Source organism: Oceanobacillus limi, from assembly GCF_900111445.1.
GTDB lineage: Bacteria > Bacillota > Bacilli > Bacillales > Amphibacillaceae > Ornithinibacillus > Ornithinibacillus limi.
Map to the genome: position 1 here is coordinate 1 of NZ_FOHE01000020.1, position 57,671 is coordinate 57,671.

The following is a 57,671-nucleotide window of genomic DNA, read 5'->3' on the forward strand; positions in this document are numbered from 1 at the left end:
GAAGCAACTTTTTAATTATATCAAACTCACAATATCAAGTCAATAGTTTTTTGTGAAAACTTTCATATAGTGAATCAGGATTTGTCGTCTGCCGTAATGGCGACTTTATAAATATATCACACTATCATTTAAGTTGTCAATGATTTTTTGAAATTTTTGCAACAAAATGATTTGTGTACGTGCTACTATCTTGAAAAAATCTCGCTGTGATTAGCAGCGGATATTCATCATACAATGGGACAATACAGAAGTCAATAAGATTAAATACACATATTTATTCATTCCATGTTAAACCACTTTATACTCATTTAGCCCACGTTCTATAGAAACATATATTTCCATTTGATAATTTGGTTACTCAGACATATAATAAGAACAAATGTTCTACAAATGTTAGGTGGTGATACGATGGATTATTCGCTATATCCCCGTAATGACGTACTCTGCATCGATATGCGCTCCTTCTACGCAAGTGTAGAAGCGGTCAAATTAGGGTTGGACCCAATGAAAGCACTGATTGCTGTTGTTGGAGACCCTAATCGATCTGGAAGTATTGTATTAGCAGCCTCCCCTGAGTTGAAAAGAAAACACGGAATTAGTAATGTCAGTCGTTTTTTCGAATTACCAGATGATCCAGATATTCATATTGTTCGGGCGCACATGGCTGATTACCTTCAAGTCTCAGTAGAAATTACAAAGCTTATTCATCAATATGTGCCTATGGAAGCTATCCATCAGTATTCAGTTGATGAAGTCTGGGTAACTGTTAATGGTTTAGAGAGGTTATTTGGAAACTGCTGGGAAGTAGCGCGTAAAATTAAACAAGAAATCCTCGATAATTTCGGAATTACATGTTCCATTGGAATAGGAGATAATAAATTCCTTGCTAAGGTTGTAATGGATCTACATGGGAAAAAAGTAGGAATCGCTGAATGCAGATATGAAGATGTTGCGAAAAAACTATGGCCCTTCCCAGTAGAAGACATTTGGGGAATTGGAAATCGAATGAAACGAAATCTAAATCGAATGGGGATCCTTACACTAGGACAGCTAGCTAAGTTTAACCCGGAGCAACTTAAGAAACGGTTCGGCATCATAGGGGAACAATTGTATTGGCATGCTTGGGGCATCGATTTGAGTCCTATTTATGGTAACTTTACAAAAACGGACCAGAAAGGATTTGGTCACGGGATTGCCTTACTACGTGATTACCATAAGGATGAAGTGGACATCTGTATTCTTGATTTATGTGAAGAAGTATGCCGCAGAGCTCGCACAGCCGAAAAAGTAGGAAAAAACGTTCATCTCGGCATCGCTTATTCGAAAGAAACAGGCGGAGGGTTTTCCCGTTCAAGATCCCTGCCCTTTCCCACAAACGTTACCATGGATGTCTATTACATGTGTAAACAGTTATTTCAAGAATTTTATGATGGAGAAAGTAATATCCGCCACGTCTATGTCACATTGGATAAGCTTTATGATAAAGGAGAAACACAGTTAAACCTATTTGAAGATCGATCAAAAAAAACAGATATCGGATATGTTATGGATGCCATCCGAGATAAATACGGTGCAACTTCCATCCTCCGGGCTACAAGCTATACGGATGCAGGAGTTACATTAGACCGAAGCAAAAAAATAGGCGGACATAATGCATAGGTACCTGATTAACATAGGCCTCAATCGTAGTTATTTGTGATTGTCATAATATCGTAATTTTCATGTGATTTATCACACGTTAACCAATGTTACAATAGGGATAACTTGATAGAGCGTTATACAGAAAACTTAGCATGTGCCAGGCTAGTTGCACTTATGTAGGAGAGGAATGTTGTTCCCCCCTCTCCTCATTGAGAAAGGAGAATCCAACGTGCATAGAGACATTTTGTTAAAAAGTCATGATGAGAAACATCCTTCAACAGAATTACAACACTTATTAACTTCGATAGGTACTAAGGTTAAAGCTGAAAAGGATACGTACCTCTTTCACGCTGGTGAAAATGCACATGAAATCTTCTTCATTACGTCAGGATTAATTGAAATGACATTGCTAACATCAGACGGAAAGGAGTTATCCCTACGAATCTGTAAAGGGAAGGACATGATTGGTGAGCTAACACTATTCGATGAGAAGTCAAAGTATTTTTTAAGCGCAAGGGTAATACAACCTGCCGAAATAATAATGATTCCAAAAAGAAAGCTTGAAAAGGAGTTAATGACCAACAATGCTCTTACAATGGAATACATGAAATGGTCGAGTGATCATATGAGAAAATTCCAAAGTAAGATCAGAGACTTGCTTTTAAATGGAAAGAAGGGTGCACTCTATTCAACCCTAATTCGATTTTCAAATAGTTATGGTATACAAAAAAATAATGGAATTCTAATTGACCTTGCGCTAACCAACCAAGAACTTGCCAAATTTTGTGCCACAACAAGAGAAAGTGTGAATCGAATGTTGGCTGACCTAAAAAGGCTAGGAGTTATTTCCATGGTTGAAAAAGGAAAAATCCTAATAGAGGACATGCAGTATTTACGTGATGAAATTGGTTGTGAAAATTGCCCGATTGAAATTTGCAATATAAATTAGGGGAGCAGAAAAAATCTCCCTTAATTTATATTGAAACGATTTTCCCCACCATTTTCAAATAACTCTTGATCTAACCATACAATCAATTCATCCACATCATGGAAAACCGGGAAAGCGTATTTCTTAGGAATTGGAAACGATGCTACAACAGCTGCAATGTTTGTTAGCTGATCAATAAGCATCAGGTCTTTCTCCTCGTTAATAACGACTACCTTCGGATAAATTGCTGTTTTAAAGCCCTCCACAACAACAAAATCCATTTCGAAAAAACGGTATAAGTCAATCATTTGATCAACATCCCAAGCACCTTGTTTCGATAATTGAAAAATCCCTTCCCCTTCTACACCAGCAAGAAGTGCTCCTGCCTTCTTTTGTTTTTCGCTATCGGTATTCTCTATACCAACTGGACGGCCACCATGACCATGATGCTTCAAAGCGCCCACCCGAATGCTTTTACCGATTAAAAATTCAATGATAGCAGTGGATAGAGTTGTTTTTCCACTATTTTTATAACCAATAATCTGGAGTATGTTCACATTAACCACCACTAACTGGTGGGATCAAGGCAATCGTATCTCCAGACTTAACAATATCATCATCCAAAGCATACTCCTCATTTACAGCGACCATGACACTGTCTAATCGGAGGGATGGGTAATCCAATAGTAGATTATTTTTTAGTTCCTTAATTGTCATCTCTCCATCCATTTCAATGCTTTCTGTACCTAATTCATCTTGCAAATGAGCAAATAATAGAATGCGAATCATTTAACTCTCCTCCATTGTCGGCTTTCCACTAGGGTAAGCAACATTTTCTAATTGATCACCAATCCAGGTTTCTCCGTCTTCCCAATGTTCTTTTTTCCAAATGGGAACAATTTGTTTAATCCGTTCAATTGCATATTCATTCGCCTCATAGGCAGCCTTTCGATGGGGTGACGATACAGCGATGACCACAGCAATATCCGAAATATCTAAGCGACCGATGCGATGAGTGATTGCTACTTGTGTATCCGGCCATTTCGATTCAATTTCTTCGCCAATTTTAGATAACATTTTCACCGCCATTGGTACATATGCATGATATTCAAGATAGATTGTCCGTCTTCCTTTTGTCCATTCACGAACGGTTCCAATAAAAGTTGTAATGGCACCGGCTTCCCTACGTTCTACTTTTTGAACCAATTCCTCCACTTGAATTGGGGTATCAATCACTTCATAAAGATTATTTGTCATACCTTGCCCTCCTCTTAGTGTGACCGCCGGAAGAAAGAAATTGTTCTAACGTAGTTCCTTCTTGGTCCTCTAACAAAATGACAGATACATCCATCCCTTGTTCATAACCTCTTGTACCACCTGGGAGATTGATTAAAACATTAGCACTACCTAGTGAAGAAACAACATTCGATTTATCTAACCCAACCGGAGTCGCAATTAATTTTCCATTTTCAAATGACAAATGCCCACGAACAAAGCGATCAAACGGATTTGGCTTTGGAAAGTTAGCACCTAAAATTGCTGTTTCTTTCTTTAAGGCTGGATGATACGCATGTAAGTAGGTTCGAATAATGGGACGTGTAAATAATTCAAATCCTACATAACAAGCGGAAGGATTTCCTGATAACCCAAATAATAATTGTCCATCTATTTCTGCCACAGTAGTCACACTGCCTGGTCGCATGCCAACTTTATTGAACATGACATTTGCACTTAGTTTTTCGTAAATGGCAGGCAAGTAATCATAATCTCCGACTGAAACTCCGCCAGTCGTAATTAGAAAATCCACCTGTTCTAATGCCTTTTTAACCTGTTCAAAACAAGTATCGAATTCATCACTAAACTGGCCAAAATAAATAGGTTCACCACCTGCACGGATGATTTGAGAATATACCATAAATGCATTACTATTCCTTATTTTACCTGGTTGCAGTTCTTCATCTACATCTAATAATTCACTCCCAGTAGCAATAATACCAATCTTAGGCTTACAGCTTACCGGAACCTGCTTATAGCCAAATGTCGCTAACAAAGCAACAATTCCTGGATTAATATAGGTACCCTCTGAAGCAAGGACTTCCCCTTTTTTCGTATCTTCACCCGAAAAAGAAATATTGTCACCAGACTCAAAGCTCCTCTTCAGCTGTATGAATGATTTCGTCTCTTCTTTTATTTCTTTCACTAATTCAAGCATAACAACTGCGTCACAACCTTCGGGAATTTGCGCTCCCGTCATAATGCGAACTGCCTGCCCCTTGTCAACTACACCACCAAATACACTACCCGCACCTATTTCACCAACAACTTCCAATGTTATTGGTGTATTTCGAGAGGCGTCATTCGTATCCATGGCACGTACAGCAAAACCATCATACGGAGATCGATCAAATGGTGGAACATGGTGATCAGCAATTAAATCATCTCCTAAGAAACGACCATAGCTCTCTTCTAAAGAAACATATTCGATATTACCTATAGATGTATGATTCAGTACTCGCTCAATAGCCTCATTTACTTTAATCGGCTTTCGTTGATTTAACAAAAAACTTCCCCCTATCTAATGTATAATGTTATCTACATTTTTTACCCAATAATGATGTGAAGTGTAATTAAAAAGAAAAGGGTCATTCCAATATATATGTGTGCTTTTCTTTTTTTCACTGTAGGCTTTATTAATCGCATCCACCCTGTTGTTACCATAGCAACTAGAAACAACAATGCAAGAACTCCACTGATCATCTTTGGATTACTCCAATAAAATCCAAACAAATTAAGTACAAGATAAGCATGACCAAGAATAATGAGAAGCGCTATGTTCCCAATCCATCGATGAAACGGAACAATTTTTTTCGACATTATTGCTAACCTAATCTTTAGCTTTCGATCAGAAGTTTCTCTGATCGTAGAGAAAACGGCATGTCTAGTCCAATTAAACAGAAAAAAGCCTAAACCAATAAATCCAATAATAACGTGTAGCGTAATAGAGGGATACCTTTGAACCAGTTGCCAAGTTGCAATAATAATTACTGTTGTATTTAGATAAAACCATATATTCATAAGGAACCTCCGGGATCTACTGAACCTACATCTTATATGTTATCGTAATTCGCCTCTTTACCGTGTGATAAATCTCACAAAAACAATGCCCCAATTGCTCCAGCATGTGATCCCTTTTCTAAAAAAATCGGTTCATATGGCAGTAGATTCTGAAAGCTGGTCAAAACATTTTTTAAAGGCTTGTTACCGTTTAATGTACTACCAACAAACACAATCTGCTCCACTTGAGTCGAAGATGCTGCTTGGGTAGAAAGTAATAAGATCGTCTCTCCAATCAATTTGACGAGACTTGCCATACGGTCATCTATGTTTTCAGCTTTTTCGGTAAAGACTTTACCAAAATTGGCAGCTGTTAAATCTCCGTTTAAAGGGGCTTCATGTGGTGCATAGATATCGCGAACTAGTAAATCACACTTCGTAGCATCTCCTTGTGACGCTAAATCTCGTAACTTACGAAAATCCGATTCTCCAGTTAGTAAATTCCCCAATCCCATGAAAGTCCCTCCGCCAATACCACTTCCGAGGAGTCTGTCATAAGAATCTTCCGTAACAGAATATATAGACGTTCCTGTGCCGATACTTACCAGAATAAAGTGATCTTTTATTACTTGTTTTTCTATTTGAAGTAAATACTTAGCGCCTTCCGTAGTAGCTTCAAACTCTTCCACTTGAACCATTTTATGGTTCAACTTCTCCATTAGAACGCCACTTTTTCCACCAGTTAGGTAAAGTGTTGCTCTTGGAGCTATTAATTGCAACCATTGGATGAGTTCATCTATTTCCTGGTTTGAGAATATCTTCGTATGTATGTGACCACGTTCCTCATATGCTACTTTTACAAGCGAACCTCCTACATCAATGCCAATTCGATCCCCCACTATGTTCACTTCCTTCATCACATTTTTTATTACAATCAGTTTAACATTAATCAATCAGAACATTAATCATTTAATTTTATTTCCTATTATATATATCGAAGTTTTGTTACATATTAACAATGCACTCGTTTTTAGTGATGCAATTTTTCGGAAGAAAGGATGCTTTGCATGAACAAGAATTTAATTGATTGGCCTACCTTTTTTGGTGCTTTAGTAATCCTATTTGGGGTAACCATTCCGCTTGTAATATTCCCTGAAGCAGGTGCTGAAGTGATCAATGCTGCAAATCGTTTTATGACAGGAAACTTTGGTGTTCTGTTTATACTAATGGGCTTATTATCACTAATATTCCTGCTATTCGTTGCATTTAGCAAACAAGGAAAGATTAAGCTTGGTGGACGAGAAACCAAAAGAGAGTTTAGTACTTTTTCTTGGGCGGCAATGCTTTTTTCTGCCGGTATTGGTTCGAGTATCCTTTATTGGGGTATGATTGAATGGGCTTATTATTATCAAGGACCACCATTTGGAATCGCTCCCGAATCTGAAGAAGCAATTCAATTTGCTTCCACATATGGTATCTTCCATTGGGGGCCAATTGCTTGGGCAATCTATACATTACCTGCATTACCTATCGCTTATTTTTTCTATGTGCGAAAAAAACCAGTTCTAAAAATTAGCGAAGCAATCCGACCCGTCCTAGGAAAATATGTCGATGGACCAATTGGTGTTGTAATCGATGTATTGTTCATATTTGGTCTTATGGGAGGAGCCGGAACAACGTTAGCACTAGGGACACCAATGATTACCGAAGGCGTTAACGACTTAACAGGATTACCAGTAAATTTAGGAACGCAAGCAGGAATCATGCTACTTTGTACTGCAATTTTTGCGATTAGTTCTTATTCCGGATTGCAAAGAGGAATCAAAGTATTGAGTGATTTAAATCTGTGGTTAGTTATTTTTATCCTAGGGTTTATATTCCTGTTCGGTCCAACGGTATTTATAAGTGAGACTACCGTAACAAGTATCGGAATTCTCTTAAACGACTTTTTCCGAATGTCTACTTGGTTAGAACCACTTGCAAATGTAGCTGGTTTTGATGAAACATTATTTCCGGAAAGTTGGACAGTATTCTATTGGGCGTGGTGGCTTGTATATGCACCTTTCGTTGGTTTATTTGTTGCACGAATTTCCAGAGGCCGTACAATCCGAGAAATGATTATAGGGACAATGGTATATGGGACAATTGGTTGTATTTTGTTCTTTGGAATCCTTGGAAATTACGGACTCTATTTGCAGCTTACAGGTAGCTTTGATGTTATCTCCTTTATGAATGAATATGGTGCTCCTGCTACCATTATTGCAATTCTAAATCAGTTACCGCTCTCGACTTTCATTGTTGCTATATTTACAATACTGGCTATCATTTTCTTAGCAACAACATTTGATTCTGCATCATACATTTTAGCTGCAGTTGCTCAAAAAAGTGTAAAAGGTGGAGATCCATTACGTTGGCACCGCTTGTTTTGGGCATTCACCCTATGTATCATGCCACTTGTTTTAATGTTTATCGGAGATTTAGAAACATTACAAACAGCAAGTATTGTTTCCGGGTTTCCCATTATTTTTATCATGTTCTTACTCGCATGGTCCTTTATGAAAGCCTCTGGAGAAGATATTCGCGCATCCAGAGACTACCGGGCACCAACGATTTATATTACACACCATAAAAAAGAAGGATCACGAGGTCCTACTGACAAATAAAAAAAGGGTGCCTGGCACCCTTTTTTATGAGGTTTATTTAATTAAAAAGCTGGCTTGATCTACGACTTCAATTTCAGGATAATTACGAAGATCTCGTATCAGTCTAAATATTGCATCGTCCTTTTGTTTAGCTTCGATCATGCAATCAATTTTCGGAACTGTTCCTTTGATTTCATTTAAAAAATCCAAAAACATCTCTGGATCCACATAATCAGCATGAGCACGATATTTTTCTGAAGACCTCGGACTAGATATATGCATTTTTATTGGCATACTTGATGTACTCCATGTATGAACGATCCGATCCCATTGATTAGACCAATTAGGCTCATCATGATTCGCTAGATGATGATGGTAATCAAAAACAAGCGGTATGCCTAATTTTTCACATAGATATAACGTATCCAACAATGAGAAGGTTTTATCGTCATTTTCAAGGATAATCATCTCTTGAAGCTTCGTTGGAATCACACCCCAATTATGAACAAATTGTTCCAAAGCCTGTTCTTTATCCCCATAACCGCCTCCCACATGCATCACGCATCGATGTCTAGGAAGGACTCCCAACCCTTTCAGTAAACGATAATGCATTCGTAAAGTTTTAACGGAATTTTTTAATACATCCGATTTAGGGGAGTTAAGTAACACAAAGTGATCAGCATGAAAATCAACTCTTTTTTGAGGATGTGCCTTCAAAAAAGATGCTAATTCCGTTAAAGACTCCTTAAGCGAATCCATATAATCCCAGTCCTCTGTTTCTGGGTGATCTGCTAACGGAATGAGCTTGGAAGATATACGATAGAAATTAATATCATTTGCAACATTATATTTAAATAATCGAAGGCAATTACTTAAATTGGCTTTGGCTATTTGCTCTAACTTATGAACAGCTGCATCCCAGTCAGATATCTGTGAGAATCGACTATAGGTCATTGTTTTGGACGTAGAACTATTTTTTACGTTTACACTTATTGCAGAATATCCAAGGCGTACAAGGGTCAACTTTAAAACTCCTTTATAAATATTTCTTTATTAAAAGTATCCCCTTAATACCGACAGTGAATCACACTATCAAATAATTTCAATTTATCGATAAAAATAGCACCCCGACATGAGGTGCTATTTTCACACTTAATAATTTACGGAATCATAAGCATTAATTATCCCATAGCGAACATAGTTGCCATACATATAATCAGTCGTATTCTGGATTGCAGCACGAGCTTGCGTATTACTACGTCCTTGACCTGTCAATAGTGCTGCCTGACCAGCTACATAAGGGGATGCCATAGAAGTTCCAGATAAATATACATAGCGATTATTTGGATACGTTGACGCAATATCAACTCCTGGAGCCGCTACATCAACCCATGATCCATAATTAGAGAAACTAGCTCTATTATTGTTGCTGTCTACTGCACCTACTGCAATGGCATTTGCATACGAAGCCGGTTGGAATTGTTGCGAAGTACCATCGTTACCTGCTGCAGCTACAACAACTGAACCACGATTCCAGGCATAGTTTACTGCATCTTCTAAAGCTTGCGTATCACAAGCACAACCAAGCGATAAATTGATCACTTCAGCACCGTAGTCGGCTGCATATTGAATCCCGTTTGCAATATTTGCTAGTGATCCACTTCCATTCGCATCCAAGACACGAACAGCTAAAATATCCGTATTAGGAGCCATACCTGCAATACCTGTTCGATTATTAGTTTCAGCTGCAGCAATACCTGCAACATGTGTTCCATGACCATTTAAGTCAGATGGTGTATAGTCCCCGTCAACAAAATCATACCCACGAATTGTTTTCCCATCTAAATCAGGGTGATTATAATCAACCCCAGTATCTAACACAGCGATTTCTTGCCCAGAACTTCCTCGTGCAACATCCCAAGCAGAATCAGCAGATGTGTTAAATAAACCATACTGATAATTCGGACTAAAATACGTATCATTTGGAGACCATGCAGCCTTCAAAATATAATTTGGCTCCACATATTCCACATTTTTATTCTTACTTAATGCTTTTACTACAGCCTCTACATTCCCTACTTCTAAAACTAAAAATGGCGATTCAACTACTTTTGGTGCCGGCTTCACTTTGGCACCAATATCCTGTAATACTTTTTCTTGCGTGTTTACAGAAATCTTCTCCTTAAACTTAACGACGACTTCTCCTTTTACATAGGCACCTTTCTCACCTACTTCGTTAACCGAGACTCCCTCAGCATTGTTCGGCAATGATTCAATTTCCTCTGCCGCTACACTTGCTAACGGAGAAAATAGTAGTACCAGTAACGCCAAACCACCTAAAACTTTGAGTTTCATTTGAACTCCTCCTTTATTTTTTACTCTAAAATTTATATGGGAGCTCAAAGAATTTCATGTAGGTTTACAGGCATTGCCATGTTGGGAAATCATACGGGTAGGACTAGTAATTTTGTTAAACTTTATACCTAAAGTTTCTTTGTAAAGGAAATATCCCAAATCCCCTTTATTTTTGCTACTTATCCAAGAAGCTTTTCAATAGTTGCACAATTTTCTTTTAGAAATAGTTATCACTTTATTCCTATTACAGACCATTGCCCTAGAAATAGGAAAGGCAATTATAATCCATAAGAAAGAGCCTGCCGTCTGACAGACTCCAAACCCTAATTCTTTTTCACTTGTTCGATAAGATAATGAACAAATACGTCATCTCGAGCTAACCAGGCTTCATAGTTACGCTTCAGGTGTTTCTCAGCATCAGTAAAAGTTAGAAATGACTCACCAACTGCATTATTATTTTGTGTTATTTTCCATTTCCCATCTTCCGTTGAATGGAGGAAGAATAATTTATCCTGATGACCTTGGTAAATCGTACCATAATCAGATTCCTTTACATTATATCGATTTCTCCTGGCATCCTCTCGTAATGGTTCTAATGGAAAGGTTTCAGCAACGAAAAGTTGATAAGCATCATCTGTTAACGAACATCCTGACGCTTTTGCATGCCCCCCACCTCCAAACTTTCCAGCAATCTCCGAAACATCTATATGGTCATGAATTGTACGAAATCCAGCGCGTTTCGCTCCAATGTTTATGATAACGATATAGTCTAAATGCGGATTATCTTTTCCTAGTTCATTGCCGAGTTCCGAATGATATGATTCCGCAAAAACAACTCCAGCGTAATAATCATCGATTTTTGTTTGAACCAGTTCTCGCCGTTTCTTTCGGATATAACGATCTGTTTTGGTTTCTTCCATATCCAGTATCTTTTGTTCAAACTTATCAAAGTAAAACGTATCACTTGTGGAAAGCCTTTCGATCATTTTCTCTTCAAACTCATCAATGGAAATGAGGAAAAATAATGCATTAAGTCGTTGTGCATCTTGGTTATCATTCTTTTCCCACTCCCAAGTATCGTATTGTCTTACTAACTCGACAAATTCATCGATAGCCTTAGTAGCTTGTAAGTAATTATGTTTTACCAAATATTCATATAATAAAGATGTAGCTGAATTAAGCTTTCCTGTTTCATTTTCCACAATTACATGCCCCCAATCGTATTGATTTAAATGGAGGGCAGTTTTGTGATGATCAATCAATTGAACGTTACCAGATAACTTGAAAAACTCATCCAACCTTTTCTCATTTTCCGTGTTAACCGACAGATCGGTAATGAATAAAAATGTATTTTTATCCCCATTTTCCAAAAACCACTCTACCTCTCGATCAAGTCCGGATATCGAATTGTAACGCACACGTACATCTTTACCAAACGCGAGCTTTGCTAATATTCCACAGCTGACTCCATCGAGATCATTATGTGATAATAGTTTAAACATCGATTTCACCTCTTTAGGTAGTATGGATTTCTGGTCGTAAAAATATTGTAACTTTCGAATATTTCCCTGCAAAAAAATGGCATATAGAGGAACGTATGATTTAAAGAAGTTATTAAAAACTATAGATGGCTTTCTTTTTTGAAAGCTACTCTGAACCGGGAAAAGGATGATGATTATGAATAACCGCGGGATGATGACTTCCCTCTTAACAGTAGGAGCTGCAGGTGCTGCAATTTACGGCATAAGAAAAGGGATTCAAAATGGTACATTCCAACGATTACCACAACAACTAACGAACGCTATGAATAGCCAAACTGTCCAACAAATGACTCAGCCAATTCAAAACATGATGAATAACACTGGTCAACAAAATCAAGGGCAACAAGATATGGGTATGCTTAGTACAAGTGATCAAAGCGTACAAGAGCAAATGACAAATGATACAAAACAGTGGTAAATCACAATAGTAAGAGGCCTGCATAATAATGCAGGCCTCATTGCTCAATCTAAAAGTATTCCTTTTCTATTTTCAAAGTACTTCTTACTGTGTCAATCGGGCGAACCATTTCTTCAATTTTCTCACGCTTCGATTCTAAAAACGGTGGTAATGATAATTTTTCTCCTAGTGTTTCATATGGTTCGTCTCCCATAAATCCAGGACCATCTGTTGCAAATTCAAATAAGATTTGTGGAGCAACACGTACGTATAGGGAACCAAAGAAAAATCGATCAACAAAGCCAGATGTTTGGAAGCCAAAGCTACGCATACGTTCATCCCATTCATCTAATTCATTTCGATCATCAACCCTCAACGCAGCATGATGTACCGTACCATATCCTTGCATAGCCTGTGGAAGGACAGGATTATATTCCACCACAACTCTTGCGCCATTTCCGCCTTCACCTACTTCAAATAAGTGAAAAGCTCCTTCATTGGCAATTTCCTTATATTGAAGTACTTTTTCCAGCATTTCTTTAAAATAATCAAAGTTTGCAATGCGAACATGAATTGGACCTAATCCTGTAATAGCATACTCGAGTGGTACAGGGCCCTCTTGCCAAGGAGTCCCTGCTTCTACACCTTTAAGATTTTCATCAGAAATCAATTGATAGTTTTGATCATCAAAGTCTACGAAGTTTAATACCTTTATACCAAATTGTTCTTCAATACCAGTGTGCTTCACTTTATAATGGTCTAATCGTTTGACCCAGTAGTGTAAAGCGTCATCACTAGGAACACGAAATGCTGTTTTAAAAATCTCGTTTGTACCGTGTGAGCCTTTTGGAATTCCTGGGAAGTCAAAAAAGGTCATATCTGTACCTGGACTCCCTTTATCATCAGCAAAGAATAAATGATATGTTTGAATATCATCCTGGTTTACCGTTTTCTTTACTAACCGCATTCCTAATACGTACGTGAAAAACTCGTAATTTTTCTCTGCACTACTTGTAATCGCCGTAACATGGTGCATTCCTTTTAATCCATTCATTCGTAAGCCTCCAGTCAATATCTATTCTTTGTAATATACGAAACAATATTATATTTAATTAAAATATCTTTAATTCAAAATAAATGTATCACGTATGTTTATATCTGTCAATCAGAAGGATATTAAACTTCTGTGGTTGAATTCTTAAATTAATCGTTTTTATGTTGGTTGATCATAGTGAATATAAGGTATATTTTATGTGACATAACAAATTCTAAAAGATTTTGGGAGATACTATCACCGCTACGGAAATACATTACGCTGATATATTTTGTGATTATTATTCAATCAATAATCATAGTTTCATGATGTATATTCTTGCAAAATAAGAAACATCTCAACAGCGGAGACAGAATGCGTAGACTGTGGGAACAGCACGAGTCCGAAGACCCCGTATTGATGCGCCTGCGTCTACTAGTAACTCTTCGAAGCTAATTCCTCGGCGCAAGGGAACAAAGAAGAATATTCAAGTAGTACCCTGGCTGAGGCCGTGCCCACGGAAAGCGAAGTATTCTGTCGTAGCGACATTTTAGCACTATCGAAAGATGGAGATGATAGGAATTTCACTAAATCATTATGTCGCATCATATATCAACTATTCATTAAAATACAATAGAAAACATCTACTGTATTAAAAGAAAAAGCTCCTGGTTACATAATAACCAGGAGCTCATGCTTATTCTATTTCATTTAATTTTTCTTCGATATCTGTCATTATCTCAGCAGCTTCCTGCCAATTTCCATTTGACAGCGCATTTTGATATGCATCAAATAAATCAGAAATCTCACGTAACGATTCCTCTGCACCAATAATTGACTCAATTGGATCTTCCGAATCGTCTGTTTCTTCTAATTCATCCGGATCTGGTTGTTGCTGCTCATCTAATTCAACATTAGGATCAATCATATCAAGAATTTTATTAAGCGCCTCATCAAATGTCGCTTCCATAGCAATCAAGTCACCGTAAGCAACAATTACCTGTTTAACTTCAGGTAATGAAGTTTCATTTGAAGACTCAATATAAATTGGTTCGACATATAACATCGTGTCTTCGATTGGAACGGCGAGTAAGTTCCCACGAATTACTTCCGATCCCCCTTGAGACCATAAGTTCAACTGTTGAGAAATATAACTATCCTGATTAATTCGGTTCTCAATTTGTTGTGGGCCATAAATATTCCGCTGTTTTGGAAATTCATATACAAATAATTCCCCATAGTTATCGCCATCGTTCCGCACACCCATCCAAGCAATCATATTTTGCCTGTTCTTCGGTGTATACGGCATCATGAGAATAAATTCTTCTTCATCGTACTCAGGTAACTTCATCGTAATGTAATAAGGTTCCATCGTAACATCTTCATTGAAATATTTCTCTGTTGGAAATTCCCAACGATCTTCTCGGTTATAAAACACTTCTAAATTAGACATATGGTACGTTCCATACATGGAAGCCTGAATCGTAAATAATCTTTCTGGGTATCGGAAATGACTACGTACATCTTCCGGTATTTCTTCGGTAAATAATTCTGGGAACATATTCTGATACGTCATTAACAATGGATCTTCTGGATCAACTACATAAAAGTCAACTTCACCAGTATACGCATCTACCATTACTTTAACTGAATTACGAATATAGTTTTCATCATACATATGTGGTTCAGCATAAGGATAACGCTCTGCTGTTAAATATGCATCAATCATCCAAGCAAGACTTCCATCCTCTCGAACAAAAATATACGGGTCTTCATCATAATCAAAAAATGGAGCAATTCTGTTTACACGATCCATAATATTTCTTGTATCAAGTAGTTGACTTTCTTCAGTAATTTGATCCGATACGAGCATGCGGAATGAACCTTCACTAAATGCAAACAAGAATCGATTAAAGCCTTGTAACGGAATACCAGAATCCGCTTCAAATCGGTTGGACACATTCTCGTCGCCAGCAGGATAATCAAATTCATCTACATTACTTTTAACAATAACATTTTGATACGGCTGCTCGCCAAAATATATTTGTGGTTTGGTTACATCAATAGCCCCTTCAGGTGGCAAGTTTTCTATCATAAATTCTGGCTGTCCTTGTGAGGTTATTTCATTAACATGACTCATCGATAATCCGTATCCATGTGTATAACGTAAGTTTTGATTGACCCATGTTTGTGCTTGATCTGGTAAATCAACGGTACTTAACTCCCTTGCACCAGCAAAGACTTGATGATACTCCCCGTCAATCTCATAACGATCCACATCAATATCATTGAAGTTATAATACGTTCTAAAAGTCTGCTTTTGATTGTATACATCAAGAATTGGTCTAGCATCATTTATTCTCATATTATCAATCGTTAGTTTATTTCTTTCAAGCATATCTTCGTCTAAGGAATTATTTCCTGGATGCTCTTCTTCTACAATATGATCCAAGTCGTAGGCTGCTTTTGTATAATCTAAATTGTGCTGTAGATACGGACTTTCCTTGGAAAATTCATTTGGTGAAACAACGAAGTTTTGAACTACAGCTGATGTTATTTGACCCGCAACTACTAAAATAACATAGGTTATTACAGGAATAACCATTGACTTCAATTTGCCTTTGGTAAGCGAAATAATCAACCACACGGTACCAATGATAGCCGCAGCAGCTAATACATACGCTTTTGGTATATTAATCACTTCATCGGTATAACTTAATCCATGAACAACACTCTCTTGAAAAATATTAACTTGATTTGTAAGTAGCGTTTCATAAGGTGCTAGCATATGCAATCCAGCTAATAATAGTCCAATAAATCCTAACGTTATCCCCATATGCAACTGAGCTGATCGACTCATCCGATACATATTAAACACAGAATAAAAACCTATTTCAACTAGTAAGAAAAAGATTCCTAGACCAAGTAAGATGTTAACAACAAATTTAATAAACGGTAACACAAATAAATAAAAGGATATGTCCATGTTAAAATATGGGTCTGTTTCTCCAAAGGTTGCATGATTTAATAGTTTTAGTGCTGGTTCCCATCCAAAACCTTGAATAATCGAGCTTCCAATTAATCCAACAAATACGGAAATACCAAGTATGATTAAACTACTAGCTTTCTTACTTTGAATAAACGAAGGCAGCTGATTTCCATGAAAATGCCCAATATAGGATCGGCGAATCCAGGTGAAAGTGACGTAAGATAATATGAGGTATAAAATGAAACCAATCACACCTAATATGACCTTACTTCCTAAAACAGTAGTAAATACAGTTCCAAATCCTAAAGTATCCATCCAAATATAGTCCGTTAGAAACTGAGCAGCAATTAGCCCAAGAACTAATAGAACAACAAGGATCCCTAAGACAATTCCTACACGATTCATTAATTTCTTTAATCGATCCATCTTCTGTTTTGATATTTCTTCATTATTGTTGTTATTAAAATCCAATGCTGATCCCCCTATAATTTCTCTTATTCATACATATTCATCTTACCAAAAATACAAGAATCTTTCTCCTCTTATACGCAAAGAGAATGGAAAGGTTTCAAAAAAGGTTGATATTCTTTTCTGTGGTGATGAATAAAGTGGGTGGAGGAACTTTACAGAAATGTTCCTGTATACGATAATCAAGAAATAGAATGAGGTGAATATGCATTGAATAACACGTATCTAACTCTATCGAACGTAAAAATCTATTGTGAATATATCCTTAACGATAAACCACCAATTATTCTCATTCATGGATTTGTATCTTCAACACATACGTTTCATCGAGTAATTCCATACCTAAAAGAAAACTTTTCGATAATCGCAATTGATTTACCGGGATTTGGACGTAGTGAAAAATCGAAAACCTTTATTTATTCCTATAATAATTATGCGGATCTTGTCATTAAATGTATGGACTATTTTCAACTACATAACGTTTCAATTGTTGGACATTCTATGGGTGGCCAAATCGCCATGTACATCGCTCGAAAAATACCGGATCGAATCCAAAAACTAATCTTACTTGCAAGCTCCGGTTATTTACAAGCCGCAAATAAATGGTTAGTGTATGCTTCATATTTACCGTTTTTTCACGTTATCGCTAAACATCACATTCATAAAAATGGGGTTCTAGAAAATCTAAGAAACGTATTATACGATCATTCCTTTATTACTGATGAACTCATTCAGGAATACGAAAGACCTATCAAAGATCCTGATTTTTCCAAATCCCTCACTCGCTTTGTTCGATACCGAGAAGGCGATTTAACAAGTGAGCAAGTGAAAGAAGTACACACTCCCTCTCTATTGATTTGGGGAACAAACGATAAAGTTGTCCCACTTCGAATTGGGAAAAGGTTAGAAAAAGAATTGCCACAAGCAAAATTAATCAGCTATGAAAACACTGGACACCTAATTACAGAGGAAAGGCCAAAGGAAGTTCATAGACAAATCTATTCCTTCTTAATGAATTAAAATTTAATTATGAATGCCCACTACTCTTTTTCTACAACTGCATAACTTATTAGTGTAAATTTGGAAAAAGGGGTGAAATAATGGCTTCGAATAGAGACAAACTTCCAAACCGTTTCGATGTTGACATGACGCCACTTCATGATTTCATGCGGCAAATGGATAACTTTTTCAACCATTCCTTTAAACATATGAATTCCCATTTTAACCTTCGACCATTTTGGATAAATGTACGTGAAACAGAAAAAAAGGTGATTGTTGAGGCCGAGTTGCCCGGCTACAAACGAGACCAAATTGAATTGGAGATTATTGGGAATCAATTAAGGATAGGGGTAGAAGACAATGCGATTATCGAAGAGAAAAATAACGAAAATGCCTATTTGAACAAACAACAATCTTTCCAAAAAAGAGAACGTTTTGTCACCCTTCCATTTGAAATACCGAAACGGGAAACGAAAGCTACTTTTCGAGAAGGTATGCTAAAAATAACTATTCCAAAAAAACAATCCGAACGTAAATATATAGACATTAACTAGTCTTTAGGTTAAAAAGCCGGTTCATCCTTTGTACAAAGGATGAACCGGCTTTTTAACCTATTTAATCGTTCATTAAATTTTTTTCCATTAACGTTGATACATCATGAAATCCAAGTTTTTCATACAACTTTTTTGCCTTATTTCCTGCAAATACATTTAATTGTACTTTTCGTACTCCTTCTCTAGCTAAATAACGGAATGCTTCCCTCATTAGCTTTTCTGCGATTCCTTGCTTTCGGTACGTAGGAAACACGTAGATTTCTGGAATCGTTCCAACAGTTTCATCCGTATAAAAGTCATATATTGTTCCGACACCAATCCATCCGTGAATTATTTGATTGGTTTCAAAAACCAAATAATATCCGCCATCAGCCAAAATAGGCGTCATTATTTGAGAAGCCTTTTCGATACTTGGTTGCACAAAACCCATACTGGAATCCTTGAGTACAACAAGTGCTTGGTCCAGTATATATTGGGTCTCCTTGAAAGTAGCCTTTCTAATAGACACACTCATCCCCTCCCCTATTCATATCTGCTAGCCCTTACACCTGAATATTCGATACCCTAATACATCCTGATACATTTTGGTTAATTTCTCATGTTCCTTTAAAATATCAAAATACATTACATCGGTATTATCAGATAACTGAAATTCCGGTGCATTGTCTGGGTCAGAAGGATCAAACGAGGGGATAACGGTCGTTATTTCTCTATCATAAAATCCATTTTCCACGAGCAAGGAATCCCATTCTTCAACGGTTCTTATTTTGGATAGCTCATAAAAATCTTTCATTGGCTGTAAATCCTCTTCGGGTATTTTTTGTTCCAATACCATCTCAATTCCTAGCAAAATTCCTTCTGATTTTAGAACACGTTTTATTTCAGGAATTGCTAATGAAGCATTAGTAAATGAAATGACTGATTCAGATAAAACAACATCAAACATAGACGCTTCGAAAGGGAGTTTTTCAACATTACCGCGCACTAGATTAATAGGTAGTTTCTCCTCTAAAAAGCGTTTTTTTGCCTTTTTCACCATTATTTCATGAATATCTATTGCCGTTATTTGACATCCATAACATTTGGAAATAAATGCTGATGTTCTTCCAGTACCACAACCGACCTCCAAAACCTTTGTCTCTTCTCGAATGGCTTCTGCATCCAATAGATTTTTAGTCAATGGATGCCCACCTGGGTGGGCTCCACCAACACCTAATTCCGCTAAACAATTCAGATACGTGTAATCCATAAAATTCCCGCCTTATCAATGAATACACTATTTTATGAAAGTAGTTACAAAATGTTCCTTTTGCTTTTTATCGCTTGAAAAATTGGGAAATTAAAGGACTAACCTGACCATATAGGCTATTTATTTGCTGAGCAGTTTTAGTAACTTTTTCTAGATCCATGTTACCATCATTATCTTGAAAGAAAGACATGATATTCGGACGATTCGGTTGTTGTTGACCCAAAATCGGAGGTCTGCGAGGTGGCATTGGCGGATATGGTGGCATCGGACGTCCTGGTCTACCTGGAAACATATATCACACCTCCCCAAAATAAATATATAATATTCTATTCAACTGAGAACAAATTGAAAAGGGTCTTCGTCCTATGTGTCATATATTTCTTTTATTAATCGCACACCACCTATGTTCCGTTCATATCGTATTAGAACACAAATTAAATATATTTAGAGAAAAAGAATCTACATGAGGTGTTGTTATGACTGTTATTCATACAGACAAGTGGTTACTGGAGTTGTATGATGAGCCAATTGAAATATGTGGAAAAATAGAGAAGTTCTTCGATGGTGTAGCCGCTCTTGATATTTTTCAATACTTAACGATGAATGGGATGTATCGACAACCAGATAAAGAAAGAGAAAAGGTTGTACAAGAACTACACCGATTAAATGTTTGGGAATTCGTCAAACAAGAAGAGCGAAACTTAATGAAGCTGTGGAACGGACCAAACGTCCCGATTTTTATTTTGCCTGCCGATACAAGAAATCGCCAAATGAATGTAGAATATAATGGGAAATCAGGACTAGCTTTTGATGACAAATTATTCTTATTTATAAGCGGAGAAAACACAAAAAACGAAATCCGTGCTTTGTTCACACATGAATACAATCATGTATGTCGCTTAACGAAAAATAAGAAAAAAGAAAAAGACTATGTCTTATTAGATTCCGTGATTTTAGAGGGGTTAGCAGAAAATGCTGTTCGTGAACAATTTAGTAAGAAGTATACTGCAGCTTGGACCTTATACTATACGGAGGAAGAATTAGTTACCATGTGGGAAAGAATCATTTTACCGAATAAGGATCTCCCTAAATTGCATCGTAAACATCCAGAATATTTATTTGGGCTAAAATTCCAACCTAAAATGGTCGGTTATTGCGTTGGCTATTACTTAGTATCCAAATTTATGTTAGAAAACAATTTGACGTCAAAAGAAATTCTACATCTTTCTAGTGAAAGAATAGCTCAGGTTAATAAATAATTAGCAAAAATCTACGAATCTAATATTTATCAGTTGTATTAAATATAGATATTAAAAATAAAATTAAGCCCAAATTGCTTGAATCTAGGATACTATCCCTATCGCAAATCCCCAACAAACATACATTAATAACAAATGGTTATGGAGGTGTTGCATTAATGAGTGGCGCTGGAGCTGGATATGGCTATGGTGGAGGCTTCGCCTTGATTGTAGTTTTATTCATACTATTAATCATTATAGGAGCAGCTTACGGTGGGTATGGATATTAATTGTTTTTATGATTAATCTAAGTTAGGAGGGATTCTATGTCATTCGGTTATGGTGGATATGGCTACGGTTATGGTGCACAAGGAGCAGGTGCTGGTTATGGATACGGCGCTGGTGGAGGTTTTGCTCTAATCGTTGTACTATTTATTCTGCTAATCATTGTTGGAGCAGCTTGGCTTTAATATGCTGAAAAAATAGCCACTCCTCATATGAGAAGTGGCTATTTTTCTAGTTCATATTGTACAAGCTAGGTTATAAAAAACATCCCATACAATTAATTGCATGAGATGCTTTTCGCGTTGATCTATCCATTTCATTTTATTTATACCTACCAGAAAAACCATGGAAGTAGTGCTAGTGTTCCAATAGCACCTAGTGCAATTCCAATTCCAAGTCCTCCCCCTCCAAAGCCTGGGCCATAAAAACCATATCCAAAACCACCTAGGTTTCTACCACCACCCATTGGCTGTATATAAACTTTACGTTGGTTTACATGTTGAATAATACCTCTGTGGACTCTTCCATCTTTTGTACGAATTTCTACACCCTTCCCTTTATGACGATTACATAGATCGTAATAATGAGCTACTGACATTCCTTCACCTCCCATTTTCCATGAGCTATATGGCATTATATGTTTAAAGACTACTTCCTGTAAGGGATAGATGCATTAGGGTAATCGTGGAAGAAGTTAATAGGGAGATGCCTATTTTGGGGAATCTGGGACACTATCCCAGATCAAACTGGGGAAACTGTCATATAGTATTAACAAATGACACATGGAGGTGTTATTGAATGAGTGAAGCTGTTGCTGGAGCTGGTTATGGCTATGGCGGAGGTTTCGCGTTAATTGTAGTGCTGTTCATTCTTTTAATAATTGTCGGAACAGCTTACGTTGGTTATTAATGAAAATTATTTATTAACCCAAAAGTAAAAGCACAAATTTTAAGGAGGTTTTTCTGTTATGTCATTCGGATATGGTCATCATTGTGGATATGGTTATGCGGCTCCTACTGGAGGATTTGGATACGGTGGTGGATTTGCACTAATCGTAGTATTGTTTATCCTATTAATCATTGTTGGCGCTGCGTGGCTATAAGTTAAATTAAACGACCAAAGCAAGCGAAATAATTCGCTCGCTCCTAAATATGTTATTTACTCGTGATCTCACATCAAAGAATAGAGACTGGCATAACCAGTCTCTATTCTTTATTTTAAACAATGCATATAATTTTCTGCTTGATCCCAGGGTACAGTGAAACCTTGTCCTTTCGCACAGAATATAGAATTAGACGAATATTGCGGATCTGAACCTTTTTGATAGCCAATTCGTTGTATCACTTCCGCTTCATTATGACAACGACCATACCCACCAAAACGTAAACTTATAACTCCTTTTCCATGCGTAGAAGAAGCTAATTCAGCTTGGTAGTTCATAAATGTTGCAACTGGAACTTTACCAACTATTATTGCTTTCTCTTCTTCAGTTTTAGGTGTCTCAAAAAATCCATTTGCCTGCTGGATATCAGTTAGCACTTTACCCATATCATCCAAGTCGACTTTGATCTTAAAATCGTAATAAGGTTCTAATAATATATTTTCAGCTTTTTCTAGACCCTGACGTAAAGCGCGGTAGGTTGCCTCACGAAAATCACCACCCGAAGTATGCTTAGGGTGTGCACGCCCAGTCAATAATGTAATTTTCACATCAGTTAAAGCTGAACCTGTAAGTAACCCGTTATGGTTACGTTCAAATAAATGCCGTCGCACTAGATTTTGAGTCCCAATTGACATGTCATTTGCATGGCAATTGTTCGCAAACAATACTCCACTATTCCTTGGTGCAGGTTCAAGCCTCAAATGCACCTCAGCATGATGTCTTAACGGTTCAAAATGTCCATAGCCTTCCACCGAAGTAGTTAGGCTTTCTTTGTAAAGGATCTCAGGTTGTTGGAAGGTAACATCATAGTTAAACCTTTTTTTAACAATCTGCTTCAACACCTCTAATTGGATAACTCCCATCACATGAATATGAATCTCTTGAAAATACTCATCCCATATCACTTGTAAGGAAGGATCTTCTGCATCTAATCGTTGAAAACAATCAATCATTTCCTTGGTGGATATCGATGGATCAAAAACGACTTTTGTTCGTAAAGTAGGCACCATTTCAAAATTTGCTTTCTTTTTAGTTTCTCCAATGCTATCCCCTATCTCGGCTTTCGTGATCCCAAGAACTGCAAAAAGATCCCCAGCTGTTACTTCATCTACATTCACATGATTTACGCCATTATATACTCTTACATGTGTTATTTTTTCTGTTACTTGATTAGCTTCACCACCATAACTCACCTCATCGCGAACACGCAAGGAACCTCTGAAAGCTTTTATAAAAGTAACTCGATTTCCATTTGTATCATGACGTATTTTATATACCTGGCCAGCAAATTTCTCCTTTGAACTATAGGAAGTATCGGATAGATGATCAACGATATCTAGAAATTCCCTAACCCCTTCATCTTTCAAGGCCGAACCACGAAAGCATGGGAAGATCCGATTTCTCTTTATCAATTTTTTCAAAGCGTGATACCATTTTTCTGGTTCATAGCCTGTTTCCATATAAGTATCCAATAGCTGTTCATCTCGCTCAGCAATAAACTCTACTAACATCTCATTCATATTTTCTTTTCGAAAATCACTTGTAAGCTCCACCGCATTATCAGATAAATTGGAACGTATCTCAGACATCACCCTATTAATGTCAGCACCTTCGCGATCTGTTTTATTTAGAAAGAAAAACGTTGGCACATTATGTTGCTGCAAAAGTTGCCAAATTGTTTCTGTGTGGCCTTCAACACCTTCCACAGCACTTAGGATGACAATCGCATAGTCCATTACCTGTATAGCACGCTCCATTTCCGGTGAAAAATCTACATGGCCTGGAGTATCTAGTAAATAATAAGTAGAACCTTGATAGGTGAATATCGCTTGATCGGCGAAAATAGTTATCCCCCTTTGTTTTTCAATCTCATGACTATCCAAAAAGATATCTTTATGATCAACTCTTCCACGGTTATGTATTGTTTTCGTATGATAAAGCAGTTGCTCCGAAAATGTCGTTTTTCCAGCATCCACATGTGCTAAGACTCCGATTGTTTTTTTCATTTGCTCACCCTCTAAATATCTCTTAAGCTATTATAACAAATACGTTCATTCACTGCCTTATTTAATCCATTTAGTGATGCCTGGCAGTATATAAAAAAATCCCCAACCATGCAGGTTGAAGGATTTTAAAAGATTAGGCTGACTGCTCCATTTCCGATATATCAAACGAAATTACTCGATTCGTTTGTGGATTATATACTACATTTCCTCTTACTTTCAATTGACCTTGAGGTGATTGTAACGTAAACTCGTATGTTTCCTTCGTCTTAGTTGATGAAATCTCTGTTGTATCAACAGCATTATAATCTGTTATATTTTGATTTGGGTATGCAGTTTGAACGACCTCTAGTAAATACTTCCCCCATTTTTCCTCTTCTAGTTCTGGGTCAGGAATAATCTCTACATTAATGACTCCAACACTTGGGTTTGCGCCTAACGCCTCGAACGCCTTTCGGTGAAGGTTAATTTGATTTGCACTAAATTCAGGGACTGTATCAACAACCGTTACAATAATTTCTCTACCTGGTAGGGAAGTATTTCTAATTTTTAAGGACTGACCACATTGATACGGTGCATTTACTCCGACTGCTGCGGTCATAAATTCATTTTCAGACCACGGAATTCCACACTTAGTGTTCGGCCCACCTTCTGTCCATGTCGCTCGTCCGTTTATAGGTTGTTGTCGATGCCAAGCAAAATGGCTAATTCCTCCATAAGGATAGAAATATAAATTTGGAGATGGAAAGGCCATATAAAACGGATTGAAATAATAAGGACTTACTTGTTGGTATGAATAATTTGGATACATAATTTTCCTCCTATCTAAAGCATAACCTTTAGTAAGATATGCACCTACATGGTTGACCCGTGACGGAAGCAATTCCATTCTTATAAACCATTAACTAACTCGTTTCGATTGTTCCGCCCCCTTAATCTTTTCGTAAATCAGTTCTAGTTTTGTAAAGCCCCACTGTAATGCTACACCTTGTATAACGATTCCTACGATAGAAGTTATCGTCAGTAACCAAATCGATATATCATGATTAATTGTAAAGATCTCGTGTCCAAAGAATAACATATGACCTAAAATGACGTAGATTGCATTAAAGTAGCTAATTATTGACTCCTCTAAATTCAAAATGATTGCTGCCTCCAATAAGAAAAGACCTAGAAGTACCAGCACCACAATTGAAATAGATTGTATCTTCATTTTATTTACATACGGCAATATATAGTATTTTGCTATTGTCTTGATTCGAAAAAAGTAAAATAAACGAACAACCCTGGCAATCTGGAAAAACTGATCAAACGGAATAATAGCTAATAATAGAAAAGGGTTTTTCTTAATAAACACCAACTTTTCTGTTGAGAACAAAAATCGCAACAAAAAATCAACAAAAAAAATAAACCAAACCAACCAATTTACCATTGAATTATACGTGTTTTCTGTCCACAACGTAATGATCGTAAGCATGACAAGAAGAACCATCATGCTTTCATACGTAATTTTAATTAATTTTTGCAACATAATTCCCCTCTTTGATTCTCATTACCTATTTATTATAGAGGAAATTGATAAGTTGTGGTATAGGGTTAGCAATAAAGTGCACCATAATCTTAAATTAAATTTGATTGAAGAGAGGTTCTTAACAATGTTTAAACATATTAAGGAATTACAATACAATGCGAAGCCAACAAAACCGGACCCAGTATATGCAAAAAAGCTCCAAGAGATACTTGGTGGTCAATTTGGTGAAATAACCGTAATGATGCAATATCTTTTCCAGGGTTGGAATTGTAGAGGCGAACAGAAATATCGAGACATGTTACTTGATATAGGAACAGAAGAAATTGCACATGTAGAAATGCTTGCCACAATGATCGCTCAATTATTGGATGGTGCTCCTGCAAAAGAACAAGATGCGATCGTTGATCAAAACCCTGCAGTAGAAGCTGTTTTAGGTGGTATGAATCCACAGCATGTTATTGTATCAGGATTAGGTGCGAAAGCTTCTGACAGCGTCGGTTACCCATGGACATCCCGTTACACCATAGCTAGTGGAAATCTCCTAGCAGATTTTCGAGCAAATCTGAATGCTGAATCACAAGGAAGATTACAGGCCGTGCGATTATACGAATCCACTACAGACCCTGGTGTAAGGGACATGCTGTCTTTTCTAATTGCAAGAGATACCATGCATCAAAACCAATTTATGGCTGCCATTGAAGAACTCGAACAAAATCAAAAGCCAATTGTTCCGAGCACTTTCCCTCAAGAATTAGAAAAACAAGAAGTCTCCTATTCTTTTATGAATTTTTCGGAGGGAGAAGAAAGTGCACAAGGGAGATGGGCAACCGGACAAAGCATGGATAAACAAGCCAATTTTGAATATATTGCAAACCCGGAAGCAATGGGACAAGTTCCCAATTTAAATCAAGCACCTGCATATATTCACGATACACCGATACCAGGTCAAACTAGCCCAAAAGCTGATTCCGCATCCCATACTCAGAATAATTAATCAAACTAAGAAACTTTTAGTTCAGGATAAACCGAATGAGTGAGACTCATTCGGTTTTCTTTTGAGGTCACATCTCCTCTTAAGCCTCCTTTCATCCTCTCGTTTTAGTTAGGTGTTTATATGCCTTAACCTTTTACTTAAACTGTTATTACCAAATACTAGAAAAAAGGAATAGTTGGGAGCCTGTAGCAAATACTACTTAAAAAACAGAAAGCAGGTATATACTAATGGAAATAACAGAGCTTCTTACCCGTGCCATTCTTTCTTTTATCGTGTTGTTTATTCTGGCCCGAATAATGGGAAGAAAAGAAATTAGCCAAATGACCTTTTTTAATTTTGTGTCAGCAATTGCTATTGGGTCGATTGCTGCAACTCTTGTTACCAATGAGAATTTTGGAATAACTAATGGAATAATTGCTCTAAGTGCTTGGGCTGTATTTACGATTGCTATGGGTATAATTGACATTAAATTTAAAAAGGCTCGTAAAGTGACAACTGGTGAACCGATTATTGTTATTAAAAATGGAAAAGTGATGGAAAACTCGCTTCGAAAAACTCGATTAGACATGGATTCACTCACCTCTTTATTAAGAAAAAACAAGGTTTTCTCACTAACTGATGTTGATTACGCAATTTTCGAAACAAGTGGTAACCTGTCTGTTAAGTTAAAAGAAAACAAATTACCACTAACAAGGGAGGATATGAATATTCTGAACTCCACCGCAAAAATTTACCCAACCGCTACGGAAGTCATATCTGATGGCATCATTAACACCAATAACCTAAAAAGACTTAATTTAGATGAAAATTGGATTGAACAACAGCTCCAGCTAGCAGGAATAAATTCTCTATCTGAGGTTTTTTATGCAGAGGTGCAACCGGATGGATCATTGTATATTGACAACAAAGATGATTTTGTGCAATAAAGTGAAGCTTCAATCCATGGGTATTTTATTCATTCCCGCTTATTGTTAGATGAACGAAATGGATATTCGACTTTTAGTTTATCCCTCTTTGGTTTTACTGTAGGTTTGGAGTGGAGATCTTACGAGACACAGGACGTGCTAGTGCCTACAATTCGACAGGACGCCGCGTTTGATGTCGTCCTATCAGTTAAATGCGGATAAATTTGGAAATTATTTATTTTTCGTCCTTAGGTGTACAAGTAGTGCATATAAATGGTGAAGGAAAGAGGTACACTAGGAGGAGAATAATATGTTTTTTTTATTGGAGAAAGCAGTGCTAGGAATGGCATCCCTTCGTTTATTATCTGGATTCATCGAAATTTTCGCTGCATTTTTAATGATCCGCTTCAATGATGTAGAGAAAGCATTAATTGTAAACAGCTCCCTGGCCTTCATCGGTCCATTGGTTTTACTATTAACTACAACCATTGGTCTATTTGGAATAGCTGATCAATTATCTCTTAAAAAATTCTTTTGGATTTTTCTTGGTGTAGGGTGCATTATTTATGGCGTAAAGGGAAATTAAATGAATGTTACATACTTCCGATCCACTGCTGAATGCAGTGGATGTTTTTATTTGGCTGATCCTTACAAACTTTTACAACTATTAACTCGAAGATATTATATTTTTTCTTTGTTTAGGTAAACTATAAACACGCTTTATTAAGGGGGTGAAATATTGGGAGTTCTAAGTGGAAAATCCGAAGAAGAACCTTTGCATTCAGGTGAAGTTTATCATCTTTGGTCCTATTTATTTAACGCAAAAGGGTATCTAGTTACAACGCAGGTTTTGATAAATCACACTGGCGACAACGATTTAAAAGCATTTTTAGAGGAACTGTTAGAAAGTGTCTTTACACAGGAAGCCCAACAGGTTGAAGCTTTGTTAAAAGAGACTGGAATCCGTCTGCCACCAGCACCACCAGATCGTCCAAATGTGGAGGTACAGGACATTCCTGCAGGAGCAAGATTTAATGATGCTGAAATAGCTATTTTAATCCAAAAGGAATTAATTTCTACCAAAGTTCAATGTAGCTATATTATGGGGATAGCAAATCGTGAAGACATCCGTGAGATGTTTGGCGATTTTCATACACAAAAAGAAGAAAATGAGGTTAAACTCTTACAAATAACAAAGGACAAAGGCTGGATTGTACCACCGCCAATAAATGTAAAATAAAAGACAGCATTCTTGAAAAGGCAAGGAGTAGAAAAATGGTGAAATCCAAAAATAAAGGAATGGTAATTGCTGCAATAGGTTCCATTCCTCTTATTATGACCCTCGGCAATTCTATGTTAATACCGATATTTCCAGATATGAAATCATCCTTAAACATTTCCCAAATGCAAGTTAGTCTAACCATAACCGTATTTTCAATTGCTGGAGCTATCTTCATTCCAATTGTTGGTTATTTGTCAGACCGATATTCAAGAAAGATTATCATTATCCCTTCTTTAATCCTATTTGGATTAGGTGGGTTATTAGCAGGGATCGCTGCAGCTCTTTTTTCGAAAGCTTATATTTGGGTACTAATCGGCAGAACATTGCAAGGGATAGGTGCCGCTGGTACTGCACCAGTAGCAATGGCCTTAACAGGAGATTTATTTAAAGGTGGAGAACAAAGTCGTGTCCTTGGAATTTTTGAGGCATCCAACGGCCTTGGTAAAGTGCTCTCCCCGATTATTGGTGCCTTACTTGGTCTGATTATATGGCATTCGGTTTTCTTTGCTTTTCCAGCAATAACCCTCATTTCATTATTACTCGTTCTATTCTTTGTGAAAGAAAAAAGTAATCGTCAAGCACCGCCACCCTTCCGTAAGTATGTACGAGGTCTTTTCAGTGTATTTAAACATGAAGGTAGATGGTTATTCACGACATACTTAGCTGGAGGAACCTGTTTATTTACACTTTTTGGTATTTTGTTTTTTCTTTCAGACAAGCTAGAAACAAAATATGAGATTGATGGTGTATTGAAAGGTTTAATTCTCGCAATACCTTTACTGGTTATGGTTACGACCTCCTATATTACTGGCAGTAAAATTGGGAAGAACTTTGAGAAAATGAAAAAGCTACAACTAATTGGGTTTGGTCTGATGACACTCTCGTATGGTACCCTTGTGTTTTTAGAGAAGATAATCCCTTTTTTGGCTGTTCTTGCATTGAGTAGTATCGGTGCTGGATTGATACTGCCTTGTGTAAACAGCTTAATTACTGGAGCAGTAGGAAAAGAACGAAGAGGGTTTGTGACCTCCTTATATGGGTCTGTTCGCTTTCTTGGAGTTGCACTTGGTCCACCAATATTCTCCCGGTTAATGGAGTGGTCACGCCCAGGATTATTTATATCGATTTCCATTTTCACATTTCTTGTTGGACTGCTTGTCTTACTCTTACTACATGTAAAAGGGAAAGATGGTAAGAAAAATACAAAAACAAAATTTCGTTATAAGTATGTTTAAAGTTGTAAAAGCTGTTTTGATGAAGTAATTAATTGCGATTTGAAAGGAGAAACCTCAATGGATGAAGTAACACTTTTTGTAAGGGAGGCAACCTCTGGAGGAAGCATTCAACATATTGAAGAAATATTAAACAATGTTGATGGAATAGAACGAGTTTTAGTGGATACGGACGATGGAGAGTTAAAAATTGAGTACAACAACAAACATGTTTCTAAAGAACGAATAGCAATTACCTTACAACAACATAACTACCATATTATGTAGGCATATGTAATAGTCGGGAAATCCCGACTACATATATAAAATGGCAAAATTACCAGCTTGCTTTCTTTAATCCTGGTACTTGTCCTTTATAAGCAAATTCACGAAGGCAGATTCGACATAGCTGAAACTTTTTCAAGACACTGTGTGGTCTGCCACAATGATTACAACGGCTATACGCACGGACATCATATTTTTGCGGTTTTTGTTGCTTCATAATCAAGGCTTTTCTTCCCATGTTTACAGCCTCCCTTAAATTTAGTTAAAATATAATTATACACTACTTTATAAAAGAATATCTTATGTAATTTATGGTAATCACTATGGTTTTTTTCTCCAACTAAGGCTGTAAGACCTAGGAATTTCAATTCGACAAATCATATCCACTACTGTCGTAGAAATCCATTGACTTATTAGAGCCAAAAATATAATTTCCCAACTTATTATTGCAGCTGTAATTAAAAATATCATGGAATTGATTATAAATAGTGGCTTACCTGGAAGAATATCTCGATAGTGAGAAATCATTACTGCAACGACACCTACACCACCATTCGATACATTATTTCGCATTAGAATACCAATACCAGTTCCTAAAAAAACGGAACCAATTAGGAGATCATAAAAAACATTTCGATTTGGTATGGAAAAGTGATTTTCAAAAAAGTCGATTGAGAATGAAGTCATTGTTATCCCAATAAACGTCCATAACGTAAATCGTTTACCAAGATATTTTACACCTATTAACATGAGTGAAAAGTTAACCAGCCATAATGCTGGTCCCATATTAATATGAAACCAGTAGTTTAGAAGCACTGCTATTCCTCCAGCACCGCCAGATGGAATTGATTGTGGAAATAAAAATAATCCCATCCCGAATCCCTGACAAATGCCTCCAAGCATAACTAGTCCATGTTTTTTCCAAAATGACCTCATAAGTTACTCCTTTACCATACCATTACTAAGCAGCTGTATGGACAGCCCCCTCCTTCCAACCATATTCCAATCCAAGTCAAATCATGCTAATTGTTTCATAAAAGAGGTGCCAGGCACTTGTCGAATTCGACAAGTGCCTGGCACCAAATTTTAATAAGCCATGCTGGAGTCGTGGTAATATTTAAATTCTAGTAGATTATTTGCGGGGTCAATGAGGAAAAATGTCATATGTTCTTCTTGTTTTCCTCGGAATCGAACCATTGGTTTTTGGAAGAATTTCAGTTCTTCCTTGGTAGCACTTTCCAAAGCTTGATCATACGCTTCTTTTTCTAAGAAAGTAATTCCAAAGTGTCGGGGATACATAGTTGGTTTTTCATCAATGTTTTCTGGACTTAAATGACAGACCACTTGATCACCAAAAAAATCAAATGTTACCCGATCATCATACCTCCTTGCTAATTTACACCCTAATTTTTCGTAAAACCAAACTGTTTCTTCCAAATCCTTACAAGGAATTGCTAAGTGAAAGATTTTATTTGTTTCTCGCATACGATGTTCCTCCTTTATAAAACTAATCGTCAATAAGTCGGGGTTTTCTTCATCTCAAGTTTACCTCCATGATTTCACCTCAGAGGTTTCATGTGGGGGCATACAAAGCTCAGCACGTGCTAGTGCCGACATGCGACGTTTATGACGGCCTACCACTACCAGTTGCATACGGGAAAGAATTAAAAGTGAAATGTATCGGAACGTAATCCAAGACGCAACGTTTCAACAGAGATCACATCTGAAAGAGCAATATTAGCCAAATTAACATTTGGCCCCAATTGTTCGATGAAAAACGATTGCATCTTCTTTGTAGGAGCTTCGAAGATTATCTGTTCAAATGGAATTCCAGATGCCTTTATTAAGTCAAAAATGTCCATACGGATCTCACCATTTTCCTGACATATCCCACTATTTCCACTTTCCCTAGCTTCTGTAATAACTTTATTCGCACCTGCTTCAATGTCTTCATGTATATTCTCAAGCCATTCTGTTGAATCTTGTTCTCGTGCCATCGATACATCTTTGTTGCCGACCTCACTAAAAACAGCAAAATCATTCGTAAAGTCTTTAATATAGGTCGCTTTTTCACGATTGGATAGAGCAATGGTTCCATTCGATATTTCTACGTAATTACACTCCATTCGCTTGCACAACAAATAATATTCCTCTACCCTATCCTGGCTAACAAATTTTTCAAATAATGTACCACCAAAAAAGAATTCGATATCCAAATCCTTTAAATGACTTATTTTTTTCTCTAAATTCCTTGTAACAAGCGAAGTTCCCCAGCCAAATTTCACAAAATCAATGTATTCATCGTTGCTTTCAATTGTATCTTTAAATAAATTTAAGGGAGCACCGTTATCGATTAGAATTGTTAATCCATTTTCCCGTGGTTTATTTTCCCTTGATGGTAGCTTTAAACTCGTTTCTATCATAATTGCACCCTCTCAATCTTCGGAATAGGACAGTTTTTATCTACCTTCATCACAAAACTCGAATAGAGCTCTTTGGTAGAGAACCGTATATCCTCTGGTAAGAATTCTTTATTCGAAGTTTCATAAAACTTTTTTGCCACTTGTGAATTCTTTATTCGTTCAACAACATGATTAACTGATGTAACTCTCGTTTTCCCCTCCAGTATATCTTTTATATATTCCGCACACGCATAGTCATCATCACCACTTGGATGAGAGGCAATAATGTGAACCTCCTCGTTATTCCCATCAAATAATCTCTTTCTTATAAACTCTGCCGTCTTTTTTGCGTTCGTAAATCCTGTTACAAATACATGGTCGGATGCCAAACAATTCAATGTAGCTTGAACCCCATTCGTCGTTTTTTGAACAAGAGTCTTATCTGTTAATTCGCATTGACTAATTTGATATGGTGAATTCCCGAGGTCAAACCCAGTAATTTCCACCCCATGTTCTTCACCAACTAGCAGAAGGTCAGGATTATCCTTCTTCATATGAAAGGCTTCTTCCTTGGTAGAAACCAGGTAAATTTGTTTTGCCCCCCGTAAAAAAGCGTAATGAGCTACTGTGAAAGCTCGTAAAACATCAATAACTATAGTAATAGCTGCTTTTTTATCCGTATGATTTTTTCCTTGGTAAATGCTTACTTTCATCCAAGTATCTCTCCCAACCTAACACATTCCTTTATTTATTTTGATGGAACCATATACACCAAGTATATTCGCCTAGAGATGATTGGTTACAGATTTTTCTAGCATCTATTTATGAATTTGGGCTCTTTCACTTTAACAATCGCCTATACGTTTGAATACATTGTTTTAAGACAAATACCTAACTAGAATTTCTAAAAATTAGAAATGCTTACTTGTCAATTTAGCGAAGCGGGGGATGGATATGAAGAAAAAACTAACCTACGAAAATTGGGATGATCAGGTACAAGATCAACTCAACCAAGAATTAAAGGACTTTATGGACGTGATCAAATGGGCCTACAACGTTTATGAAGACAAAATCGTATATTCTTGTAGCTTTGGAGCAGAAGGTATTGTCTTGATCGATTTAATCTCCAAAGTAAATCCGCGTGCAAAAATTATTTTCTTAGATACACACCTACACTTTAATGAAACATACAAACTGATTGAAAAAATAAAAAATAAATATCCCAAACTAAAAATTAAAATGGTAGAACCCTCTCTATCCTTACAGCAACAAGCAAAAGATCATGGGGAATCGCTATGGGAACGAAATCCCAATATGTGTTGCCATATTCGTAAAATAAAACCATTAGAAGAAGAGTTGTCCAAAGTCGATGCTTGGTTTTCCGGCTTAAGACGAGAACAATCCTTAGAGAGAAGTAAAACCGAGTATGTAAATAGGGATGACAAGTTTCAGCGTGTGAAAATATGTCCATTAATTCATTGGACATGGGAGGATATTTGGGACTATATCACGTTAAATAATCTTCCTTATAATGAACTACACGACCTTAACTATCCAAGCATTGGCTGTGCTATGTGTACCTTACCTGTTCCTGATGGAAAAGATAGTCGCTCTGGTAGGTGGGCAAATTTTAACAAAAACGAATGTGGATTGCATCAAGCATAAGTAAGGACTGTTTACTTTGATAACCATACTCTTATTTATCGTAGCTTTCTTTTTTGCGATTAATATTGGAGCCAGTGGAGCAGCTGCTTCGATGGGAATTGCATATGGATCAAATGCAATAAGAAACAAACGAATTGCGTTATTTTTATGTGGTATAGGTGTTTTTTTGGGTGCTGTTTTAGGTGGCGAGGAAGTAGTGAAAACGTTGGGGTCGGAAATTATTCCAGAAAATATCATCTCGTTACACATTGCCCTAATCATAATCAGTTCTGCATCCCTTTCCCTATTTATCGCAAACTTAAGTGGTATCCCTCTTTCCACGAGTGAGGTTACTGTTGGTGCAGTAGCTGGGGTCGGCATTGCTTTCCAAATTTTATATGTTAAAACCTTGCTTGTTATCGTTGCGTTTTGGATTATCGTACCAATTACATCCTTCCTACTTGCTTTCTTTGCCAATAAGATCATTCAATACCTTCAGAAGAAAATACTAAATCTAACGAAAGGAAAATGGTCTAAAATTCTTGCTATTGGTGTCATCATTACAGGTTTTTTTGAAGCTTTTTCTGCCGGTATGAATAATGTCGCCAATTCAGTCGGACCGCTTGTAGCAGCGGGGTTACTTAGTATGGAACAAGGAACCTTTTATGGCGGTATTTTTATCGCTCTAGGTGCGATTTTCCTTGGTGGAAAAGTTATCGAAACAAATGGAAAACGAATTACGAAGCTAAGTTTAATGCAGGGCGGAGCTGTTTCGGGAATTGGAGCTACACTGGTCATTATTGCTTCTATCTTTGGTATCCCTGTTCCACATACTCAAGTAACAACATGTAGTATTTTAGGAGTAGGTGCATCAGATTTAGGTAAAGCACTCTGGAAGAAAACCATCATTACCAAACTAGTAAAAACATGGGTTATTTCCCCTTTCTTTTCATTAGTTATTTCTTACAATCTCGTAAAAGTGATTATTCAATCAGATTTATCTGGGTTAATGCTATTTTTGCTATTTATGGCTACTGTATTTGCAATTGGCATATGGCAACCAAAGACTCTAACAAAGAGTCAACCATTATATAAAGAAAAAGCAATACCGAAGAAATTAGGAGGTAGTTAACATGATTAACCCCCACGGTGGGTCACTAGTTAATCAAATAGACATAAATTACAAGATTGATTACACAAAGGAGAATGTTGAGCTTGATTCTATTGCCTTAAGTGATTTGGAGTTATTAGCAAATGGCGCCTTTAGTCCATTAACAGGATTTATGGATGAGGAAAATTATCATGCTGTTGTTCAAAATATGCGTCTTAAATATGGGCTTCCTTGGAGTATTCCGATTACACTTCCTGTGGAAAATGAAAAAGCGCAAATGCTAAAACCTGGGGATACCGTAAACTTGGTTTATGATCACACTGTATATGGCGTACTAACTGTAACTGATATCTTTACACCAGACAAAATGGAAGAAGTTCAAAACGTCTATCAAACGACAGATAAAAATCATCCCGGTGTTAGAAAAGTAATAGAGCGACCTGACACATATGTTGGTGGTCCAATAACATTAATTAAATACCCTAAAAAAGATAGATTTCAAGATTATTATTTATCCCCTAAAGAAACACGGGAAAAATTTCAAAAGCTTGGTTGGAAAACTATTGTAGGTTTCCAAACTCGAAACCCTGTTCACCGTGCACATGAATATATTCAAAAAACAGCGCTTGAAACAGTTGATGGGTTATTACTTCATCCTTTAGTTGGTGAAACAAAAGCAGGAGACATCCCAAGTGAACTAAGAATGAAATGCTACCAAATCTTATTGGATAACTATTATCCTAAAGACCGTGTCAGCTTATCTGTTTTCCCAGCAGCAATGCGTTATGCTGGTCCGCGTGAAGCGGTGTTTCACGCAATTGTCCGTAAAAACTATGGTTGTACCCACTTTATTGTTGGGCGTGATCATGCAGGCGTAGGTGATTACTATGGTACCTATGATGCACAGCAAATCTTTGAGAATTTTGAAGAAGATGAAATTGGAATAACTATTCTTCGATTTGAGAACAGCTTCTATTGTACGAAATGTGAAAGCATGGGAACTGCTAAAACATGCCCCCATGCAGTTGAACACCATGTTGCCCTTTCAGGTACGAAAGTAAGAGCGATGTTACGTGAGGGAAAAATGCCTCCAAAACAATTTAGTAGACCAGAAGTAGCCGAAACATTAATCAAAGGTATGTCAAAACCATTAATGGAAGCGGGGCGATAATTTGATACAACAGAATATCATTTGGCATCCGACTGTAGTAACCAAAAAAGACCGACATCAATTAAATAATCATAAAAGCTGTGTATTATGGTTTACTGGATACTCCGGTTCAGGAAAGTCTACGTTAGCCAATGAATTAGACTGTCAGTTGTATGATTTAGGCGTTCAAAGCTATGTATTGGATGGAGATAATATTCGGCACGGTCTAAATAAAGAACTTGGTTTTAGTGCGGAAGATCGAATAGAAAATATCCGCCGAGTTGGTGAGGTAGCAAAACTATTTGTAGATAGTGGGCAAATCGTAATGACTGCATTTATATCCCCTTTTCAAAAAGATCGGGATCAAGTAAGAAAATTATTTGAAGAACACGAATTTATAGAGGTTTTCGTTGATTGCCCTTTTGAAATTTGTGAACGGAGAGACCCAAAAGGTCTATATCAGAAAGCAAGGAATGGTAAAATAAAAGACTTCACTGGTATAGACTCCCCTTATGAGAAACCTCTAAACCCTGAACTAACCATCCATACCGCACAAACCTCCGTTCAAAATGCAGCACGACAAATCATTAAACACCTCAGAAAAAAAGAAATCCTAACTTAGAAGGATTGGTGCCAGGCACTGTCGAAAATTCGACAAGTGCCTGGCACCTTATTGCTTATTGTTGTTGGTTTAGTTGTGTTTGACATTGGGTAACAAGTTGCTGGATCTGTTGTAATTGCTGCGCAGCATTTTGTTCACGTTGAGCTAATGGTTGCTGTGCCCCCATATTTGCTGCTCCCTGTTGCTGAGAGTTCTGTAACATAGAAGCATTTTGACGCTCGGTTTGTTCTAATTGCTGGGCAATTTGTGCAATTTGTTGTAGCGTTTGTTGAGCTTGATGTGTCATTTTATCACCTCTTTCACTTTGGACTCCATTGTATTTTGCCTTTAAAAGTTCGATTCATACGAGTTAAATTTTATGAGCGTATTTTTGTCGAATTTGATCATTTAACTGATATTTATAAGCATAACTTTGTCGAATTTGCGCTAAGTCGCGTTTATGAGCAAATCCACGATTTTTGATAAATATGTGAACTGTTGGGGAACGTAAAGATATAGATATTTATTTCACAACGAATTTTTAAGGAGGAACCGTTAAATGGATAGGAAGAAAAGAACAAACAATACAAACATTCGTGGTGTGGCTCCAGGTATAGATCCAGAAGATTCTTACGGAGAAGACGCTACAAAGGCCGAAATCGAACATGGAGAATCAACGAAAGTAACTCGTCTTACTTATGATGAGTATAATCCAAGCGACAAGTGATTCGCTAACCTTTTATTTTATTGCTATAAAATGAGCTTAATTTGAAGCTCATTTTTCTTTACAATCTTAATAAGAACGATTCTTATAATATATCAAGAAATCATTCCATCTGTTATTTTCATAAGAAAACTTCTCCCTTACACATTCAAATGTAAAACCAGCTTTTTCTGCTAGTCGAATAGAAGGAATATTATCAACGTTAATATGTAACTCAATACGATGAAAATTTAATCTATCGAAAAATAGTTTAGTTGCACCAGTAACACTCTCGGTTCCGTAACCATTTCGCCAATGCTGATTATGGATAGAATACCCCATCGTTGCCCAGTGATAATCCATTCGTAATAATGTTATTAATTCTACTTTCCCAACATTTACTCCGTCGCTTTTCCGAAACACTCCTAAAATGTACATTTCATCCTTTTGGGCTAATTTTTGAAACCCATTTATCCAATTCCGGTACCATGACTTTGTGAAACTTGATATATTAATAGGTCTGCCGTCATCATACTTATGTTGGGCTGGTAATCTACTTTTGAATTGTGAAAGCCAATTGTCATAATCATCCAATGTGTAGGGTCTAAGTACCAATCGTTCTGTTTGAAATTCCACATAATCTCTCCCATCTCTTTGATAAGTTTGTGAGTACCAAACATGCAATAGGAAGGAATACCTAAAAAAACTCATAAAGCCCTTGTTCAAAATATTCATATTCCCATTCATCAATAATCCGTTCCCCATAGCCTTGGAAAAATACGTTCTTATCTTCTTCGTTTTCAAATGCCTTTGGTTTGGGACGTATCGCTAAAGCAGCATCATATCTTGGGTCTCCGTAAGCTCCGCCACTCCAATCGATAATACCGACAACTTTCCCATCTCTGACCAATACATTATCAATGGTAAAATCCCCATGAATGAATGATTGTGGATAATCCTTTGGTTTAGTTTCCCTTAATTCATCTAATAACCTTTGATTTCCATCCACTTCATAATGATCCAAGTTAAATTGGGATTGTTCCAACATATCTTCCAGCCAGGACTTTTGTTTAATCAATTCTATCGGACAAGGGGTTTCGTGCAATTTCTTTAATATTTTTCCATATTGATAGATTAAATCTAAACGATCATTTTCAGTATGACTTTGTTGTAGTGCTTCCCCAAGAGATATTCCTTCGATATAGTTCATTACAATCCAACTTTGATCATTCTTTTCATCAACTATATGCTGATGTATTTTAGGCACTGGTAAAGCTGTTCCTGACAACAGTTGAAGTACCTCTGCTTCCTTTTCTAACCACTGACGGTAAAGCTTCTCTTTAGCCCGTTTTAAAACATATTTATTTCCATAAGCCTCAACAATACCTACGTCAGAAGTACAACCTTGTTTTGGAAATGAGATATTTGTAATCGAAAGCTTGTCTTTTATCTCAACTGGAATTTCATGCATCTCTATTGGATCCATCAGTAACACTCCTCACCCTTTGATTAATAGATTATCTCATAATTCTTGTATAAAATTCCAATAATTCAAAGATTACAAAAAAACAAAAGCGCAAAGGCCGACTTTAGGCGACCTCCCTTATTCCCGGAAGCCGATGCCCGATTTCACCACAAGGGTATAAGTGCGACTAAACCTCCTGCAGAGCCAGTAGATAAGTCTTCTTTATTGTACGGAGGTGAGAGAGTTGGGCTAGTCGCTGGGCGCCTGAGCTGGACGTAGCTGTGGCTATAAGTAAGCTTAATATACGCTTATCTATAAATAAAAACCTGAGAACTATAAAAGATCTCAGGTTTCCATTGGGTTTGTAATAAAAAAAGTCAGTACTTGTGCCCCATCATTATTAACGGGAATAAACAAGTGAGGTTTCGATCCTTGAAAATATGCACTATCCCCTTTTTCCATATAATGTTTTTCACCGTCATAATTCAGATAAATCGAACCCTCTAAAATAAAAATAAATTCATCCTGTGAATGAGTATATAATTCCTCACGTACGTTAAGGTCCTTCGGCGTAACATGTACAATCGTGGGTTCAATACCTGTATATTGGGAACGATTTGCTAATAACTCATACGAATACCCCATGTTTTCGTCGCCAATTTTGGACGGTCTCTTTGATTTTGGTAATAATACAAGGTCTTGTTCAGGTTTTTCTTCCAGTACCCATGAGAGAGGAACCTCCAAGGCATCGCTAATCTTGGACAATGTTGCAATTGCCGATGCAGTTTGTCCATTCTCAATTTTGGACAATAAACTCTTAGAGATACCACATTCATCAGCAACCTGTTGTTGGGTTCGTTTTTTTCGTAGACGCATTTCTTTTATTTTTTTTCCTATGTAATTGAGATCTATGTTCTCCCTCTCCCCTCTTAAACATACACCGTATTTTTTCATCATAGAACAGACCGTTTGAAATAGTCAAGATACAGAGATTGACGAAATACGGAACAAGTGCTATCTTTTGATGGTGATTAGATAATACGAAGGAGCATTGGTCCAATGTAAAATAAATCCCAAACTAAAAAATAAACGAACTAATAAAGAAGGGATTTTTGTTATGAGTATTCAAGAAGAAGTTAATAAACGAAAAACATTTGCAATTATCTCCCACCCGGATGCAGGGAAAACAACATTAACCGAAAAGTTACTATTATATGGAAATTTAATTCGTTCTGCTGGTACGGTTAAAGGGAAGAAGTCTGGAAAATACGCGACTTCAGATTGGATGGAAATTGAAAAACAACGCGGAATTTCAGTTACTTCGAGTGTCATGAATTTCCCATATAAAGGATACCAGGTAAATATACTTGATACCCCAGGTCACGAAGACTTTAGTGAAGATACGTACCGAACACTTACAGCTGTAGATAGTGTCGTTATGATTATTGATGCGACAAAAGGGATTGAAGCCCAAACCCTAAAGTTGTTTAAAGTTTGTCGCATGCGAGGTATTCCGATTTTCACCTTTATTAATAAGCTCGATCGTGAAGGGAAAGAACCTCTTGAATTATTAGAAGAAATTGAAGAAGTGTTAGATATTGAAACGTATCCAATGAATTGGCCTGTTGGTATGGGCAAAAGATTTCTCGGTATCTTTGATCGTCATGAGAAGCAATTTGTACAGTACAATGGAAATGAAGAGGAAAGCTATATCCCATACGAGGAACTGAAACAGCCTGATCACACTGAATTGGTAACCCAAGCAACCTATGAGGCAGCTGAGGAAGAACTAACACTACTTGATGAAGCAGGAGATCAATTTTCGTTAGATGCCGTTTTAAGCGGGAAACAAACCCCTGTATTTTTTGGGAGTGCATTAGCGCCTTTTGGGGTGGAGACATTTTTTAATACGTTTATTTCTATGGCTCCAGCTCCAACACCACGTAAAACAACGGGAGGAGTTATTCAGCCGGGAAATCCAGACTTTTCAGGTTTTGTTTTTAAAATTCAAGCAAACATGAACCCTGCCCATCGTGATCGGGTAGCCTTTCTAAGAGTATGCTCGGGTAAATTTGAACGTGGGATGAGTGTTACTTTAGCTCGAACAAATAAAACGATAAAGCTAGCCCAGTCTCAGCAAATTGTCGCATCTGATCGTGATACCGTTGATGAAGCGTATGCTGGGGATATAATTGGTATATATGATCCGAATGCCTATCAAATTGGTGATACACTTATTGCAGGAAAAGATAGGTACGAATATGATGAATTGCCACAATTCCCTCCAGAATTATTCAAGAAAGTTGCAGCCAAAAATGTCATGAAAGCGAAGCAATTTAAAAAAGGGATCGACCAACTGGTTCAGGAAGGTGCCATTCAATTATTCCGTGATAAGCGAACAGAATCCTATATCATTGGTGCTGTAGGAGAATTACAATATGAGGTATTTCAATATCGTATGAAGAATGAATATAATGTGGATGTCGTTTTTGAAACGATTGGAGAACGAATTCCACGATGGTTAAAGCAAGAACAAGTAAATGAATCATTATTTGATGAAAGAAATATGCTTGTCCGAGATCGGGAAGGAAATTTCTTAGTTCTATTCAAGAACGAATTCTCCTTAAACTGGTTCAAAGATAAGAACCCAAACATCGACCTCATCGACCTATTTGAAATCAACACATACGGTGTCTAATGTAGTTCGGTGCCAGGCACTTGTCGAAATTCGGCAAGTGCCTGGCACCGTTATTTATGTTAATTGTGTTAGGAATATGGTTGCCAATCCAAAGTAAATGAAAAGGGATAGAATATCATTAATTGTTGTGATAAGAGGGCCGGATGCAACAGCCGGGTCCACATTAAATTTATAAAGTATGAGTGGGATAACAGTCCCAGCTAATGTACCAATGATTAGTGTTAACAATAACGAACTCCCAACAACAAAACCAAGTATTAAATCACCTTGCCAAAAATATGCGATAATAGCAATTAAAATGGCACAAACAATACCTATAATAATACCTACCCACAATTCTCGTAAGATTAGCTTTATTACGCTTTTAAAATCGAGATCATTTGTAATCAATCCCCGAACAACAACCGCCAAGGATTGGGTTCCGGTGTTACCTGTCATACCAGCAATCATTGGCATAAAAAATGCTAGTGCAACTACTTGATCCAACGTATCCTCAAATCCACTAATAATACTTCCTGAAACAAGACCAATCAATAATAAGAGAATGAGCCACGGTAATCTGCGATATGCAGCTATCATAGGTTTCGTATTGAAATCAATCGCTTTACCTGATGCAGAAAGTTTTTCAATATCTTCATTGGCTTCCTGTATAACAACATCAATCATATCATCAACCGTAACGACACCAACTAAAGTTTCGTCTTCTTCGATTACTGGAATGGATACGAAGTCATACCGACTAATTAATTTTGCGACCTCTTCTTGATCGGTATGCACATTTACCTTTACCAATCGTGTGAACATAATCTCTTCTACTTTATCTTGAAGATCTGCAAGCAGTAAATCCTTGTAAGAAACAACACCGACTAGCCTTTTGGCTTCATCAATGACATATAAATAATTTAAGTACTCAGCCAGCTCTGCGAAATGTTTGATTTTATCTACGGCTTCTCGAACCGTATATTTCTTAGGAATCCATACATACCGGTTGGTCATGATTCGTCCAGCGGTTTCTGATGGATAATTCATGAGGTTTTGAACAACTTCAATCTCCTCTTGCTTCATTTCAGATAATAATTCTTCAATTATTTCGGGTTCCAAGTCTGATAATAACATTGCCAAATCATCGTTTTCCATTAAATCCAGCACTTGTGATGACTTTTCTATACCTAACTTATGTAGTACATCTAGTTGATCGTCTTTTTCTTCTAATTCCTGTATTAGATCCGATAACTGTTCAATTGACAGATAAAGAATAAATTTATTTTTATGTTTTCGAGGCAAATGAAGATATTGCTGCGCCAAATCATATGGCTGCAATTCATCTACAATGGTTTGAAACGTAGGTTTCTTCCCTTCTTTCAACGATTGTATTAAAGCCACCATAACCTCATTTTCATTCATCGACAAACTCATTGACAAACCCACCTCCCTTTCGAATTCGGTGCCAGGCACTTGTCAATTTTTGATAAGTGCCTGGCACCGAAAATTCTTTGACGTTAACTTTTAGTATGTCACGTTGGATTTTCTTTTATGAGATTCCATTTCGAATTTTAATGCTCTTTGAACATAGTATAACTCCTATCTTAACCTAATCAGAAGCAAACATATAATTTCTTGAACGTTTATGTACACTAAGTACTAGTCCCATGGCTATCATATTTGTTAGTAAGGCACTACCACCGTAACTTATAAAGGGTAAAGGAAGGCCAGTTATAGGCATTAACCCAATTGTCATAGCAATATTTTGAAAGACTTGGAACGTTAAAAGTCCAACAATACCAACGCTTATATAAGCGCCAAATAAATCGTTTGACCCCAAAGCAATTACTATAATCCTATAAATTAAAATAAAATATAAACTAATTAAAATACAAGCTCCAACAAAACCAAAATCTTCTCCAATTACTGCAAAAATAAAATCGGTATGTGCTTCAGGAATTTTTCCGTTTTGCACTTGTACTCCTTGGTTAAATCCAGCACCTGTTAATTGTCCTGAACCAATACCTAGAACTGCCTGCTTTAACTGATATCCATAGTCAGAGGCATATTCATTTGGATTTAACCACCCATAAATACGTCCCATTTGATGAGGTTTGAATATCTTAGTGAATAAATCGAAATAATTAAAATAGATGTAGACCAATGATAAAAAACTTGTAAATAAACTTATTACCAATAATCCAATCATTTTTAACGAAATACTTGAAATAACTAACATAATGATCGTAATAGACGCAATCATTAAAGCTGATCCTAGATCAGGCTGGACAAGTATTAATGCAAATGGAAATACAGCAAATAGAATAACCTTTACTGTAATAAAAATACTAGCTGTAAACGTGATTCTTTCAACGCCTATTCTTTTCAAGAGCACAGCCAAGTGTAAAATAAGAAATATTTTAATAAATTCTGATGGTTGGAGGTCAAAAAATCCTAAGTCAATCCAACGTGTGGAACCATTTTTTGTAACTCCAAAAAAGTGTACTGTGAGTAGCATTGTAACACCCATTATATATAGATACAATGCAACTCGTTCGAGTAATTGATAATCAAAATAAGCTGTACACATCATAATGATAAAACCTATTACATACCAAAACAGTTGTCTTTTGACAAAAAAATAAGGATCTTCTTGAACATACTGTCCGGATCCACTATATACAGCTATCAGACTATATATCAATAAACATCCTAGTACGAATAATAAAACGTAATCTTTTTTTTCTTCTCTTTGCTTCATCCAAATTACCTCTTTGTTTGTATCGATTTCTATGAATCGGTTACCGATAACATATGTGTAATATATTGGACTACAAACGCATCATCTAAATAACCTACAGCAAAAATATAGTCAGGAATAGCGTCTAAGGTAAATATAAAGTAGAGTAACGCACTTCCCATAATAAGTAAGCGTTTTTTAGATCCTTTTTGTAGTCTAAAATAATGATACATTTCTTCAAGTTGCTTCATGTAGAACCCAGCACTTCCTACTGTTTTTAACTTTTCCTTAAACGCATTTCGTATCGTCTTTCTACCGGCTTGCGTTGCACCAAAAGATTCATAATGGGAAAGAAGGTGTTCAATTCTCTCCATGGAAAAAGCATCCGCTTTAACCCTAGAATGGGTAAGCATTGCCTGGATGTGATTAACGGAGAAATGTAATTCTCCTCTATCCTCTGCAGCCTTCTTGCCACCAAGAGAATAACCCGATAAATGAATCAAAGTTGGTAATGGGACTTCTAAACTATTAGAAAACTTTTGCAAATGATTAAGATTTGCTTTACGTTTTCCATTAACAATCTTGGATATAACCGCAGGATCAATCCCTGTATCCTTCCCAAGTTTTCGCATGGAAAGAGATTTCTTCTTCATAGAATCTAATAAAAACTCACCTAAACTACCTTCTGTTACCATTTTTTGCATCCTCTACCATCCTATTATTCTATTAACTATTATGAACTCTACAACACCGTTGACAATTTGTCAACAAATCATCAAAAAGGTGCCAGGCACCTATCGAAATTAGATTGACAAGTACCTGGCACCTTTTAATTATTATTCTCCTGTCTCGGCAAATTGTTTTATTCGCTGCCCTATTTGATCACGGACACGTTGGAAAACTTGCCACTTTTCTGCTTCTGTACCTTCAGCTTTTGCTGGGTCGTCAAATCCCCAATGTTCCCGTTTTACGTATGGAGGTGTAACAGGACATTTATCTTTCGCATCACCACATAACGTTACTGCAAGTTTTGCATTATTCAAGATTTCTGGATTAATGATATCTGAAGTTTGATCAGAAATATCAATTTCGACTTCATTCATCGCTTTTACTGCATTGGGATTTAATCCATGTGCTTCAATTCCCGCACTTTTCACTTCCCACTCATCACCTAAATATTTCTTTGCCCAACCTTCTGCCATTTGACTTCTGCACGAGTTACCCGTACACAAGAAATAAATTATTTTTTTATCCATATTCATTCTCCTTTGTTAAAATATTGTAAGTGTAAGATATAATCCTAATAACGTAATAAATAAGATTGGAAGTGTTAGAACAATACCGGTTTTAAAATATGTCCCCCATGATATTTTCACACCCTTTTGAGATAAAACATGGAGCCATAACAATGTAGCAAGGGAACCAATCGGTGTAATTTTCGGCCCTAAATCCGAACCAATAACGTTAGCATAAATTAACGCTTCCCGAATTACCCCCGTTGTATCTGTCTCTGCAATTGCAATTGCATCAATCATAACAGTCGGCATATTGTTCATAATAGATGATAAAATAGCTGCTATGAATCCCATGGAGATCGTTGCAATAAAGAGCCCTTCTTCTGCAGCAAGTTGGATAACATAGGCTAAAATATCTGTTAGGCCAGCATTACGTAATCCAAATACAACTACATACATTCCAATTGAAAAAAATACGATTGCCCAAGGAGCACCTTTTATTACGGACATGGTGTCCACAACTGCGCTATTTCTAGCCATAAGTAAGAAGAAGATTGCAATTACACCAGCCACAATCGATACCGGAAGATTGATAAATTCACTCACAAAATAGCCGATTAACAGTACGGATAGGACAAACCAGGATAAACGAAACATTTTTAAATCCTTAATCGCCTCTTCTGGCCTTTTTAATTGGGAAACATCGTATTTCCTTGGAATACTTTTTCTAAAATAAACTAATAGGACACCAATTGTCGCAAGCAAAGAAAATAGGTTTGGAATAATCATACGACTAGCATATTCTACAAAACCAATCGCAAAAAAGTCTGCAGATACAATATTCACTAGGTTACTGACTACAAGCGGTAATGACGTCGTATCTGCTATAAATCCACTAGCCATAATAAAAGGAAATACCATTTTCTCCTTAAAATTCAAATTGCGAACCATTGCTAATACGATGGGTGTTAAAATTAATGCTGCCCCATCATTTGCAAAAAATGCCGCTACAATTGCCCCTAAAATACTTACATAGACAAACATTTTAATGCCATTTCCCTTTGCCGCCCTAGCCATATGTAGCGAGGCCCATTCAAAGAATCCAATTTCATCTAATATTAAAGATATAAGAATGATCGCAACAAAAGCCAATGTTGCATTCCATACAATACCAGTTACTTCAATCACATCTTGAAACCCTACTACTCCTACAATTAAAGCGACAATCGCTCCACCGCACGCAGACCAGCCAATGGACAAACCTTTAGGTTGCCATATAACTAGGATTAATGTGATAAGAAAAATAATAAATGCTAGTATTACTTCCATTGTAAGCAAAATTTATCCCTCCAATTAACAACACGAAATTCTTGATCCATTCTCTTCTAACTGTTTTAGCTTGTCGTCTTGATTTGGTATCTGTGAAAGAACTTGTTGAACAAATGGAAAAAATTCATTTTCCTTATTCATGGAATAAAAAATCCATTGTCCTCTTCTTTCTTCTTCGACAAGACCAATATCTCGAAGTTTACGTAAATGCTGACTGATAGAGGGTTGACTTGCTTGAAAAATTTCAACAAACTCACAAACACAGCAATCGTTATTCTCTAAGATCTTCATCATTGTTAACCGAGTACGATCCCCCAGCAATTTAAAAATTGCAGCTGCTTTCTCTATATTAACAACATCAGTATTCAACAATATTAATCCCCCCTAATATATTACTTTATTAGTATATAACTATTTACTTATATAATCAAACAAAAAAATAGGTGCCAGGCACTTGTCGAACTTCCGACAGGTGCCTGGCACCTATTTTTCTGAACGTATAATTTGGCCTCGTAATTTTGCGCCTATGATGGATTCCGCTATTCGATTTAAGAGTTTTTGTTTTGTATAAGTTTGTGAAACGTAAACATCCATCGATTTAGCCAACGCAATAATATCTTTTTTTGTTCGAAGCTTAGGGTGATTAGCTAAATAATCCTTACCCTTTTCGACCGAATCAAACTTATGTATTTCCTCAGCTAACTTTTGGTGCATGTGATCATTATTAGCCGTTGATTTTATGTTTTCTCCAAACGAATGAACCAACTTATTAATAATATCTTGCTTCGTATCTCGTGATTTATTTGAAACATTGTAATGCTCGCTGATTAAAAGCAATTCTTCTTTCTTAAACTGTTTTTTAATGTCTTCTAATTTCAATAAACGGATATCGCTCCTAAACTTTTCTACTAGCAATGCAGTACGCTGGTTAGGCTCCAACTGTTCATACCGAACCACTGCTTTTCCGCTTAACAAATTTTGATATTGCTCGTTCGATAAATCTGAAATAAAATCCATCAATATGAATAAGAGTTTTTCTGTTTCTTTTTTCCCCACTTGCCTCCCTCCTACGTAAACATCCTTGTTAAAGTTAGGATCTCTTTTACGATACCTTGTATTTCTTCGCGTACACGTTCCTGCTGTGGATAGCCTTTTCCAAGTACGACCGGTACTCCTGTCTCCGGAGCCATCGCAAACAATGTTTTGTTTTCCCGCAACAAAAAGCGAAAGCAGCGATGTTCACGTTCAACCTGATTTATATATTCCTGTTGGACAGCTGTTGGTTTCTGTTTATAAAAGGAAACCATCGTAAAAATAACTCCTAACATTTTAGGAGAGATTGTTCTTTCCTCCGCTTCAATTGCATATTGATTAAACTTTTCCTCTAGATCTTTCACATGACGAACCAACGTATTTATTCCAAGGGTAGATAAATAATCCGCTTTTGCAGGAACAACAAATGCATCACTTGCAATGATAGCGTTTTGGGTAACCAAATTAAAATTTGGAGGACAATCAATAATAATGATGTCGTAATCATCATTAATTTCTTCCAGTTTATTTTGCAACCTTGTTAAAACACGTAAATAATTACTCCGAATCGTTCTTTCTGTGTTTCCGCCTAACCTACTTGAAAGTTCCATATCCACATGAATTAACTCCAAGTGCGAGCATATCATATCAATTTTTCCCTGCTCAAGCTTATTATTTACAACGCTTGGCGTAATGACCGACTCCTTTAATGACACATCTTGATCCCGATCTAGAAACTCATCATACCAATGCTTAATGGTCCTTCCTTTACGGTCTAAGTCCAGCCATTGATCAATTGTCACAAAGGACAACGTTAAATTCGCTTGTGGATCCAAATCAATTAACAGCACCCTATTTCCTCTATTAGCAATTTCCCCAGCAAGATTTGCTGCAATGGTCGTCTTCCCTACACCACCCTTATAATTCATCACAGAAATTACCCCACAAAATCACCCCTCCAACACTATACATATGCATACACAAACGAAAAAAATTCCAAAATCGGTGCCAGGCACTTATCATTGTTAGTTGCATTGTGTTGGATTTACGGATCTACCTCCATCTTAAGGTCATGGTTAGCTTGCAACAGTCTGTTCCTTCTACTTGAGAGTGCATGGTAAGGTTAAGTCCATCTGGGTTGTAATCGACATCGACATCCCCCTGAACACCGGTAGATTCAATTAATTCTTTAACTTTTTCTGTTTTGTTTTTTTGCGCTTCATCCATTATTTTATACGCCAATTGTTCATCCTCTGATAGTTTATTTAGAATGACTGAAGCATCTGCCATTAAATGCTTAAATGCCCCCGCTGATTTAAAAAAGAGATCTGCATCAACGTCTGGATATTGTTGGCGAATAGGAAAATATTTAACATAAACTGGGTATCCCCACGGATATTGAATAATTGGTTGATAATAGGATGGGTACAATGCCTGATAAGGGTCATACAAATAATACATAACCAATTCCCTCCTGAAATTTTAACAAGTTAATACAATATATGTTAACGAACCTATAAAGTGCTTTTCCCATCGATTCATAGATTCTTACCAGACAGGAATTAAAAAATTTCAATTGGGAATCCTACATACCTAGGTATGCTATTGGAGGTGTATGTATGCAAAACGAAACCCGGGAATACCGGACGGGACAGGGAGTTCCAGCAACTGGACAATACCTATGTCAGTCTGGTAAAACGGTACAAATTGCTAAAGGTGAAAGGTTTCCATCATGTCCAGTTAGTGGAAATGAGACGACCTGGACACATGATGATCGTTAAACAAGGGGATTCCCCTTGTTTTTTTACATACATTTAATTAGCCAATTCCTCAAGAAAGGTTATTCCTATCGCAGAGGAACCAACCATCTTCCATTTTCCATGCACCTTCTCCATATGATAAATAACTTCTAGGATACGATCCAAAAACTCTTGATTTTCTTCCACCGTATACATCTTTTGCTTAACATATAAATCAGCCTTCGTTGACGAATCAAAGGTGACTTCCATTTCCTGCGCCTCAATCACTGCTCCAATCTCTTGTATCAGCTGAAATTGACTTCTTATATTTTCTTCTGTATCTGGATCCATGGATAATGTATTCATATATGTCCCTTCATCCCCAGTTTCCATTGCATCCAACTGTTTTGTATAGACTTCAATAATATCTTGTTCATTAACTTCTTTTTCTCCATTTTTTATGTTGGCCTCTGGCACTTCTTCCGCACTCCTGTTATCTTCCACTTCACCGCTTAGCTCTGCATCATCCACACAAGCTGATAAAACAGATATGAAACACCCAACTAATACGACTGCACGTTTCACTTTATTCTCCTCCCACCAACCCTTTTATTCAGTAAGCAAGGACTTGGTTGTATTCATTTCATGATGTAAAGTGAATTTATTTCAACTTTTCCCCACCAATTGTTTTCAATAAGATACTTATGCGAATTAAAAATAAATATGGCTACACAAAACCCCCGCAAAATTAAATAGTATCTAATTTTGCAGGGTAGTATGGAGAATTATGTTTTTTCTAGCAACCTATTTTTCTGTTATCTGGTTAAACAGATTTTCTACCGTACCTGTGCCGACATTCTCATATTTTGCTAGAATAACGAGCTCCCTAGGTAATTGACCAACCATCTCAATTTGATCTTGTTTTAATTGACGTAACAAACTAGGAATTCCTGAAAATTCTTCTGTCGTAAGAGGTACATTGGCTAGTTTTTCTGTAAGGACAATGTGTTTTTCTTTGTAAAATAAAAATAGTTCTCCAGGACGTTCTAGGGTTAGCTTTCTACGAAATTTTTCTTCCTCTATGAAAATTTTTAATTCCTCAAACAAATTTTCATCATTACGTTCCCCAAAACGTTTCACATGATGATGTAGCCCCTCCAATCTACGCGGAAGTTCACTCATGATTCTTGCCTGCTGTTCGGCCCCTAGCCTAATCAGAAACGTTTCTGATTTTGTAAACCTCTGTGGTAACAAGAATGCATCCCTCAAAAAATGAGGTATGCCTAACTGCTCGCCTTTGTAGCTAATGTTTCGTATCGTTGTATAGCCTGGCGCTAGCGTTTCCATCTGACTTTCGTTAGTAATAATATTAATTTCTGTATTATCGTCGACCTGATCGTTTATGGGTTGTTGAACAGATTCCGTAAGTATTTTTTCTAGGGATTTTAATCGAACTTCTATTTCTGTAATATCATATTGTTTTTCCATCCTTGGCTTGGGATCTTGATATTCAGGTACTTTTACATGAACCGGTCCGTATACCTCAACATACCATTTAACAATTTGATAAACAGATTCCCAAGAGATTAGTGCTTCCGAATAACGAAATGAACGTGCGTCATGTGCTGCTTGATTACCGATTTGTCGAACATGGTGTAATGCATCACGTATTTCTGATTTAATATATCCATGTTTATCAAGTAAATCAATTCTATCCTTTAAGCTGTTCCACTGCTCCGATGGAATAGCTTCCGCTCGAATCACCTGATCCAAAATATTTTCCACAAAAACTCTAGCATGTGTCAACATCGTCCTCGGACTAGTAAATATACTAAATTCCAACTCCCTAGCAACTAATGCCAGCTCTTTCGACACGTTTTCTAAAAAACGATAAAAATAAGTATCCATCTTCATGTTGTCCTCTCCTTTGGTGCTTTCACTAATGGTGCCAGGCACCTGTCGATATATGTTGGTCGAAGTAAGTTTAGTATCTATTATTATTCTTATTAATGCGTAAATCCCAATGATTCCTCATAAGTTACCTTGAATTGCTAACAACTCATTCTATCATACAAAAAGGTGCCAGGCACTTGTCGAGTATTCGACAAGTGCCTGACACCGATACATCAATTATTAATGTCCAGAAGCTTTGGATAATCCACCAATTTTCTTCTTCAAGTGATTACTCTCTTCATTTAATCCGCTATAGGATACACGAATATTATTTTGTTCAAATTTTGTCTCTATTTTATCCAATGCACCAACAGCAGAGTCGTCCCATAAATGTGCATTTGAAAGATCAATCTCAACTTCTTTAACAGTATCGTTAAAGTTAATTTTATCTAATAAATCATTTACTGAAGCAAAGAATATTTGACCATTAATCTTATAAACTTTTTTCGTACCTTCTAATGCCACAATCTCATTTACTTTTACTTTAGATATTTTTGCAGCAAAGAAAACTGCACTTAATAGAACGCCTGCTAGAACACCTTTGGACAAATCATGTGTCACCACAACGGTTAGAACTGTAATAACCATAACTGCGGCATCTGTTCTTGGTAATTTATTCAAATTACGTATTGAGGACCAATCAAAAGTACTGATTGAAACCATAATCATAACTCCAGCCAATGCAGCCATTGGAATTTGAACAACAACTCCCCCTAGAACAATTATCAAGAACATAAGAAATATTCCAGCGACTAGCGTTGATAATCTACCATTTCCACCTGATTTCACATTAATAACAGACTGTCCGATCATTGCACATCCTGCCATGCCACCGAAAAATCCAGAAACGATATTGGCTATGCCTTGTCCACGACTTTCTTTATTTTTATCACTTTCCGTATCTGTCATATCATCTACTATATTAGCTGTTAATAATGACTCTAGTAAGCCTACAATTGCTAGTGATAATGAATAAGGAAAAATAATCATCAAAGTTTCCAAATTAAACGGTATTGATGGAATCAAAAAGACTGGTAATTGTTGTGTCAAGTTCCCTAAACTACCAACAGTCCGCATTTCTAAATTAGCAAAAATAACAATTGCTGTTACGACGATAATAGCAACAAGAGTAGATGGAATTGCTTTTGTAAATCTAGGTAAAATATATATAATTGCTAGTGTCAACCCCACCATTACATACATTACCCAGCTTTCACCTATGAAATGTTGAAGTTGAGAGGTAAAGATTAATATTGCTAATGCATTAACAAATCCTACCATTACCGACCTAGGGACAAACTTCATAATATTTGCCAATTTAAATACTCCAAATATTATTTGTAGAACTCCCGTTAATATCGTTGCCGCAAGCAAATATTGTAATCCATAATCTGCAACGAGTGTAATCATCACTAATGCCATAGCACCAGTTGCAGCAGAAATCATTCCAGGACGTCCACCAACAAATGCAATAACTACCGCAATACAAAAAGATGCATAAAGTCCCACCATTGGATCTACTCCAGCGATAATCGAAAATGCAATTGCTTCAGGAATTAAAGCAAGTGCAACAACGATACCAGCTAATACATCACCACGTACATTTCCAAACCAATTTTGTTTTAGTTGCTGTATGTTCATGTTAGCACCTCTCTTATTTTTTTTGAATAACGTTAACACTATGTTGACGTTTTTTACCGCTAAGAACAAGAAGAATCATACCATATCCGTATCACAGTTCAAAACGCCATGGAAACGCGATCATTCGAGATTTACTTTGAAACTCTTCTATTTTCTTTTATTTTCTATTAAATTGTATAAAAAGCTATAATTTTATATTTACTTATAACTGAGTATAATTGAATCTAACTGACCTGATATATTTTTATTGTTTAGCGGTTCTATGGTATGATACAAACATGATAACTATTTGGGGGCGACCTTATGGAAAGAGAGATAATGACGGTTGCACAAGTTGCGGAGTACTTGCAGCTAAGTGAAATGACTACATATAAACTTGTTCAGGAAGGGAAAATTCCTGGTTTTAAAATAGGTAGGCATTGGAGAGTAAAAAAAGAAGATCTAAATGAATTTATTGAACGCTTAAAAAATGGTGAACGGCTTTAGTCAAAAATAATCCCGTGTTAATTCAAAGAGAATAACACGGGATTTTATAATAGAAAGCGTTAACCTTCATTTATTAATATTTTCATCAATTAAACGAGAGTCAATTTCTATTTGAATTTACTAGCAAATAAAGTTATCACTACTATTATTTTACAACAAATTTCGTTTGGCTATGTCCTTCTTTAGTCTTAGATACCTGTAATGTCGCTGGAAACATGGTTTTCAGTTCTTGTACATGGGAGATAACGCCAATCATACGACCTGATTGTTGTAAATCAACCAACGTATCGATAGATTTGTTTAAAGATTCCTCGTCCAATGAACCAAAACCTTCATCAATAAACATTGTGTTGATTGAAATATTACCTTGAAAGCTTTGAATAACATCCGACATTCCAAGGGCTAAACACAATGAGGCATTGAACTTTTCTCCTCCAGAAAGTGTTTTTACATCACGTGTTTGTCCAGTATAGGCATCATACACATCTAATGCCAGTCCACTTTGTCTTCCGTGAGATTCTTGGCGATCACTACGGATCAGGTAGTACTGACCGTTGGACAACCGTTTTAACCTTTCATTGGCTGCTTCAATAATCTGTTCCAAATACTCAATTTGTAAATATCTTTCAAAGGATATTTTTTGCTCGTTCTGTCCCCTGGTAACGTTGTATAGATCAGTAATTGTAGTAAGTTTCTTCTCAAAAATACGAAGCTGTTCCTCGACATCTAAAATCTTTTGTTTTAATTCAGTGCATTCCTTTAAATATTCTTTTGATAGATTCAACTTATTTAGTGCAATCTCATAGGTTTCTTTTAGTTTTTTCACTTCTTCCTCTATCGCAAGAACATTAACTCTTGATTTCCCATGTAAGGATTTTCTTAAATCTTCTACTTGCTGTTCTACTAGTGAACGTTTTTCATTAAATTTCTGGATAGAATCTTTTAGTTTATTACATTCTGCCTCAGCTATTTTAGCTTCTTGATATGCATTTTCAGATTCAAACTCTGCTTCCTCAATCTTTTCTTTAAACTGATTTCTAGCAAGTTTTAATTTCTCATTCGTCTCTTCTAACTGTTTTACTGCATGAGAGTGATTGGAAGTCGCCTTGGTCTGCTCAAGTTTTGCCTGATCCAGTTGCTTTTGCGCTTGCTCCCAGGCTTGATCAAGTTTATATTTTTGTTGTTCATTCTTTTGTATTTCTTCCTCTAATTTTGATAACGTTCTATATTCTTCTGGTATATTACGTAACCTTTCATCGTACACAGCCTTAGAAGTTTGGTAAGTTGATCGAAGTTCTTGATAGTTAGTATCAAATTCTTCTTTTTGTTTATCCAATTTTTTCAATTCGTTCTTAATCGTCTCGTACGATTCTTTCTCCCTAACTAATACCTCCCTCATCTCCTGTAATTCTTTCACTTCCTTGTTCAAACGAGTACCTTCTTCTACCAACTTATTATTTACTTCCACAGCATCCGTAGCTGATATGGAAAAATTAGATAATTCTTCTGTTTTTTCCTTTAGTTGGGAAAGGTTCGCTTCTTGTTTAGCAGCGGCATTTCGGTAAATATCAGCTTTTTCATCAAGTTCTTTTTTTAATTGCTCTAGTTCATCCTTCGTAACAGAGTTATTATGCTGGGTAGCTTTATTCGGATGTTCCAAACTACCGCATACTGGACATGCCTTACCGTCATGTAAATGTGTGGCTATTAAACTAGCTTGATTATTCATCCAAAGTTCTTCTGTAGTTTGATATTGTTCCCTCGACTTCTCATAGGCTGTTTTCTTAAATTCTAAGTCCTTGGTTAATTGTGTTTGGGTTTGTTTAAGGTGAAGGAAATCTTTTAAAACTTTGGCTTTTTCCCTCATCTCCGTTAGCTGTTGGTGTTTTTCTGGCAGTTGGCTAACGTCTTTATCCATTTGCTTTATTTTTAAGTCTACTTTTTCTGCTTTTTCTTGTTCTTTATGAAGGGATTCCTTTACAAGCTTCAACTTTTCTTTGGCTTGATTCCCCTTCACTGCTAGTTCTTGCAATTGTCGTTCTCTAGTAGTGATGTCTTTTACAGTAGGAAGATACTCCTTTAAACGGTCAATTTTTCTCCCGATTTCTTCACGTTCTGCTTTCCTGGACTCTTCTTTCCTATATACATTTTCTGTCTTTTCTAACTGTTGATCAGCTTGTATTTTTTCAAATTCAGAATTAGTAAGTGCTTTGGATTTAATTTGCTCATCTTTAGTCCATTCAATAACTTGCTTTTCATATACTTCTAGATTACTTGCTCTTTCTGCATCTTCGAATTGTTTTTCTTTTGTACGAAATTCTGGAATACGATCTTGTAATTCTTTCCGTTGATTTTCTTTTTGATCTAATTCCTGAAACCGTTCATTTAAAACTTTAGCAGATGAGAACTCTTCCTGTTTTCTCTCATGGGACTTGTAAGCTTGATCGTATTCATCTTGATCAGCTTCAATCTTCTGTTGATAAAAAACTGCTTCCTGCTCTAAACCTGTTACGACTTGATTCGCGTTATAATGGTCTTCACCCAATACTTGAAATAATAATGAATCCTCACGATTAGGAAGTGATGCACGAATTTGCTGAATAAGTTGGTCCTTTGATTGTTCTGACTGATCAAATTCTTTCTCAATCATTTGCTTTTTATTTCGTAAAATTTCATTCATTTCTTTATAGGATTCTGTTTTAAAAAGCCTTCGTAATATGGCTTCTTTATTTTCTGTTTGCGAAGTTAATAGTTTACGAAATTCACCTTGAGGTAACATAACAATTTGTTTAAATTGATCTTGTGTTAAGCCAATAATAGATTCAACTTTTTTATCAATCTCACTGACTATTTGCCGATCAACACAAGGTACTTCTTGTTCACCAATTTTTTCATAAAACTCGTATTTTTCACCTGTTTTGGACTTATTTCCTTGTTTTACATGGCCAAGTTGGCGAAGAATCCGGTACATTCGACCACGCAATTCGAACTCTAATTCAATCGATGTATGGGTG

General features: G+C 36.6%; 65 protein-coding genes (1 of these 65 running past the window's edge). 25 read left to right on the forward strand and 40 right to left on the reverse strand.

Annotated features, from left to right (window positions below):
- Positions 1–408 precede the first annotated feature (408 nt).
- A complete protein-coding gene (locus tag BMX40_RS16260) occupies positions 409–1,659 on the forward strand; it encodes a DNA polymerase IV (RefSeq protein ID WP_090871885.1) in 1,251 nt (416 codons plus the stop codon).
- Between the two features lie 169 nt (positions 1,660–1,828).
- Complete coding sequence (locus tag BMX40_RS16265) at positions 1,829–2,590, forward strand: Crp/Fnr family transcriptional regulator (RefSeq protein ID WP_090871887.1); 762 nt, start codon at positions 1,829–1,831, stop codon at positions 2,588–2,590.
- A 20-nt stretch (positions 2,591–2,610) separates the two neighbouring features.
- On the opposite strand, the gene mobB is transcribed toward BMX40_RS16265, so the two are convergent.
- The 6 genes from mobB to coaW all read right to left on the reverse strand — a co-directional run bounded on the left by mobB (position 2,611) and on the right by coaW (position 6,522).
- Positions 2,611–3,126: a molybdopterin-guanine dinucleotide biosynthesis protein B gene (gene mobB, locus BMX40_RS16270; RefSeq protein WP_170840829.1), complete on the reverse strand. Its 516-nt coding sequence runs from the start codon at positions 3,124–3,126 to the stop codon at positions 2,611–2,613.
- Between the two features lies 1 nt (position 3,127).
- Entirely contained in the window at positions 3,128–3,358 is a 231-nt protein-coding gene (gene moaD / locus BMX40_RS16275) for a molybdopterin converting factor subunit 1 (RefSeq protein WP_090871891.1), read from the reverse strand.
- Positions 3,359–3,826, reverse strand: a complete 468-nt coding sequence (locus tag BMX40_RS16280) for a molybdenum cofactor biosynthesis protein MoaE (protein WP_090871893.1) — start codon at positions 3,824–3,826, stop codon at positions 3,359–3,361.
- Positions 3,816–5,129 carry a molybdopterin molybdotransferase MoeA gene (locus BMX40_RS16285; RefSeq protein WP_090871895.1) on the reverse strand — a complete coding sequence of 438 codons (1,314 nt, stop codon included), beginning with the start codon at positions 5,127–5,129 and terminating at the stop codon, positions 3,816–3,818. The genes BMX40_RS16280 and BMX40_RS16285 overlap by 11 nt, the downstream gene beginning before the upstream one ends.
- Positions 5,130–5,170: 41 nt before the next feature.
- A complete protein-coding gene (locus BMX40_RS16290) occupies positions 5,171–5,644 on the reverse strand; it encodes a hypothetical protein (RefSeq protein WP_090871897.1) in 474 nt (157 codons plus the stop codon).
- Between the two features lie 74 nt (positions 5,645–5,718).
- Entirely contained in the window at positions 5,719–6,522 is an 804-nt protein-coding gene (coaW, locus tag BMX40_RS16295; RefSeq protein ID WP_244513627.1) for a type II pantothenate kinase, read from the reverse strand.
- Positions 6,523–6,690: 168 nt separating this feature from the next.
- On the opposite strand from coaW, the gene BMX40_RS16300 reads away from it, so the two are divergent.
- Complete coding sequence (locus BMX40_RS16300) at positions 6,691–8,286, forward strand: BCCT family transporter (RefSeq protein WP_090871899.1); 1,596 nt, start codon at positions 6,691–6,693, stop codon at positions 8,284–8,286.
- A 33-nt stretch (positions 8,287–8,319) separates the two neighbouring features.
- Here the strand turns inward: BMX40_RS16300 and uvsE are convergent, their stop codons facing one another.
- The 3 genes from uvsE to BMX40_RS16315 form a co-directional block, all read right to left on the reverse strand.
- Positions 8,320–9,288, reverse strand: coding sequence for a UV DNA damage repair endonuclease UvsE (uvsE, locus tag BMX40_RS16305; protein WP_090871901.1), 969 nt, complete (start codon positions 9,286–9,288; stop codon positions 8,320–8,322).
- A gap of 129 nt (positions 9,289–9,417) precedes the next feature.
- A complete protein-coding gene (locus BMX40_RS16310; RefSeq protein WP_090871904.1) occupies positions 9,418–10,620 on the reverse strand; it encodes a S8 family peptidase in 1,203 nt (400 codons plus the stop codon).
- A 323-nt stretch (positions 10,621–10,943) separates the two neighbouring features.
- Positions 10,944–12,122, reverse strand: a complete 1,179-nt coding sequence (locus BMX40_RS16315; protein ID WP_090871906.1) for a DHH family phosphoesterase — start codon at positions 12,120–12,122, stop codon at positions 10,944–10,946.
- Positions 12,123–12,297: 175 nt separating this feature from the next.
- Between BMX40_RS16315 and BMX40_RS16320 the strand changes: the two genes are divergently transcribed.
- Positions 12,298–12,579 (forward strand): hypothetical protein, encoded by a 282-nt coding sequence (locus tag BMX40_RS16320; protein ID WP_090871907.1) that lies wholly within the window; start codon positions 12,298–12,300, stop codon positions 12,577–12,579.
- A gap of 49 nt (positions 12,580–12,628) precedes the next feature.
- Here BMX40_RS16320 and BMX40_RS16325 read toward each other — a convergent pair whose 3' ends face one another.
- Both BMX40_RS16325 and BMX40_RS16330 read right to left on the reverse strand, forming a co-directional pair.
- Positions 12,629–13,612, reverse strand: a complete 984-nt coding sequence (locus tag BMX40_RS16325) for a ring-cleaving dioxygenase (RefSeq protein ID WP_090871909.1) — start codon at positions 13,610–13,612, stop codon at positions 12,629–12,631.
- Between the two features lie 676 nt (positions 13,613–14,288).
- Positions 14,289–17,051, reverse strand: a complete 2,763-nt coding sequence (locus BMX40_RS16330; protein WP_342028688.1) for a UPF0182 family membrane protein — start codon at positions 17,049–17,051, stop codon at positions 14,289–14,291.
- 207 nt (positions 17,052–17,258) lie between these two features.
- On the opposite strand from BMX40_RS16330, the gene BMX40_RS16335 reads away from it, so the two are divergent.
- Positions 17,259–18,068 carry an alpha/beta fold hydrolase gene (locus BMX40_RS16335; RefSeq protein ID WP_090871911.1) on the forward strand — a complete coding sequence of 270 codons (810 nt, stop codon included), beginning with the start codon at positions 17,259–17,261 and terminating at the stop codon, positions 18,066–18,068.
- Positions 18,069–18,148: 80 nt separating this feature from the next.
- Entirely contained in the window at positions 18,149–18,601 is a 453-nt protein-coding gene (locus BMX40_RS16340) for an Hsp20/alpha crystallin family protein (protein WP_090871914.1), read from the forward strand.
- 61 nt (positions 18,602–18,662) lie between these two features.
- Here BMX40_RS16340 and BMX40_RS16345 read toward each other — a convergent pair whose 3' ends face one another.
- The 3 genes from BMX40_RS16345 to BMX40_RS16355 form a co-directional block, all read right to left on the reverse strand.
- Positions 18,663–19,115 carry a GNAT family N-acetyltransferase gene (locus BMX40_RS16345; protein ID WP_244513628.1) on the reverse strand — a complete coding sequence of 151 codons (453 nt, stop codon included), beginning with the start codon at positions 19,113–19,115 and terminating at the stop codon, positions 18,663–18,665.
- Positions 19,116–19,136: 21 nt separating this feature from the next.
- Positions 19,137–19,850, reverse strand: coding sequence for a class I SAM-dependent methyltransferase (locus tag BMX40_RS16350; RefSeq protein ID WP_090871918.1), 714 nt, complete (start codon positions 19,848–19,850; stop codon positions 19,137–19,139).
- A gap of 67 nt (positions 19,851–19,917) precedes the next feature.
- Positions 19,918–20,142, reverse strand: a complete 225-nt coding sequence (locus tag BMX40_RS16355) for a YppG family protein (protein ID WP_090871920.1) — start codon at positions 20,140–20,142, stop codon at positions 19,918–19,920.
- A 184-nt stretch (positions 20,143–20,326) separates the two neighbouring features.
- Between BMX40_RS16355 and BMX40_RS16360 the strand changes: the two genes are divergently transcribed.
- From BMX40_RS16360 to BMX40_RS16370, 3 genes are all read left to right on the forward strand, one after another.
- Positions 20,327–21,109: a DUF2268 domain-containing putative Zn-dependent protease gene (locus BMX40_RS16360; protein ID WP_090871922.1), complete on the forward strand. Its 783-nt coding sequence runs from the start codon at positions 20,327–20,329 to the stop codon at positions 21,107–21,109.
- 158 nt (positions 21,110–21,267) lie between these two features.
- Positions 21,268–21,378: a YjcZ family sporulation protein gene (locus BMX40_RS16365; RefSeq protein WP_090871924.1), complete on the forward strand. Its 111-nt coding sequence runs from the start codon at positions 21,268–21,270 to the stop codon at positions 21,376–21,378.
- Between the two features lie 36 nt (positions 21,379–21,414).
- Positions 21,415–21,558, forward strand: coding sequence for a YjcZ family sporulation protein (locus BMX40_RS16370; protein WP_090871926.1), 144 nt, complete (start codon positions 21,415–21,417; stop codon positions 21,556–21,558).
- Between the two features lie 146 nt (positions 21,559–21,704).
- Here the strand turns inward: BMX40_RS16370 and BMX40_RS16375 are convergent, their stop codons facing one another.
- Positions 21,705–21,971: a hypothetical protein gene (locus BMX40_RS16375; RefSeq protein ID WP_090871928.1), complete on the reverse strand. Its 267-nt coding sequence runs from the start codon at positions 21,969–21,971 to the stop codon at positions 21,705–21,707.
- A 200-nt stretch (positions 21,972–22,171) separates the two neighbouring features.
- Between BMX40_RS16375 and BMX40_RS16380 the strand changes: the two genes are divergently transcribed.
- Both BMX40_RS16380 and BMX40_RS16385 read left to right on the forward strand, forming a co-directional pair.
- Complete coding sequence (locus BMX40_RS16380; RefSeq protein ID WP_090871930.1) at positions 22,172–22,282, forward strand: YjcZ family sporulation protein; 111 nt, start codon at positions 22,172–22,174, stop codon at positions 22,280–22,282.
- A gap of 58 nt (positions 22,283–22,340) precedes the next feature.
- Positions 22,341–22,475, forward strand: a complete 135-nt coding sequence (locus BMX40_RS16385) for a YjcZ family sporulation protein (RefSeq protein WP_090871932.1) — start codon at positions 22,341–22,343, stop codon at positions 22,473–22,475.
- A 110-nt stretch (positions 22,476–22,585) separates the two neighbouring features.
- On the opposite strand, the gene BMX40_RS16390 is transcribed toward BMX40_RS16385, so the two are convergent.
- The 3 genes from BMX40_RS16390 to BMX40_RS16400 all read right to left on the reverse strand — a co-directional run bounded on the left by BMX40_RS16390 (position 22,586) and on the right by BMX40_RS16400 (position 26,069).
- Positions 22,586–24,541, reverse strand: a complete 1,956-nt coding sequence (locus tag BMX40_RS16390) for a GTP-binding protein (RefSeq protein ID WP_090871934.1) — start codon at positions 24,539–24,541, stop codon at positions 22,586–22,588.
- A gap of 133 nt (positions 24,542–24,674) precedes the next feature.
- Positions 24,675–25,349: a DUF3889 domain-containing protein gene (locus BMX40_RS16395; protein ID WP_244513630.1), complete on the reverse strand. Its 675-nt coding sequence runs from the start codon at positions 25,347–25,349 to the stop codon at positions 24,675–24,677.
- Between the two features lie 90 nt (positions 25,350–25,439).
- Positions 25,440–26,069: a transporter gene (locus BMX40_RS16400; protein ID WP_244513632.1), complete on the reverse strand. Its 630-nt coding sequence runs from the start codon at positions 26,067–26,069 to the stop codon at positions 25,440–25,442.
- A 124-nt stretch (positions 26,070–26,193) separates the two neighbouring features.
- Between BMX40_RS16400 and BMX40_RS16405 the strand changes: the two genes are divergently transcribed.
- From BMX40_RS16405 to BMX40_RS16430, 6 genes are all read left to right on the forward strand, one after another.
- On the forward strand, positions 26,194–27,063 hold the full coding sequence (locus BMX40_RS16405) for a manganese catalase (protein ID WP_090871936.1): 870 nt from the start codon (positions 26,194–26,196) through the stop codon (positions 27,061–27,063).
- 227 nt (positions 27,064–27,290) lie between these two features.
- Entirely contained in the window at positions 27,291–27,989 is a 699-nt protein-coding gene (locus BMX40_RS16410) for a YetF domain-containing protein (protein ID WP_090871938.1), read from the forward strand.
- Positions 27,990–28,278: 289 nt separating this feature from the next.
- On the forward strand, positions 28,279–28,554 hold the full coding sequence (locus BMX40_RS16415) for a YqhV family protein (protein ID WP_090871940.1): 276 nt from the start codon (positions 28,279–28,281) through the stop codon (positions 28,552–28,554).
- 153 nt (positions 28,555–28,707) lie between these two features.
- On the forward strand, positions 28,708–29,208 hold the full coding sequence (locus tag BMX40_RS16420; RefSeq protein WP_090871941.1) for a DUF3231 family protein: 501 nt from the start codon (positions 28,708–28,710) through the stop codon (positions 29,206–29,208).
- Between the two features lie 35 nt (positions 29,209–29,243).
- On the forward strand, positions 29,244–30,485 hold the full coding sequence (locus BMX40_RS16425) for an MFS transporter (protein ID WP_090871943.1): 1,242 nt from the start codon (positions 29,244–29,246) through the stop codon (positions 30,483–30,485).
- Positions 30,486–30,542: 57 nt separating this feature from the next.
- A complete protein-coding gene (locus BMX40_RS16430; protein ID WP_090871945.1) occupies positions 30,543–30,749 on the forward strand; it encodes a heavy-metal-associated domain-containing protein in 207 nt (68 codons plus the stop codon).
- A gap of 49 nt (positions 30,750–30,798) precedes the next feature.
- On the opposite strand, the gene BMX40_RS16435 is transcribed toward BMX40_RS16430, so the two are convergent.
- The 5 genes from BMX40_RS16435 to BMX40_RS16455 all read right to left on the reverse strand — a co-directional run bounded on the left by BMX40_RS16435 (position 30,799) and on the right by BMX40_RS16455 (position 33,861).
- A complete protein-coding gene (locus tag BMX40_RS16435; protein WP_090871947.1) occupies positions 30,799–30,984 on the reverse strand; it encodes a type Z 30S ribosomal protein S14 in 186 nt (61 codons plus the stop codon).
- Positions 30,985–31,067: 83 nt separating this feature from the next.
- Positions 31,068–31,682, reverse strand: coding sequence for a YitT family protein (locus BMX40_RS16440; protein ID WP_090871949.1), 615 nt, complete (start codon positions 31,680–31,682; stop codon positions 31,068–31,070).
- A 150-nt stretch (positions 31,683–31,832) separates the two neighbouring features.
- The gene (locus tag BMX40_RS16445; RefSeq protein WP_090871951.1) at positions 31,833–32,231 is read right to left on the reverse strand and encodes a VOC family protein; all 399 of its coding nucleotides are present in this window, start codon (positions 32,229–32,231) and stop codon (positions 31,833–31,835) included.
- A gap of 179 nt (positions 32,232–32,410) precedes the next feature.
- Positions 32,411–33,169 (reverse strand): phosphosulfolactate synthase, encoded by a 759-nt coding sequence (locus BMX40_RS16450; protein ID WP_090871953.1) that lies wholly within the window; start codon positions 33,167–33,169, stop codon positions 32,411–32,413.
- Entirely contained in the window at positions 33,166–33,861 is a 696-nt protein-coding gene (locus BMX40_RS16455) for a 2-phosphosulfolactate phosphatase (protein WP_090871955.1), read from the reverse strand. The genes BMX40_RS16450 and BMX40_RS16455 overlap by 4 nt, the downstream gene beginning before the upstream one ends.
- A gap of 241 nt (positions 33,862–34,102) precedes the next feature.
- On the opposite strand from BMX40_RS16455, the gene BMX40_RS16460 reads away from it, so the two are divergent.
- From BMX40_RS16460 to cysC, 4 genes are read left to right on the forward strand one after another with little or no spacing between them, the layout of a single operon-like run.
- Positions 34,103–34,813 (forward strand): phosphoadenylyl-sulfate reductase, encoded by a 711-nt coding sequence (locus BMX40_RS16460; RefSeq protein ID WP_090871957.1) that lies wholly within the window; start codon positions 34,103–34,105, stop codon positions 34,811–34,813.
- A 19-nt stretch (positions 34,814–34,832) separates the two neighbouring features.
- A complete protein-coding gene (locus BMX40_RS16465; protein ID WP_090872005.1) occupies positions 34,833–35,924 on the forward strand; it encodes a sulfate permease in 1,092 nt (363 codons plus the stop codon).
- 1 nt (position 35,925) lies between these two features.
- Positions 35,926–37,074 carry a sulfate adenylyltransferase gene (gene sat, locus BMX40_RS16470; RefSeq protein WP_090871959.1) on the forward strand — a complete coding sequence of 383 codons (1,149 nt, stop codon included), beginning with the start codon at positions 35,926–35,928 and terminating at the stop codon, positions 37,072–37,074.
- A 4-nt stretch (positions 37,075–37,078) separates the two neighbouring features.
- Positions 37,079–37,675, forward strand: coding sequence for an adenylyl-sulfate kinase (cysC, locus tag BMX40_RS16475; RefSeq protein WP_090872007.1), 597 nt, complete (start codon positions 37,079–37,081; stop codon positions 37,673–37,675).
- Positions 37,676–37,730: 55 nt separating this feature from the next.
- Here the strand turns inward: cysC and BMX40_RS16480 are convergent, their stop codons facing one another.
- Entirely contained in the window at positions 37,731–37,961 is a 231-nt protein-coding gene (locus BMX40_RS16480) for a hypothetical protein (RefSeq protein ID WP_090871961.1), read from the reverse strand.
- Between the two features lie 252 nt (positions 37,962–38,213).
- On the opposite strand from BMX40_RS16480, the gene BMX40_RS20405 reads away from it, so the two are divergent.
- The gene (locus BMX40_RS20405) at positions 38,214–38,381 is read left to right on the forward strand and encodes a hypothetical protein (protein WP_170840830.1); all 168 of its coding nucleotides are present in this window, start codon (positions 38,214–38,216) and stop codon (positions 38,379–38,381) included.
- 66 nt (positions 38,382–38,447) lie between these two features.
- On the opposite strand, the gene BMX40_RS16485 is transcribed toward BMX40_RS20405, so the two are convergent.
- The 3 genes from BMX40_RS16485 to BMX40_RS16495 form a co-directional block, all read right to left on the reverse strand.
- Positions 38,448–38,993, reverse strand: a complete 546-nt coding sequence (locus tag BMX40_RS16485) for a GNAT family N-acetyltransferase (protein WP_244513634.1) — start codon at positions 38,991–38,993, stop codon at positions 38,448–38,450.
- Positions 38,994–39,054: 61 nt separating this feature from the next.
- The gene (locus tag BMX40_RS16490; protein ID WP_090871963.1) at positions 39,055–39,843 is read right to left on the reverse strand and encodes a phosphotransferase family protein; all 789 of its coding nucleotides are present in this window, start codon (positions 39,841–39,843) and stop codon (positions 39,055–39,057) included.
- A 324-nt stretch (positions 39,844–40,167) separates the two neighbouring features.
- Positions 40,168–40,779: a helix-turn-helix domain-containing protein gene (locus tag BMX40_RS16495; RefSeq protein ID WP_342028689.1), complete on the reverse strand. Its 612-nt coding sequence runs from the start codon at positions 40,777–40,779 to the stop codon at positions 40,168–40,170.
- Between the two features lie 160 nt (positions 40,780–40,939).
- Between BMX40_RS16495 and BMX40_RS16500 the strand changes: the two genes are divergently transcribed.
- Entirely contained in the window at positions 40,940–42,520 is a 1,581-nt protein-coding gene (locus BMX40_RS16500) for a peptide chain release factor 3 (RefSeq protein WP_090871965.1), read from the forward strand.
- A 54-nt stretch (positions 42,521–42,574) separates the two neighbouring features.
- Here the strand turns inward: BMX40_RS16500 and mgtE are convergent, their stop codons facing one another.
- The 9 genes from mgtE to BMX40_RS16545 all read right to left on the reverse strand — a co-directional run bounded on the left by mgtE (position 42,575) and on the right by BMX40_RS16545 (position 50,299).
- Positions 42,575–43,936, reverse strand: a complete 1,362-nt coding sequence (gene mgtE, locus BMX40_RS16505; protein WP_090871967.1) for a magnesium transporter — start codon at positions 43,934–43,936, stop codon at positions 42,575–42,577.
- A gap of 175 nt (positions 43,937–44,111) precedes the next feature.
- A complete protein-coding gene (gene rodA / locus BMX40_RS16510; protein WP_090871970.1) occupies positions 44,112–45,263 on the reverse strand; it encodes a rod shape-determining protein RodA in 1,152 nt (383 codons plus the stop codon).
- Between the two features lie 29 nt (positions 45,264–45,292).
- Positions 45,293–45,946 (reverse strand): DUF1232 domain-containing protein, encoded by a 654-nt coding sequence (locus BMX40_RS16515; RefSeq protein WP_090871973.1) that lies wholly within the window; start codon positions 45,944–45,946, stop codon positions 45,293–45,295.
- 132 nt (positions 45,947–46,078) lie between these two features.
- Positions 46,079–46,498, reverse strand: coding sequence for an arsenate reductase (thioredoxin) (gene arsC, locus BMX40_RS16520; RefSeq protein ID WP_090871974.1), 420 nt, complete (start codon positions 46,496–46,498; stop codon positions 46,079–46,081).
- A gap of 15 nt (positions 46,499–46,513) precedes the next feature.
- The gene (locus BMX40_RS16525) at positions 46,514–47,806 is read right to left on the reverse strand and encodes an arsenic transporter (RefSeq protein ID WP_090872014.1); all 1,293 of its coding nucleotides are present in this window, start codon (positions 47,804–47,806) and stop codon (positions 46,514–46,516) included.
- 24 nt (positions 47,807–47,830) lie between these two features.
- Positions 47,831–48,178 carry an ArsR/SmtB family transcription factor gene (locus tag BMX40_RS16530; RefSeq protein WP_090871976.1) on the reverse strand — a complete coding sequence of 116 codons (348 nt, stop codon included), beginning with the start codon at positions 48,176–48,178 and terminating at the stop codon, positions 47,831–47,833.
- A 111-nt stretch (positions 48,179–48,289) separates the two neighbouring features.
- On the reverse strand, positions 48,290–48,862 hold the full coding sequence (locus tag BMX40_RS16535; protein ID WP_090871978.1) for a hypothetical protein: 573 nt from the start codon (positions 48,860–48,862) through the stop codon (positions 48,290–48,292).
- Positions 48,863–48,873: 11 nt separating this feature from the next.
- Positions 48,874–49,767: a ParA family protein gene (locus tag BMX40_RS16540; protein WP_244513641.1), complete on the reverse strand. Its 894-nt coding sequence runs from the start codon at positions 49,765–49,767 to the stop codon at positions 48,874–48,876.
- Positions 49,768–49,891: 124 nt separating this feature from the next.
- Positions 49,892–50,299 carry a YuzC family spore coat inner layer protein gene (locus BMX40_RS16545; RefSeq protein WP_090871982.1) on the reverse strand — a complete coding sequence of 136 codons (408 nt, stop codon included), beginning with the start codon at positions 50,297–50,299 and terminating at the stop codon, positions 49,892–49,894.
- A gap of 158 nt (positions 50,300–50,457) precedes the next feature.
- On the opposite strand from BMX40_RS16545, the gene BMX40_RS20410 reads away from it, so the two are divergent.
- Entirely contained in the window at positions 50,458–50,619 is a 162-nt protein-coding gene (locus tag BMX40_RS20410; RefSeq protein WP_170840831.1) for a hypothetical protein, read from the forward strand.
- A 33-nt stretch (positions 50,620–50,652) separates the two neighbouring features.
- Here the strand turns inward: BMX40_RS20410 and BMX40_RS16550 are convergent, their stop codons facing one another.
- From BMX40_RS16550 to BMX40_RS16560, 3 genes are all read right to left on the reverse strand, one after another.
- Positions 50,653–51,162, reverse strand: coding sequence for a hypothetical protein (locus tag BMX40_RS16550; RefSeq protein ID WP_090871984.1), 510 nt, complete (start codon positions 51,160–51,162; stop codon positions 50,653–50,655).
- Between the two features lie 219 nt (positions 51,163–51,381).
- Positions 51,382–52,491 (reverse strand): DUF4145 domain-containing protein, encoded by a 1,110-nt coding sequence (locus BMX40_RS16555; protein ID WP_090871986.1) that lies wholly within the window; start codon positions 52,489–52,491, stop codon positions 51,382–51,384.
- A gap of 219 nt (positions 52,492–52,710) precedes the next feature.
- Entirely contained in the window at positions 52,711–54,171 is a 1,461-nt protein-coding gene (locus BMX40_RS16560; protein ID WP_090871988.1) for a SulP family inorganic anion transporter, read from the reverse strand.
- A gap of 303 nt (positions 54,172–54,474) precedes the next feature.
- On the opposite strand from BMX40_RS16560, the gene BMX40_RS16565 reads away from it, so the two are divergent.
- The gene (locus BMX40_RS16565; RefSeq protein ID WP_090871990.1) at positions 54,475–54,657 is read left to right on the forward strand and encodes a helix-turn-helix domain-containing protein; all 183 of its coding nucleotides are present in this window, start codon (positions 54,475–54,477) and stop codon (positions 54,655–54,657) included.
- A 145-nt stretch (positions 54,658–54,802) separates the two neighbouring features.
- Here the strand turns inward: BMX40_RS16565 and BMX40_RS16570 are convergent, their stop codons facing one another.
- A protein-coding gene (locus BMX40_RS16570; RefSeq protein WP_090871992.1) for an AAA family ATPase crosses the window boundary here: on the reverse strand, positions 54,803–57,671 show its 3' portion. Its footprint extends 224 nt past the window's final position; only the last 2,869 of its 3,093 coding nucleotides appear in the window; the start codon falls outside the window, past its right edge — the gene reads right to left on this strand; it ends in the stop codon at positions 54,803–54,805.

Coding starts and splice junctions, on each gene's coding strand:
- BMX40_RS16260 (WP_090871885.1), top strand. CDS start 409: ATGGATTATTCGCTATATCCCCGTAATGACGTACTCTGCATCGATATG.
- BMX40_RS16265 (WP_090871887.1), top strand. CDS start 1,829: ATGTTGTTCCCCCCTCTCCTCATTGAGAAAGGAGAATCCAACGTGCAT.
- moaD (WP_090871891.1), bottom strand. CDS start 3,358: ATGATTCGCATTCTATTATTTGCTCATTTGCAAGATGAATTAGGTACA.
- BMX40_RS16280 (WP_090871893.1), bottom strand. CDS start 3,826: ATGACAAATAATCTTTATGAAGTGATTGATACCCCAATTCAAGTGGAG.
- BMX40_RS16290 (WP_090871897.1), bottom strand. CDS start 5,644: ATGAATATATGGTTTTATCTAAATACAACAGTAATTATTATTGCAACT.
- BMX40_RS16300 (WP_090871899.1), top strand. CDS start 6,691: ATGAACAAGAATTTAATTGATTGGCCTACCTTTTTTGGTGCTTTAGTA.
- BMX40_RS16310 (WP_090871904.1), bottom strand. CDS start 10,620: ATGAAACTCAAAGTTTTAGGTGGTTTGGCGTTACTGGTACTACTATTT.
- BMX40_RS16315 (WP_090871906.1), bottom strand. CDS start 12,122: ATGTTTAAACTATTATCACATAATGATCTCGATGGAGTCAGCTGTGGA.
- BMX40_RS16320 (WP_090871907.1), top strand. CDS start 12,298: ATGAATAACCGCGGGATGATGACTTCCCTCTTAACAGTAGGAGCTGCA.
- BMX40_RS16325 (WP_090871909.1), bottom strand. CDS start 13,612: ATGAATGGATTAAAAGGAATGCACCATGTTACGGCGATTACAAGTAGT.
- BMX40_RS16340 (WP_090871914.1), top strand. CDS start 18,149: ATGGCTTCGAATAGAGACAAACTTCCAAACCGTTTCGATGTTGACATG.
- BMX40_RS16345 (WP_244513628.1), bottom strand. CDS start 19,115: ATGAGTGTGTCTATTAGAAAGGCTACTTTCAAGGAGACCCAATATATA.
- BMX40_RS16350 (WP_090871918.1), bottom strand. CDS start 19,850: ATGGATTACACGTATCTGAATTGTTTAGCGGAATTAGGTGTTGGTGGA.
- BMX40_RS16355 (WP_090871920.1), bottom strand. CDS start 20,142: ATGTTTCCAGGTAGACCAGGACGTCCGATGCCACCATATCCGCCAATG.
- BMX40_RS16360 (WP_090871922.1), top strand. CDS start 20,327: ATGACTGTTATTCATACAGACAAGTGGTTACTGGAGTTGTATGATGAG.
- BMX40_RS16365 (WP_090871924.1), top strand. CDS start 21,268: ATGAGTGGCGCTGGAGCTGGATATGGCTATGGTGGAGGCTTCGCCTTG.
- BMX40_RS16370 (WP_090871926.1), top strand. CDS start 21,415: ATGTCATTCGGTTATGGTGGATATGGCTACGGTTATGGTGCACAAGGA.
- BMX40_RS16375 (WP_090871928.1), bottom strand. CDS start 21,971: ATGTCAGTAGCTCATTATTACGATCTATGTAATCGTCATAAAGGGAAG.
- BMX40_RS16380 (WP_090871930.1), top strand. CDS start 22,172: ATGAGTGAAGCTGTTGCTGGAGCTGGTTATGGCTATGGCGGAGGTTTC.
- BMX40_RS16385 (WP_090871932.1), top strand. CDS start 22,341: ATGTCATTCGGATATGGTCATCATTGTGGATATGGTTATGCGGCTCCT.
- BMX40_RS16390 (WP_090871934.1), bottom strand. CDS start 24,541: ATGAAAAAAACAATCGGAGTCTTAGCACATGTGGATGCTGGAAAAACG.
- BMX40_RS16395 (WP_244513630.1), bottom strand. CDS start 25,349: ATGTATCCAAATTATTCATACCAACAAGTAAGTCCTTATTATTTCAAT.
- BMX40_RS16400 (WP_244513632.1), bottom strand. CDS start 26,069: ATGTTGCAAAAATTAATTAAAATTACGTATGAAAGCATGATGGTTCTT.
- BMX40_RS16405 (WP_090871936.1), top strand. CDS start 26,194: ATGTTTAAACATATTAAGGAATTACAATACAATGCGAAGCCAACAAAA.
- BMX40_RS16410 (WP_090871938.1), top strand. CDS start 27,291: ATGGAAATAACAGAGCTTCTTACCCGTGCCATTCTTTCTTTTATCGTG.
- BMX40_RS16415 (WP_090871940.1), top strand. CDS start 28,279: ATGTTTTTTTTATTGGAGAAAGCAGTGCTAGGAATGGCATCCCTTCGT.
- BMX40_RS16425 (WP_090871943.1), top strand. CDS start 29,244: ATGGTGAAATCCAAAAATAAAGGAATGGTAATTGCTGCAATAGGTTCC.
- BMX40_RS16430 (WP_090871945.1), top strand. CDS start 30,543: ATGGATGAAGTAACACTTTTTGTAAGGGAGGCAACCTCTGGAGGAAGC.
- BMX40_RS16435 (WP_090871947.1), bottom strand. CDS start 30,984: ATGGGAAGAAAAGCCTTGATTATGAAGCAACAAAAACCGCAAAAATAT.
- BMX40_RS16440 (WP_090871949.1), bottom strand. CDS start 31,682: ATGAGGTCATTTTGGAAAAAACATGGACTAGTTATGCTTGGAGGCATT.
- BMX40_RS16445 (WP_090871951.1), bottom strand. CDS start 32,231: ATGCGAGAAACAAATAAAATCTTTCACTTAGCAATTCCTTGTAAGGAT.
- BMX40_RS16450 (WP_090871953.1), bottom strand. CDS start 33,169: ATGATAGAAACGAGTTTAAAGCTACCATCAAGGGAAAATAAACCACGG.
- BMX40_RS16455 (WP_090871955.1), bottom strand. CDS start 33,861: ATGAAAGTAAGCATTTACCAAGGAAAAAATCATACGGATAAAAAAGCA.
- BMX40_RS16460 (WP_090871957.1), top strand. CDS start 34,103: ATGAAGAAAAAACTAACCTACGAAAATTGGGATGATCAGGTACAAGAT.
- sat (WP_090871959.1), top strand. CDS start 35,926: ATGATTAACCCCCACGGTGGGTCACTAGTTAATCAAATAGACATAAAT.
- BMX40_RS16480 (WP_090871961.1), bottom strand. CDS start 37,961: ATGACACATCAAGCTCAACAAACGCTACAACAAATTGCACAAATTGCC.
- BMX40_RS20405 (WP_170840830.1), top strand. CDS start 38,214: ATGGATAGGAAGAAAAGAACAAACAATACAAACATTCGTGGTGTGGCT.
- BMX40_RS16490 (WP_090871963.1), bottom strand. CDS start 39,843: ATGGATCCAATAGAGATGCATGAAATTCCAGTTGAGATAAAAGACAAG.
- BMX40_RS16495 (WP_342028689.1), bottom strand. CDS start 40,779: ATGATGAAAAAATACGGTGTATGTTTAAGAGGGGAGAGGGAGAACATA.
- BMX40_RS16500 (WP_090871965.1), top strand. CDS start 40,940: ATGAGTATTCAAGAAGAAGTTAATAAACGAAAAACATTTGCAATTATC.
- mgtE (WP_090871967.1), bottom strand. CDS start 43,936: ATGAGTTTGTCGATGAATGAAAATGAGGTTATGGTGGCTTTAATACAA.
- rodA (WP_090871970.1), bottom strand. CDS start 45,263: ATGAAGCAAAGAGAAGAAAAAAAAGATTACGTTTTATTATTCGTACTA.
- BMX40_RS16515 (WP_090871973.1), bottom strand. CDS start 45,946: ATGCAAAAAATGGTAACAGAAGGTAGTTTAGGTGAGTTTTTATTAGAT.
- arsC (WP_090871974.1), bottom strand. CDS start 46,498: ATGGATAAAAAAATAATTTATTTCTTGTGTACGGGTAACTCGTGCAGA.
- BMX40_RS16525 (WP_090872014.1), bottom strand. CDS start 47,806: ATGGAAGTAATACTAGCATTTATTATTTTTCTTATCACATTAATCCTA.
- BMX40_RS16540 (WP_244513641.1), bottom strand. CDS start 49,767: ATGAATTATAAGGGTGGTGTAGGGAAGACGACCATTGCAGCAAATCTT.
- BMX40_RS16545 (WP_090871982.1), bottom strand. CDS start 50,299: ATGTATTATTTGTATGACCCTTATCAGGCATTGTACCCATCCTATTAT.
- BMX40_RS20410 (WP_170840831.1), top strand. CDS start 50,458: ATGCAAAACGAAACCCGGGAATACCGGACGGGACAGGGAGTTCCAGCA.
- BMX40_RS16555 (WP_090871986.1), bottom strand. CDS start 52,491: ATGAAGATGGATACTTATTTTTATCGTTTTTTAGAAAACGTGTCGAAA.
- BMX40_RS16560 (WP_090871988.1), bottom strand. CDS start 54,171: ATGAACATACAGCAACTAAAACAAAATTGGTTTGGAAATGTACGTGGT.
- BMX40_RS16565 (WP_090871990.1), top strand. CDS start 54,475: ATGGAAAGAGAGATAATGACGGTTGCACAAGTTGCGGAGTACTTGCAG.